The organism is Pseudomonas sp. 910_23 (assembly GCF_052850795.1).
Window position 1 is genome coordinate 1 of record NZ_VXCZ01000021.1, and the last position, 57,671, is coordinate 57,671.

Here is a 57,671-nt window from a genome sequence, read left to right on the forward strand (position 1 = left end):
GAGGCCAGTCCAAGCACCTCAAACTCCAAGGCTCAGTACACCCAAACCTCCACCCGCCGATTCTTGATCCTACCTTCGTCCGCGGTATTCGCCGCCACCGGCATTTGCGCGCCAAACCCGCGAATATCCTTGAGCACCACGCCGCTCTTTGCCAGCTCGCGGCGCACCGCCATCGCCCGTAACTTCGACAGCAACGCCGCACGTTGCGGATCGTTCTTGGTATCGCCAAAGCCCACCAGCGTGACCTGCTTGTTCAGCTTGCCGTGGCTTTTGATATAGGCCACCACCCGCTGCAAATCCTGGCGTGCCTTGTTGTCGAGGCTGGCGCTACCCTCTTCGAAGCGAAAATTTACCGTCAGGCGCTGAGCGTCGCGGGCGATGGCCTGGTAGTCGTCAGGCATTGACGGGCGAGGTGTCACGCCGATCGCCTGCACCTGCTGGGCGATAAACCCATTGGCCGCCACAATCGCCTGGCCTTTACTGGATTGGGTAAAGTCCACCAACGCCTTGGCCCACGGATTGCGGGAGGAGGGCGGCAGATAAAAGAACAGCCGTCGCGACAGCGGGTAATCTTCGGTGGCGATGAGGCTGGTCAGCGGCAACATCGGTTGCGAGGCGCCATCGGCAATCGCCACTGCTTTAGCCTGACGCACATAGGGCAGGCCGATAAAGCCGATACCCTGGGGATCCTGGCTGACTGCGTCGGACAGTTGTTCGCTGGATTCGAAACGCTTGGCTGACGGCGCGAGCGGCTGCTGACGTCGGCTCAACACCAGTTCCCTGAAGGTGTCGTAGGTGCCGGACTGATCATCACGGGCATATAAATGAATGGCACCGCCACTCCCGCCCAATGCCTCCCAGGTGCTGACTTCGCCGTTGAAGATCTGGGCCAACTGCTCGGTGTCAAGAGTATTGAGTGGGTTGCGTGGGTTAACAATGATCGCCAGGCCATCAATGGCGATGACCTGTTCGGCATCGGGGCTTTTCAGGTCGCCCAGAGGTTCAAGGTCCACCAGTTCGCCGTCCTTGATCGGGCGGGACGCGGCGGCGAGGTCCGCGCGGGTATTTTTCAGCGCGGCAAAGCCGGTGCTGGAACCGTGGGCCGCGACTTCGATGGTCACCGTCTTGCCTTGGCGCGTCGTGCCGACCACGCTCTGTTCATTTGCCCCGGCGCCCGGTTCGCTGCGCACATCCCGTAAGCCTTGATGCTCCATCAAACCCATGACCAACGCCGGGCCGAGTGCCGCGCCAATGGTGTTGGAGCCCTGGATGCGCAGGGCGGGACCTTGGCCGGGGACGGGAAGAGGGGCTGCCACGGCGGGGAGGGCGATCGCAATACACAGGAACAGAACGCGCAGCATCATGCCGGCACCTTCTCAAGCCAAAGGAAGTGCCGCGAGATTAAGTCAGTTGGGTTGCAGCAATGTGACTGATGCATCGCAAGGCTAAATGTGGGAGGGGCCAAGCCCCCCTCCCACATTTAGATCTTCACCAGGCTTGCTATCAGCTCAGTTCCAACCAGATCGGTGCATGGTCCGACGGCTTCTCCAAGCCACGCAAATCGTAATCCACCCCGGCATCCTTGACCCGTGGCACCAGCCCGGTGGACGCCATGATCACGTCAATGCGCAGCCCGCGCTTGGGCTCATCCTCAAACCCACGGCTGCGATAGTCGAACCAGCTGAAACGGTCGGTCACGTCCGGGTTGAGGTGGCGGAAGCTGTCCACCAGGCCCCAGTTCTTCAGGCGCTCCATCCACTCGCGCTCCTCCGGCAGGAAGCTGCACTTGCCGGTTTTCAGCCAGCGCTTGGCGTTATCGGCGCCGATACCGATGTCGCAGTCTTGCGGGGAAATGTTCACGTCGCCCATCACCACCAGCGCCTGGTCGTTGCTGAACTGGCTTTCCAGCAGGTGCTGCAAGTCTTCATAGAAGCGCTGCTTGGCCGGGAACTTGGTGGGGTGGTCGCGGCTTTCGCCCTGGGGGAAGTAGCCGTTCATGATGGTCACCGGGTGGCCATTTTCATCGGCGAAGGTGCCCCAGATAAAACGACGCTGGGCGTCTTCTTCATCGCTGGCAAAACCTTTGTGCAGGGTCAAGGCCGGCTGGCGCGAGAGCAGGGCCACGCCGTAGTGGCCTTTCTGCCCGTGGTAGTACACGTGATAACCCAAAGCCTGCACTTCGGCCAGCGGGAACTGATCATCGTGAACCTTGGTTTCCTGCAGGCCGATCACGTCAGGTTGATGCTTTTCAATCAGCGCCGCCAGCTGATGAGGGCGAGCACGCAGCCCGTTGATATTGAAGGAGACGATTTTCATGGTCGGCAGTCCAGTCTGGCAAAAGGGCGATGCTAGCCGACAAGTCGGACGGGGGCCAGCGTGGCGGTAGGGTGAATGCGCTGCTAATGTCTGGGAACGACTGGAGCTGCACAGGTTCGTACCCATAAGAACGCCATGTTTGAGTGGCGCCCAGGGAGATTGACTGTTATGCCAGACACTTCGACGGCCACTGCCGAAATCCGCCTGCTCAATAGCGGTTATTCCCGTGAAGCGCGATCCCTGCTTTACCAGGCGTATCGCCATGAACCGACCTTCGCCTATATCTTCGAAGCCGAACGGCCGGGTTATGAACAACGGGTGCGCGCCACCGTGCGCGAATTGGTCAAACAGCACTTTTTTCAGAAGCTTCCCGCCATCGGCCTGTTCGTCAACGACCGGCTGATCGGTATCGCCCTGATTGCGCCGCCGCAACGACGCCTGGGCATCACCGAGAGCTGGGCCTGGCAGATCCGCATGTGGCTGAGTACCGGCGTGCGCGGTACCCGGCGTTACCTGGAATACCATCAGGCAGTCCTGGCGTGCCTGCCCAGCGAGGCCGTGCATGTGCTGCCGTTGCTGGGCATTCACCCGCAGTTCCAGGGCCAGCATCATGGTGAGCAACTGCTTGAAGCCGTGCACAACTGGTGCGCCGACGATCCGCACTCCTCAGGCGTGGTGCTTGACACCGGCAACTCCCGTTACCTGGATTTCTACAAGCGCCAAGGCTATGAGGAGATCGGTGAAGTCGCCGTAGGGCCGGTGCTGGAGCATGTGTTTTTCCATCCCAATCCCCAGGCGTTACATCCTGCAACGTCTTAGGACAGAATTATTCAGACAAATCCGAGTTCAAAGTCCCTCCCTAGCTCGTGTAGCATCCGCGCCTATGAAGTATCCAGGAAGATTTACCAGCGGCTTGATTCTGCTGTTCACAAGCTGCGGCGCATTGGCGCAAAGTGAACTGGACGTGCGGATCAAACCCTCAAACGACGCGCTGAAAGCCAACATCGAAGGCTATATCGGCGGGGTTGGCGATCGTGACGAAGAAGCCTTGCTGCGGTTCAGCCGTGGCGCCGAGGAGCAGGCGCGCAAAGCCGCGCAGGCACTGGGCTTCTATCAGCCACAGATCGCCAGCGAGGTGAAGGGCGGCAAGAATCCGCGCCTGACCCTCACCATCGACCCCGGCGAACCGGTGCATTTGCGCGACGTGACCATTCGGGTCGATGGCCAGGCCGCGAGCCTCAAGGCCTTTCGCGTACCCGCCAGCGACGACCTCAAGCCCGGTGCCGTGCTCAATCACGGTCATTACGAAGACGCCAAGCGCCTGATCCAGAACCAGGCGTCACGCTACGGCTTTTTCAGCGGGCGCTTCACTAGCCAGAAGCTCGCGGTTGATCCTCAAGCGGGCGTGGCCGACATCGAACTCATTTACGACAGCGGCCCGCGCTACAGCATGGGCAAGGTCAGCTTCAGCGGCGACACGCCGTTTGATGAAGAACTGTTGCAACGCATGGTGCCCTTTGACAGTGGCACGCCGTACGACTCCGAGCTGGTCGCCGAACTCAACCAGAACCTGCAAGCCAGCGGCTTCTTCGAAGGCGTGCGCGTGGACGCCAGCCCCACGGCCGCCACCAACGACGTAATCCCGGTCGCCGTACAATTGGAAACCCGCAAGCCCCGCACCATGGGCCTCGGCCTGGGTTACTCCACCGACGTCGGCCCACGGGGCAAAGCCAACTGGACGCGGCATTGGGTCAACCCCCAGGGCCACAGCTACGGTTGGGAAGCCGAATTGTCGGCACCGCGGCAGAACGTCGGCCTGTGGTATGACATCCCGCTGGACCCGCCGCTTACCGACAAATTGCGCTTTGCCGGTGGCTATCAGAATGAAGAGATCGCCAACACCGACACCTTGAGCAAGCTGCTCACCATTGGCCCCGAATGGCACAGCAAGTTGCCCAGCGGCTGGACGCGGGTGATTTCCCTCAAGTACCAGCGTGAGGAATACCGCCTGGGCAATGACTCGGGGCTGAGTAACCTGTTGATGCCGGGGGTGAGTTATTCCTACCTGCGCAGCGACAACCGTATCGACCCGCACCATGGCTATCGCCTGATGTTCGACACCAAGGTCGCCAAAGAGGGCCTGGGGTCTGACACCAACCTGCTTTACGGCACGGCCACGATCAAGGGCCTGACCACCTTGTGGGACAACCACCGTTTTCTGGGGCGCGCACAATTTGGCGGCAGTGCTACCAACGGCTACAAATCCGTGCCGCCGTCGTTGCGCTTCTTTGCCGGTGGCGACCAGAGCGTGCGCGGCTACGAGTACCAGACCCTGTCGCCCGAGAACGATCGTGGCGACCGTATCGGTGGTCGCTACATGGTGGCCTTGAGTGCCGAGTATCAATACTCCATCACCGATAAATGGCGGATCGCGACCTTCATCGACCAGGGTAACTCGTTCAACAACCTGGACCTGCCGAGCCTGAAAACCGGCGTCGGCGTCGGCGTGCGCTGGGTGTCGCCGGTGGGGCCGATCCGCCTCGACCTGGCCCATGCCCTCGAAGATCCGGGCGGCGTTCGCTTGCACTTTTCCATGGGGCCTGAGCTGTGATGCGTGGTTTGAAGATAGCGGGGCTGGTGCTGGTCGCCATCCTCGTGTTGCTGTTGTTGGCGCTGTGGTCAGTGCTTGGCACCCAGGCGGGCAGTCGCTGGGCCTTGGGCCAGGTGCCAGGTTTGAGCGTGGAGAATTTCCAGGGCCGCCTGGGCGGGCGGTGGAGTGCCGATCATCTGCTGTGGCAGCAGGACGGCAGCCGCGTCGAGCTGAATGCGCCGACGTTTGACTGGTCGCCCGGCTGTCTGTTGCGCATGACCCTGTGTATCAACCGACTGGACGTGGAACAGGTCAGCCTGGAATTTGCCCCCAGTGCCGAAGAGAGCAGCAGCGGGCCGATTCAGCTCCCCGACCTGAAACTGCCGGTTGCCATCCAACTGGGCGACGTTCGCATCGGTAGCCTGCTGTTCAACGGCAGCGAAGAACTCAAGGGCCTGCAACTGGCGGCGCACTGGACCACCGCTGGTATGCAGATTGACTCGGTACATTTGCAGCGCGATGACCTGGTGCTCGACCTTGCCGGCCTGCTGCAACCTACCGGCGATTGGCCGCTGAATGCCACCGGCAACCTGAGCCTGCCCTACGCCCCAGGCGGTGCACTCTGGAGCGTCGCGCTCAAGCTCGACGGCGACCTGCTCAAGACCCTCAAGCTCGACGCCGACAGCAGCGGCTACCTGCCGGCCAAGCTCAAAGGCGAGCTGCAACCCCTGGCCGAAAACCTGCCGGCGCAGTTGCACATCACCTCCGAGGCGTTCAAACCCAGCGCCGACCTGCCTGACACCTTGCAACTCAACCAGTTGGACTTGAGCGCCAAGGGCAACCTGAAAGATGGCTACCAGTTGCAGGGCAAGGCCGTGCTGCCAGCGGAAAAAGGCCCGGTGGATTTACTCCTGCAAGGCAAGGTCGACGCCAAGGGCGCGCAGATCGCCGGGCTGGACCTGAATGCCGGTGACCAGCAAAGCCTCAAGCTCAGTGCCAACCTGGACTGGCAACAAGGCTTCAGTGCTGACGCCAAAATCGACTGGCTGGACTTCCCCTGGCATCGCCTCTATCCCGTCATCGACGAGCCGCAAGTGGCATTGCGTACCTTCAATGGTGAAATCTCCTATAAGGACGGCAATTACCTGGGCAACCTCAAGGCCGACCTTGATGGCCCGGCGGGTAAGTTCAATGTGGTCACCCCCTTCAGTGGCGACCTCAAGCAAGTCTTCCTGCCTGAGTTGAAACTGACGGCCGGTCAGGGCAAGGCCGAAGGCCACCTGAACCTGCAATTTGCCGACGGTATTGCCTGGGACACCGCGCTGGACCTGTCGGCACTGAACCCGGCGTACTGGGTGGCCGAGTTACCTGGCACCCTGGCCGGACCGCTGCGCAGCAAAGGCGAGTTCAAAAATGAGCAACTCAAGCTCAACGTCGACCTCGATCTCAAGGGCCGCCTGCGCGGGCAAACCGCTGTGCTGGCGGCCAAGGCCGAAGGTGCAGGCGAACAATGGACCCTCGCCAACCTAGACATCCGCTTGGGTGACAACCGCATCAACGGCAGTGGCAGCCTGCAACAACGCCTGGCCGGGCAGATCGACATCAAGCTGACGCGCCTGGCCCAGCTTTGGCCGCAACTGCGCGGGCAAATCAATGGGCGTGTCGATGTGGCCGGCACTTTGAAGGCGCCGCAAGGCAAGCTCGACCTCAAGGGCCAGCAATTGGCATTTGCCGACAATCGCCTGCAAGCCCTCAACCTCGACGCCAGCCTCGATAGCGCCCAACGCGCCAAGCTCGACCTGAAGGCCAGCGGCATCTACGCCGGCGAAACCCAGGTCGGCAACCTGACCGCCAGCGCCCAGGGCGATATCAAGAACCAAAAGGTCCAACTGGACCTGGCCGGCCCCCTGGTCAAGCTGGCCCTGGCATTGGATGGCAACCTCGATAAAAACAACTGGCGCGGGCGCCTGGCCAGCGGTGACGTACAAGCCGGCGGCCAGGACTGGCGGCTGCAAGCCCCGGCGAAAATCGAGCGCCTGGCCGATGGCAAGCTGACCTTCGGTGCGCACTGCTGGGTCTCCGGGCCCGCCAGCCTGTGTGGCGAAGACCAGCGCCTGATGCCCGAACCGAAGCTGCGTTACCACCTCAAGCAATTCCCCATCGACAGCCTTGCGGCATTTTTGCCCAAAGACTTCGCCTGGCAGGGCAAGCTCAATGCTGACGTACAGCTCGATTTGCCGGAAAGCGGACCCAAGGGCGTAGTGGCGGTAGATGCCAGCGGCGGCACCTTGCGCGTGCGTGACAAGGGCCAGTGGCTGGATTTCCCCTACGACACCCTGAAGCTGGAAACCACCCTCAACCCCAAGCGTATCGACACCCAGCTGAATTTCCGTGGCGGCAAGCTTGGCGAGTTGTTGTTGCAGGCGCAGATAAATCCGCTGCCGAACAATAAGCCGATCTCCGGCAATTTCAGCCTCACCGGCCTGGACCTCGCCGTGGCGCGGCCCTTTGTGCCGATGGTGGAAAAGCTCACCGGCAAGCTCAACGGCAGCGGGCGTATTTCCGGCGGTTTGCTTGCGCCGCTGGTCAACGGCAACCTGAACCTGGTGGACGGTGAAGTCTCCGGGCCCGAGTTGCCCATCAGCCTTGAGGGCTTGAACCTGCAGGCGCAGATCGCCGGCGAAAGCGTGCAGCTCAACGGTGGCTGGCGTAGCGGCAAGGCCGGGCAGGGTAGCCTCACGGGCCAGATCGACTGGGGCCGCGCCCTGGTGGTCGACCTCAGCCTCAAGGGCTCGCAACTGCCGGTCACCGTAGAACCCTATGCCAAGCTGGAAGTGGCACCCGACCTGAAGATCAGCCTCAAGGACGACAAACTGGCGATTGCCGGCAAAGTGCATATCCCCCGTGGCGATATCACCGTGCGCGAGCTGCCGCCTTCGACGGTCAAGGTCTCTGACGACACGGTAATCATCGGCAGCCAGACCGAAGAGGGCAAAGCGCCAATGGCCATGGCCATGGATATCGACGTGGAGGTGGGTGAAGACCAGCTCAACTTCGCCGGCTTCGGCCTGACCGCCAAGGTCCAGGGCCATGTGCATATTGGCGACAACATGGACACCCGTGGCGAGCTGTGGCTCAACGACGGCCGTTACCGTGCCTACGGCCAGCGCCTCAACGTGCGCCGCGCGCGGCTGTTGTTCGCCGGGCCGCTGGACCAGCCGTTCCTGGATATCGAAGCGGTGCGCGTAGTGGTCGAATCGTCCCGCACCGTGACTGCCGGTATTCGCCTGAGCGGCAGCGCCGAACAGCCGGCCACGCAGATTTTCTCCGAGCCGGCCATGGCTCAAGAAGATGCGCTGTCGTACCTGGTGTTGGGTCGTTCGCGCACCAACACTGGCGAAGACAACAACATGCTCGCCGAAGCCGCCCTGGGCCTGGGCTTGATGGGCAGCGCCGGTGTGACCTCGGATATCGCCAATAAGCTGGGTATCCAGGATTTCGACCTCGACACCCAGGGCACCGGTAACAGCACCGCGGTGGTGGCCAGCGGCAAGATCAACGAGAAGCTCAGCCTGCGTTATGGGGTCGGGGTGTTTGAACCGGCTAACACCATTGCGTTGCGCTACCTGCTGAGCAAGAAGGTGTACCTGGAAGTGGCCACGGGCGTAGCCAGTTCTCTGGATATCTTTTACAAACGCGATTTCTGATCGGTACGCGGTAAAAAATGTGGGAGGGGCGGTGCGACGATTCGACTTGCTCCTCCCACATTGGTTTTCATTTCACTCCAGCCTTCGGTCAACTACCAAGCAACCTAATTATTCCATTTGACATTCGCTGCCTAAGCAGTAACATCTCGTCACACATTCACTGCCTAGGCAGTAATAAGGTGACTTTCGATGCCTCACTTCACCCCCGATAACTTCCACAACTGCCACCTCGGCCTGTTGCTGGGCCGCGCCGCGATTCTCAAGGACCGCATCATCGACACCCATATGGAACCCCACGGCATCACTGCCGCGCAGTTCAAGGTGTTGATCATCATGGCCCAGTTCGGCGTCGACACCCCGGCCGAGCTTTGCCGCAACCTGTCCCTGGACAGCGGTTCGATGACGCGGATGCTCGACCGGCTGGAGCAAAAAGACCTGCTCAGCCGCAAGCGCTCCGAGCTGGACCGACGCCAGGTGCAGTTGGTGCTGACTGCCGAGGGCCAGCGCCTGGCGGACATGCTCCCGCACATCGGCGCCCAGGCCCTCAACCAACTGGCCGGCGCGCTTGAACCGGGCGAGTTGGAAACCCTGGAGCGGATCCTGAAGAAGATACTGATCGCTGCGGGTGACCCCATCACGATCCAGCGGGTAGGTAGATCATGAACACACGCGCACTCAGCCTGGTGCTGGCGGCGATGACGTTGGCCGGTTGCGCCAATTACAGCGGCCTCGACACCCAGGGTCAGCGCCTCGACGCCAACACCCTGCAAACCGGCAAATCCCTCAGCGGCGTGACGCTGTCGAGCGCCGCCTGGCCGGCCGCCGACTGGTGGAAAAGCCTCGGCGACCCACAGCTTGACGGCCTGATCCAGGAGGCCCTGCAAAGCAGCCCCGACATGCAAGTCGCCGACGCCCGTGCCCACCAGGCCGAAGCTGCGGCCTATGCCGCCAACGCCGCCCGTATGCCGACCGTGGATGCCAGCGCCGGTGTAAGCCGCTCTCGCTTGGCCAAGGACCAGGACCCGCGTGGTCAGGGCGATGCCTATTCGACGGTGCGCAACATCGGCGCCAGCTTCAACTACAACTTCGACCTCTGGGGCGGCCAGCGCGCAGCCTGGGAAGCCGCGTTGGGCCAGGCCCGCGCCGCCGAAGTCGACCAGCAGGCCGCGCGCCTGACCCTGGCGGCCAACGTGGCCAAAGCCTACAGCGACCTGGGCCAGGCGCATATCGTGCGTGACCTGGCTGTCGATGACCTCAAGCGCACCCGCCAGATGCTCGACCTGAGCAAGCGCCGCCTGAGTTCCGGCATCGACAGTGAATACCAATACCAGCAGACCGAGAGCCTGGAAGCCAGCTCCCAGTCGCAACTGATCGACGCGGAAAAACAACTGCAAAGCGCCAAGATCGCCCTCGCCGTATTGCTCGGCAAAGGCCCGGACCGTGGCGACGAGTTGGCGCGCCCAGCGGTGCTCAAACCCAGCGCCGTCGCGGTGCCCGCGGTGTTGCCTGCCGAGCTGCTCGGTCGTCGCCCGGACCTGGTCGCCGCACGCTGGCGAGTGGAGGCGGCGAGCAAGAACATCGACGCGAGCAAAACCCGCTTCTACCCCAACCTCAACCTGAGCGCGAGCGCAGGCGCCGAGTCGTTGCTGGGCGATGCGATGTTCGGTTCGGCCAGCCGTTTCTTCAATATTGCGCCGACGATTTCGCTGCCGATTTTTGATGGCGGCCGCCTGCGCGCCGACCTTGACGCCCGCGACGCCGACTACGACCTGGCCGTGGCCCAGTACAACAAAACCCTGGTGCAAGCCCTGGGTGATATCGGCAACAGCCTTTCGCAGCTGCGCGACACCGGCCGCCAGATCCAGGCCCAGCAACATGCCGCTGACATCGCCCAGCAGTCCTACGACACCGGGGTGCAACGCTACAGCTCGGGCATCGGTAACTACCTGGATGTGCTCAGCATCGAGCAGCAACTGCTGCAGGCCCAGCGTCAGCTGGCGACCCTGAAGGCGGCGCAGATCGATCTGTCGATTCAACTGATGCAGGCCCTGGGCGGCGGATACAACGCCAGCAACGTGGCCGCGACCACCCCCGCCACACGCACGGAATAATTTGAGGTATTTGTCATGGCCACTGCCGACAGTAACAACGCAACTGAACAACCCAAAGACAACAACCCACGCAAACGCAAAGTCATGCTCATCGGCCTGGCGCTGATCGTCATCCTCGGTGTGGTAGGCGTGTGGGCCTGGTATGAGTTCTACGGGCGCTTCAACGAGAGCACCGATGATGCCTACGTGAACGGCAACGTGGTGGAAATCACCCCACTGGTCACCGGCACCGTGGTCAGCATCGGCGCCGACGATGGCGACCTGGTGCATGAAGGCCAGGTGCTGATCAATTTCGACCCCAACGATGCTGCCGTCGGCCTGCAAAGTGCCCAGGCCAACCTGGCCCGCACTGTGCGCCAGGTGCGCGGCTTGTACAGCAATGTCGACGGCATGAAAGCCCAGGTCAATGCGCAGAAGGCCGATGTGCAAACGGCCCAGGACAACTACAACCGGCGTAAGACCCTGGCCCAGGGCGGCGCGATCTCCCAGGAAGAACTGTCCCACGCTCGCGACAGCCTGACCGCGGCCAAGAACGCCTTGACCAACCTTGAGCAACAACTCAAAACCACCAATGCCCTGGTGGATGACACGGTGATTTCGTCCCACCCCGACGTGCAAGCCGCCGCTGCACAACTGCGTCAGGCCTACCTGACCAATGCGCGCAGCACCCTGATTGCGCCGGTCACCGGCTATGTAGCCAAGCGCACCGTACAACTGGGCCAGCGTGTTCAACCGGGCACCGCGCTGATGGCCGTGATTCCGCTGGACCAGCTGTGGATTGACGCCAACTTCAAGGAAACCCAACTGCGGGATATGCGCATCGGCCAGCCGGTGGATATCGAGTCGGACATCTACGGCAGCGACGTGAAGTACAGCGGCACCGTCGACAGCCTCGGCGCCGGCACCGGCAGCGCGTTCGCCTTGCTGCCCGCACAGAACGCCACCGGCAACTGGATCAAGATCGTGCAGCGGGTACCGGTGCGCATCCATATCAACGCTGAAGAGTTGGCCAAGCACCCGCTGCGGGTGGGCTTGAGCACCGTGGTCAACGTAGACCTGCACGACCAGAGCGGCCCGGTGCTGGCGCAACAGGCGCCGCAAAAGGCCTCGTTCACCACCAGCGTGTATGACCGTCAATTGGCCGAAGCGGATGCCATGATCAATCAGTTGATTCATGACAACAGCGTCGCCGCTCCCAAGGCTGCGCAACGCTGATGAGCAATAACGCCTCGTTCACGCCACCCAGCCTGTTGATGGCCACTATTGGCCTGTCGCTGGCGACCTTTATGCAGGTGCTCGACACCACCATCGCCAACGTGGCGTTGCCGACCATTTCCGGCAACCTGGGCGTGAGTTCGGAGCAGGGCACCTGGGTGATCACCTCGTTTGCGGTGAGCAACGCCATCGCGTTGCCGCTCACCGGCTGGTTGAGCCGGCGCTTTGGCGAGGTGAAGCTGTTTCTGTGGGCGACCATCCTGTTTGTGCTGGCTTCGTTCCTGTGCGGGATTTCCACCTCGATGCCCGAGTTGATCGGCTTTCGGGTGCTGCAAGGTTTGGTCGCCGGGCCGTTGTACCCGATGACGCAGACGCTGTTGATCGCGGTCTACCCACCCGCCAGGCGCGGGATGGCCCTGGCGTTACTGGCAATGGTCACGGTGGTGGCACCGATTGCAGGCCCTATCCTTGGCGGCTGGATCACTGACAGCTACAGCTGGCCGTGGATCTTTTTCATCAACGTGCCCATCGGTATCTTCGCGGTGATGGTGGTGCGCTCGCAATTGAAGAAGCGTCCGGTGGTTACCAGCTACCAGCCGATGGATTACGTTGGTTTGTTGAGCCTGATCGTCGGGGTCGGCGCCTTGCAGATCATCCTCGACAAGGGCAATGACCTGGACTGGTTCGAATCCAATTTCATCATCATTGGTGCGGCCATTTCGGTGATCGCCCTGGCGGTGTTCGTCATCTGGGAAATGACCGACAAGCACCCGGTGGTCAACCTGCGGCTGTTCGCACACCGTAATTTCCGTATCGGCACCATCGTGTTGATCCTGGGGTATGCGGGCTTTTTCGGCATCAACCTGATCCTGCCGCAGTGGCTGCAGACCCAGATGGGCTACACCGCCACCTGGGCCGGGCTGGCGGTGGCACCGATCGGTATCCTGCCGGTGCTGATGTCGCCGTTCGTAGGCAAGTACGCGCACAAGTTCGACCTGCGCTTGCTGGCAGGCCTGGCGTTCCTGGCGATTGGCCTGAGCTGCTTTATGCGCGCCGGTTTCACCAACGAAGTGGACTTTACCCATATCGCCATGGTGCAGCTGTTCATGGGTATCGGCGTGGCGCTGTTCTTCATGCCGACCTTGAGCATCCTGATGTCCGACCTGCCACCGCACCAGATCGCCGACGGCGCCGGGCTCGCGACCTTCCTGCGCACCTTGGGCGGCAGCTTCGCGGCCTCGCTGACCACCTGGATCTGGATCCGTCGTGCAGACCAGCACCATGCCTACATGAGCGAGAACATGACCACCTACGACTCGGCCACCCGTGATGCCTTGCAGGCGCTGGGCGGGGCAGGGCAGAAGGCGTACACGCAGCTGGACCAGATTCTCACCAGCCAGGCGTACATGATGTCCACCGTGGATTACTTCACGTTGCTGGGGTGGATGTTCATGGGGTTGATGTTGCTGGTGTGGCTGGCCAAGCCGCCATTTACCGCAAAGGCAGGGCCAGCAGCCTCGGGCCACTGATAGCCAAGGCTGAAATGCAATCAAACTGTGGGAGGGGGCTTGCCCCCGATGGCGGTGGGTCAGTCAACACATCTGATACTGACCCACCGCCATCGGGAGCAAGCCCCCTCCCACAGTTTAATCTCTGTTCACATTGACCAGTGGTGTTTGAGAGTCAGGCGCCAGGCAGTGCCAACTGCGGGTTGACGAAATCAAACGCCGTCAGTTGAAACCCTTGCTCATCCACCTGCAATGCCCACCCTTGCTTGTCCCAGTCCCCCAGCACAATGCGCTTGGCCGCCTGGTCGCCGATCTGCAACTTATGGATCGCAGGGCGGTGCGTATGGCCGTGGACCAGGGTGTGCACGCCGAACTGCTGCATCACCCGCGGCACTTCTTCGGGCGTGACATCGACAATGTCGTTGGCCTTCATGCGCACTTGGGCAGAGCTTTCGCTACGCAGCTTGCGCGCCAGTCTGTGGCGCGTGCCCAAAGGCAGGTGACGCAGGATAAACAACACAATCGGGTTACGCAGGATGCGCCGCAGCTTCATATAGCCAAGGTCGCGGGTGCAGAGGCTGTCGCCGTGCATCAGCAGCACAGGCTCGCCATACAATTGCACAACACTCGGGTCCTTGAGCAAGGTGGCGCCTGCCGCTTTGCAGAACGCCTTGCCGATCAGGAAATCGCGGTTGCCATGCATGATGAAAATCGGGGTGCCGCTGTCGCTCAGTTCACGCAACGCCGCACAGATGGAACGCTGGAAGGGGGTCATGCCATCATCGCCAATCCAGGCTTCGAAGAAGTCCCCCAGAATGTACAACGCCTGGGCGCCACGGGCGCGGCCGTGGAGCAGATCCAGAAACGCCCGGGTGATGTCCGGGCGCGTATCGATCAGATGCAAATCTGAAATCAGTAATATCACCCAACGATCTCGGCTTTCTCGACGATCACGTCTTCGGCTGGAACGTCCTGGTGACCGGCCTTGGAGGTGGTGGACACGCCTTTGATCTTGTCGACAACGTCGGTGCCTTCGGTGACTTTACCGAACACCGCGTAGCCCCAACCCTGCACGTTCTTGCCGCTGTGGTTGAGGAAGGCGTTGTCGGCGACGTTGATGAAGAACTGCGCGGAGGCCGAGTGCGGCTCCATGGTACGGGCCATGGCGACGGTGTACTTGTCGTTGGAAAGGCCGTTGTCCGCTTCGTTCTGGATGCTTGGGCGCTTGTCTTTCTTTTCTTTCATGCCAGGCTCGAAACCGCCGCCCTGGATCATGAAGTTGCCGATGACACGGTGGAAAACGGTGTTTTCGTAGTGGCCGGCTTTCACGTATTCGATGAAGTTGGCGACGGTGATCGGCGCCTTGTCGGCGTTCAGCTCGATGACGATGTCACCGTGGTTGGTGGTCAGTTTGACTTGAGTCATGTTCACTACTCTTTTCAGGGAATTCGTGGGTTTGGGCGCCTGGGCGCCACGACCGGTTTGGCCAGGCTTGGGCCAAGACGCGCAGTTTAGCGTGCCTTGCAGGAATTTCGAGGTGGTTTTTTACCGCGCCTGTCATTAAAGCAGCAATTAAAGCAGCAGTTTTCGACCGCGCTCTGTCAGGTGGTTGACAGCTTCGGCTATGATAAGCCCTTTGTTTTATCTGGCCTGACCCGGCCACGAACCTGTCTGTTCAAGGATCCTATGAGCAAGCCCACTGTCGACCCTACCTCGAATGCCAAGGCCGGACCTGCCGTCCCGGTCAATTTCCTGCGCCCGATCATCCAGGCGGACCTGGATTCGGGCAAGCATACGCAGATCGTCACCCGCTTCCCGCCAGAGCCCAACGGCTACCTGCACATCGGTCACGCCAAGTCGATCTGTGTGAATTTCGGCCTGGCCCAGGAGTTCGGTGGCGTCACGCACCTGCGTTTCGACGACACCAACCCGGCCAAGGAAGACCAGGAATACATCGACGCCATTGAAAGCGACATCAAGTGGCTGGGCTTCGAATGGTCCGGTGAAGTGCGCTATGCCTCCAAGTATTTCGACCAGTTGTTCGACTGGGCTGTCGAGCTGATCAAGGCCGGCAAGGCCTATGTGGACGACCTGACCCCGGAGCAGGCCAAGGAGTACCGTGGCACGCTGACCGAGCCGGGCAAGAACAGCCCGTTCCGCGACCGTTCGGTGGAAGAGAACCTGGACTGGTTCAACCGTATGCGCGCCGGCGAGTTCCCGGACGGCGCCCGCGTGCTGCGTGCCAAGATCGACATGGCCTCGCCGAACATGAACCTGCGCGACCCGATCATGTATCGCATCCGCCATGCCCACCACCACCAGACCGGTGACAAGTGGTGCATCTACCCCAACTACGACTTCACCCACGGTCAGTCGGACGCCATCGAAGGCATCACCCACTCCATCTGCACCCTGGAGTTCGAAAGCCATCGTCCGCTGTACGAATGGTTCCTGGACAGCCTGCCGGTACCGGCGCACCCGCGTCAGTACGAATTCAGCCGCCTGAACCTGAACTACACCATCACCAGCAAGCGCAAGCTCAAGCAACTGGTGGATGAAAAGCACGTACATGGCTGGGATGACCCGCGCATGTCCACGCTGTCGGGCTTCCGTCGCCGTGGCTACACCCCGGCGTCGATCCGCAACTTCTGCGACATGGTCGGCACCAACCGTTCCGACGGTGTGGTCGACTTCGGCATGCTCGAATTCAGCATCCGCCAGGACCTCGACGCCAACGCCCCCCGCGCCATGTGCGTGCTGCGGCCGTTGAAGGTGGTGATTACCAACTACCCGGAAGGCCAGGTCGAGAACCTCGAACTGCCGCGTCACCCACAGAAAGAAGAGCTGGGCGTGCGCAAATTGCCGTTCGCCCGCGAAATCTACATCGACCGCGACGACTTCATGGAAGAGCCGCCCAAGGGCTACAAGCGCCTGGAGCCGAACGGCGAAGTGCGCCTGCGCGGCAGCTACGTGATCCGTGCGGACGAAGCGATCAAGGACGCCGATGGCAACATCGTCGAACTGCGCTGCTCGTACGATCCGGACACCCTGGGCAAGAACCCTGAAGGCCGCAAGGTCAAGGGTGTGGTCCACTGGGTGCCGGCCGCTGCCAGCATCGAATGCGAAGTGCGCCTGTACGATCGTCTGTTCCGCTCGCCGAACCCCGAGAAGGCCGAAGACAGCGCGAGTTTCCTCGACAACATCAACCCTGACTCCCTGCAAGTGCTCACTGGTTGTCGTGCCGAGCCATCGCTTGGCGACGCACAGCCGGAAGACCGTTTCCAGTTCGAGCGCGAAGGTTACTTCTGCGCAGATATCAAGGACTCCAAACCTGGTGCTCCGGTATTCAACCGTACCGTGACCTTGCGAGATTCGTGGGGCCAGTGATTCTGTTTAAGGAACTGTCGTGCTAACGATCTACAACACACTCAGCAAGACCAAAGAAGTCTTCAAGCCGCTGGATGGCAACAAGGTGCGCATGTACGTGTGCGGCATGACCGTGTACGACTACTGCCACATCGGCCACGGCCGCAGCATGGTTGCCTTCGACCTGGTGACCCGCTGGCTGCGTTTCAGCGGCTATGACTTGACCTATGTGCGCAACATCACCGACATCGACGACAAGATCATCAACCGCGCCAACGAAAACGGCGAGTCGTTCGACGCGCTGACCGAGCGCATGATCGCTGCCATGCACGAGGACGAGGCGCGCCTCAACATCCTCAAGCCGGACATGGAACCGCGTGCCACGGACCACATCCCTGGCATGCACACGATGATCCAGACCCTGATCGACAAGGGTTACGCCTACGCCCCAGGCAATGGTGACGTGTACTACCGCGTCGCCAAGTTCATGGGCTACGGCAAGCTCTCGCGCAAGAAGATCGAAGACCTGCGCATCGGCGCGCGCATCGAAGTCGACGAAGCCAAGCAGGACCCGCTCGACTTCGTACTGTGGAAAGGTACCAAGCCCGGCGAGCCAAGCTGGGAATCGCCGTGGGGCCCTGGGCGTCCGGGCTGGCACATCGAATGCTCGGTAATGTCCACCTGCTGCCTGGGCGAGACCTTCGATATTCATGGCGGCGGCAGCGACCTGGAGTTCCCGCACCACGAAAACGAAATCGCCCAGAGCGAAGCCGCCACTGGCAAGACCTACGCCAACGCCTGGATGCACTGCGGCATGATCCGCATCAATGGCGAGAAGATGTCCAAGTCCTTGAACAACTTCTTCACCATCCGCGACGTGCTGGAAAAGTACCACCCGGAAGTGGTGCGTTACCTGCTGGTGTCCAGCCACTACCGCAGCGCCATCAACTACTCGGAAGACAACCTCAAGGACGCCAAGGGCGCCCTGGAGCGTTTCTACCACGCGTTGAAAGGCTTGCCAGCGGTGGCACCTGCTGGTGGCGAAACGTTCGTGGCACGCTTTACCGAAGTCATGAACGACGACTTCGGCACGCCGGAAGCCTGCGCGGTGCTGTTCGAGATGGTGCGTGAGATCAACCGCTTGCGTGAGACTGATCTCGACGCGGCAGCGGGCCTGGCGGCGCGCCTCAAAGAACTGGCCAGCGTACTGGGTGTGTTGCAGATGGAAGCCGATGACTTCCTGCAGGCCGGCGCTGAAGGGCGTGTGGATGCGGCGCAGGTGGATGCGTTGATTCAGGCGCGTCTGGCTGCTCGGGCTAACAAGGACTGGGCGGAATCCGACCGTATCCGTGACCAACTGACCGCGATGGGTGTGGTGTTGGAAGACGGGAAGGGTGGGACGACGTGGCGGTTGGCTGATTGACCGTTGAAAGCTGCATGCTGAATAAAAAACGCCCCGACTGGTTCGGGGCGTTTTTTGCATATTGCTAAGTTTTTCGAATTAAACCTCTATTCGTGTCCAAGACCTGCATAGTCAGAGCGGAGGTCTCACCGAACACGGCTCTGAAATTTTTCCTGCTTGGTATTGGCAGTCTTCTATCAACGTCCCGTCTCGCCCCCACTGCCGTGATTGTCCGTTTCTCTCGCCGTGTGCGTATTCGGTAGAATAAAGTTGAGTTCCATCCTCAGACCAACCTTGCATCTTTCCATGAAGTTTTCCATCTTTATAGATTGAGTGCTTTCTTTTTTGTCCGTTGTCATACCATTCTATGTCGTCGCCTTGGCGGTTATGATTTTCGTCTTGTTCCCATTGACTGACTTTTATGCCGTCAATGTTCCATTCGTGGCTTATTCTAATGCGCTGATTTTTATAGAGTGTTTGTGATTCGGTCTCGCCGTTTGCGAAATATTTGACGTCCCAGCCATCCAACTGCCCACGGTCATAATCTTGTATATTTTTTAGTGTGCCGTCTTCATAGTAATAATTTGATATTCCTGAGCGACTGCCGTCTAAGTATTTTTCCATGGATTCAGGATTTCCGTTAGCGTACAGTTTGACTCTTGGGCCATTTAGCACTCCATTTACATAATGCTCACGGATCTTGATTTTTCCTGTCAGGTCGTAAGTTATGTACTCGCCGTCAGTGATAATTCCGTTATTGTAATTTATGGATTTTTCAATTTTTCCGTTTTTGTGGCGAACAATGCTTTTTCCTTCACGTTGCCCCTGCGCACTCATTTCAATAGAACTCGAAACCATGCCGTTGCTATGAAACGTGCGGAATTTATGGATGAATTTGCTCGCAGCATAGTCTTCATTGTCGACGAATCCATCGGCCGCAATCTTCTTAGTTTTTTTATCGTAGATATATACTTTCCAGGCTTTTAGTTTTTGGTCATAAGTTTGGGGTTGCTCTATGAAAAAAAGACTGCGCGCAGCTGGAACGGGTCGGTAATTCTTGTCTAGGTACATTTTTCCATCAATTAGCACATCTGTGAGTGATCTGCATATTTCACCCGTGCAGGTAGCGAATTTGGTTGCCATCGGTATTTTTCGATCACAATCGTGATGTGTGATAAATAGTGCGGCTCCATCATCAGCGTATTTTTTGATTTTCTTAACTTCTGCTAGGAAATTTTCGACAGGAACGCCGATGGAGTCCGGTGTGATATGCAGTTTAGAAGTGCCACAACTGTGTTCTGTCGAAAGCGTCAGACGAACTGCCGCCATGAGCTTTACGCCGAAAGAGTCCGTGGTTTCTGTATCCATGTCGAGATAGGTTGCATTCATTTTTATATTTAGGATTGTCGATAAGTGAGTCTGTTCGGCTTGAGCGTATATTGCATTCGAGATGAGTGCTAGTGTCACTAAGAATTTCTTATATTCGAATTGCATCCCGATTGTCCATTAATTGACTTGTATAGAGAGGGTAAAGTTTTGGGTGGCGGCTGTGCGTGACTTCGATTTACGTTTGAGTGGAAGGTGTGCCCGCTAGAAACGCTCAATGGAGTATCGGGCACCAAAGAGAAGACTATGGGTCAATCGTTGACTACAAAGAAGAGAGGGTTTCTGGCGCGGACGTAGGATGTTTCTTTGGAAAATATGTCACGGTGCTTTACGTTGTTCGTGCTTGCGGGTGTTCAATAGCTGACGGTAAAAGGGGGGGCTACTTGTACCAACATAGCGGCATCCCTCATCACTTCTACCTTTGAACACCGTTCAATTTAGGGCTGCTTCTTTAGGTGGACACTGTGCGTCTAGAGTTTAACCGAGCTGCGAAACCCGGTCGCTGAATTTGCAGCGACCGCCAAAGATTAGGCGGCCATTTTCTGAGCGGCAACCCTAAAGAACTGTAGGGCGTTTCCTTGCAATGGGCTCCGAAGTGCTGCTGAGTTTATATGCACTACCAGTCGTGTAGTTATGAACAGTCGCATGGTATTCACCGTTCTTGAAATGCAGGGCAACTCCGTCATCCAGCGCGTAGGCGGGGCGTATGTTTTTAAGTCGAACCAGTTCAACGAACGTAGATTCTCTTCCCGCCTCTGAGCTGAAGTGCGGGCACAGCGCGCCAGGGAGAAAACCCAGCCCGTCGATCAGCGCATATACGCCCCCTGAGTCGGAATGCCCGTGGTCGAACCAGCAGATGGCGCCGGCACTGACGCCGCAAAGCACTTTGCCGTGTTCCTGGGCTTGCTTCAAAAGGGCGGTCACGTCAAATTCACGCCAGATGGCCAGCAAGGCTCGGGTGTTGCCGCCGGCCACGTAGATGATGTCAGCCTGTTCAAACAGCGCGGCAACATGACCCGGGGCTGGAAAAGGCGGAATGAAAAACGTCAATGGCACAACGGTGCAGCCGGCGCTTTGGTATTTGAGCGTGAAGTCGGCAATCTTCGTACGGTCATCGCCATTGGCGGTGGAGATATAGAGCACCGTGGGCTGGGTTTTGCCCGAGGAAGCGACGATATATTCGTCGATGCGGGTCATGCGCGTCGTGTCCTCGCTGGACTCGCCGCCGATGACAATGATGTTTTTATCCATGGTGAACTCCTGTCTCAGCACAGCGGGCATACCCAGGTCTTAGGACATTTCCCAAAATGCCCGTAGGGTTTGACGCTCATTCCATCCTAGCTTTAGATGGTTGCCACGACCAAACCCAAGACGAAACTGGCGGTGATTCAAATGGATTGTATTTTCTGCAGCATTGTCCGCAAAACTTCCCCGGCCCATATCCTGTGGGAGGATGATCAGCATATGGCGTTCCTGTCGATCTTCCCTAACACACCGGGTTTCAGCGTGGTGATTCCAAAGCAGCATTACGGCAGCTATGCGTTTGCGCAGTCGGATGAAGTGTTGGCAGGGCTCGCGGTCGCAGCAAAGAAAACCGCACAACAGATCGATCGCGCATTTCCCGATGTGGCGCGTACGGGGATGATTCTAGAAGGGTATGGGGTGGACCACCTGCATGCGAAGTTGTTTCCCATGCATGGGACCGGGCAGGACAGTACATTCAAGCCAATGAGTTCGAAGGTGGAGAAGTTTTTCGAGGCGTATGAGGGCTACATCTCGTCCCACGATTTTGTGCGGGCGGATGATGCCGAATTGGCGGAATTGGCGGCAAGAATCCGATCCTTCGCCTAGAACCCATCCAACTGTGGGAGCTGGCTTGCCTGCGATAGCGGTGGGCCAGCCAACCTCTTCAGTGACTGATCCGACCTCATCGCAGGCAAGCCAGCTCCCACATTTTTATGTGCCTGCCTGAGAGGTCAGCGGCGGCTGCTGACTTCAGCCGGCACATCGTCACCGGCCATGCGTTTGCGGAATAGGGCGGTTCGCGCCAACAGCAGTGTGGTGACCGGCACGGTGATCGCGAGCAAAACCGGAATCAACCACCCGTGCAACACCGGCCCGGACTTGAGCACCGAAAAATAGATAATCGACGCCAGTGCCACGCACCATGCGCCCAATGTCGAGGCGAGTGCCGGCGGGTGCATGCGTTGGAAAAATTCCTTCATCCGCAGCAAGCCTATCGCGCCAATCAAGGCGAACACGCTGCTGAGCACCAGCAGCACCCCCACTATCACTTCAACCCATAACGGCATCATTCAATCACCTCCCCACGCAGCAGGAATTTCGCCAGGGCAAACGAGCCCACGAAGCCGAACAGCGCGATCAGCAGCGCCGCTTCAAAGTAGGTATCACTGGCATAGCGAATACCCAGCACCAGCATCATCAGCATGGCCAGGATGTACAGGTAGTCCAGCGCCAGGACTCGGTCCTGGGCGGACGGGCCTTTGAACAGGCGGATCAGGGTCAGCACCATGGCCAGGGAGAACAGGAACAGGCTGGCCAGGATCGCATTGGAGAGCAGGGCGCTCATTCGAAGATCTCCATCAGGGGCCGCTCGTAGGTGGCTTTGAAGTGCTGGATAAACAGGGCTTCATCGTCAAGGTCGAATACGTGCAGCAGCAAGATGCTACGGTCCAGCGCCAGTTCCGACCAAATGGTGCCGGGGATCACCGTGGTAATCATCGACAGCGCGGCAAGGCCGTTGGGGCTGTGCAGGTCCAGGGGGATCTTGATGAAGCGCGAGCGCGGCGGGCGTGTGCCGCAGGTCAGTACACCCCACGCCACTTGCAGGTTGGAGACGATTACGTCGCGGCCCACCAACAGGAACAGGCGCAGGATCACGCCAGGGCGACGCAGGCTGATCGGCTGCGGGCGCAGCGGCGCCATCAGCAAAGGCGCGAGAAAGCCCAGCAGTGCGCCCAGCAGCAGGTTGCCGGGGCTGATCGACAGGTTCAGCAGCAGCCACAACACCCACAGGGCCAGCGACAACCAGGGTGCAGGAAACAGGCGCTTCATGGTTGCACCTCCAGCGCGGCGGCCTTGGCTTCAGGGCTTGGCACGGGCCGCGTGGCCATTACCGCCATCACATAGCTTTCCGGGTTGTTCAGGCTCTTGGCGGTGGCCAGGGTGTAGCGCATCAAGGGTTCGGCCTTGAACGTCAAGGCGATGCTCAAGCCCAGCAGCACGAAGATCGGCACGCACTCGTAGCGTCGCAACAGCGGTGATGGGCGCTCTTCCGGGGTCCAGAAGCGCTGGATGCCAAGGCGGGCGAAGGCGATCAGCGACGCCAGGCCAGACAAAATCAGTAACGCCACCAGGCCCCAGGCTGCAGGACGAATCGATTCGTCCACGGCGTTGCCCAGGCCCAGTGGGTTGATCAGCGCACTCAAAAGGCTGAGCTTGCCGATGAATCCCGACAATGGCGGCATGCCGATAATCAGCAGCGCGCAGGCGATAAAGCTCAAGCCGAGGAAGGCCATGGTCCAGGGGATGACCTGGCCGACCACGGCTTTCTGCTCATCGTCCAGGTTCACACCCGGACGCGGATGCAGCGACTCCATGGCCTTGGGCAGCGCATCAATCTCTTCATCAAGCGGCAGGTCGTTGGCCGAGCGCGAACGCTCGATCAATTCAGCCAGCAGGAACAGCGCACTCAATGCCAGGGTGGAGCTGACCAGATAGAACAATGCCCCAGCGGTCAGGCTTGGCTGGGCAAACCCTACCGCCGACAGCAGGATCCCGGCCGAGACCAGAATGCTCAAGCTCGCCATGCGCTCCAGGCGTTGCGCCGCCACCATCGCCAGCGCCGCGCACACGATGGTCGCCATGCCGCCATACACCAGCCAGTCGCCGCCAAACAGCGCCGAAGCGCCGGCCTGGCCGGAAAACAGCAGGGTCCACAGGCGTAGCACGGTGTACACGCCAACCTTGGTCATGATCGCAAACATCGCCGCCACCGGCGCACTGGCCGAGGAGTAGGCGGGCGCCAGCCAGAAGTTCAGCGGCCACATGCCGGCCTTGGCCAGAAACGCGGTCGCCAGGATCGCTGCGCCAGCGTGCAGCAGGCCGCGATCAGCCTCCGGCACCAGCGGGATTTTCAGCGCCAGGTCAGCGAAATTCAGCGTGCCGGTGACGCCGTAGATCATCGCCGCGCCAATCAGGAACAGCGACGACGCCAGCAGGTTGATCGCAATGTAATGCAGGCCGGACGACACCCGAGCACGACCCGAACCATGCAGCATCAGGCCGTAGGACGCCGCCAGCAGCACCTCGAAGAACACGAACAGGTTGAACAAATCCGCGGTGAGGAATGCGCCGTACAGACCCATCAGCTGGATCTGGAACAGCGCATGGAAGCTAGTGCCCGCACGGTCCCAGCGGGCCATCGCGAACAGCAGCGCGCTCACGCCGATGATCCCGGTCAGCACCAGCATCATTGCCGACAGTTGGTCCACCACCAACACGATGCCGAACGGCACCTGCCAGTTGCCCGGCAGGTACACACCAATCGAGCCGGGGCCGCCTTGTTGCGTCCAGTACAGCAGCAGGATTGCAATGCCCAGGCCGATCACACTGGAGCACAGATTGATCCGGGCCTTCAGCGGACGGCGTTTCTCGCCCAGCATCAGCATCAACCCGGCGGTGAGCAGCGGCAGCAGGATCGGCGCGACGATCAGTTGATTCATCCACGTCATTCCTTGGGCTCCCGGCCGTCCACATGGTCAGTGCCGGTCAGGCCCCGGGATGCCAGCAGCACCACCAGGAACAGCGCGGTCATGGCGAAACTGATCACGATGGCCGTCAGCACCAGGGCCTGGGGCAGCGGGTCGGTGTAGTGGAGCAGGTCCTGGGGCACGCCATCCTTGATGATCGGCTCCTTGCCGATAAACAGGCTGCCCATGCTGAAAATGAACAGATTGACCCCGTACGACAACAGGCACAGGCCCATCACCACCTGGAATGTCCGTGGCCGCAGCACCAGCCAGACGCCGGAGGCCGCCAGGACCCCAATGGCAATTGCGATGACTTCTTCCATCAGGCGGCTCCTTCGGTTGCAGCAACGACTTTGGGCTGGTTGCTCGGTTTATGTGCTCGCACAGATTGGTGGCCGAGGGCGGTCAGCATCAGCAGCGTCGAGCCCACGACCATGGCGTACACGCCAATGTCGAAGAACAACGCACTGGCGATATGGATATCGCCGAGCAGTGGCACGTGGAAATGCCAGGTATGGGTGGTCAGGAACGGGTATCCGGCGAACAGCGCGCCAAGGCCGGTCAAGGTCGCCGACAGCAGGCCGAAGCCCATCCAGCGCATGGGCCGCAGGCTCATCTGCGCTTCGACCCATTGGGTGCCCGCCACCATGTATTGCAGGATAAACGCTACCGACATCACCAGCCCGGCGACAAACCCGCCGCCTGGTTGGTTGTGACCGCGCAGGAACAGGTAGAACGACACCACCAGCGCAATCGGCAACAGCAGGCGCACCAGCACCGCCGGCACCATCATAAAGCCCAGCGCGGTGTCACTGGCCTGGCGCGGGTTGACCAGGTCGGTGGACACGTCCGGTGCCAATTGGCGCTGTTGCGCCGGCAACTCCATGCTTTCCTTGGACGGGCGGAAGCGTCGCAGCAAGGCATATACGGTCAAGGCCACGGCACCCAGCACGGTGATTTCGCCCAGCGTATCGAAGCCCCGGAAGTCCACGAGCATCACGTTCACCACATTGCTGCCGCCGCCTTCGGGCAGGGCGCGGCTCAAGTAGAACGAGGAGATATCGTTGGGTGTCTGGCGGGTCAGCATCGCGTAGGACAACAGCGCCATGCCGCCGCCCACTACAGTGGACAGCAACAAGTCGCGCACCCGGCGAATGCGCGCCTTGCGCAAGGTATTGGGCAATGGCCAAACCTCCTCGATACGCCGTGGCAGCCAGCGCAGGCCGAGCAGGATCAGCACGGTGGTCACCACTTCCACCACCAATTGGGTCAGGGCCAGGTCCGGCGCCGAGAACCACACGAAGGTCACGCACGTCATCAGGCCGCACACGCTGACCATGGTCAGGGCCGCCAGCCGGTGATACTTGGCTTGCCAGGCGGCGCCCAGCGCGCAGGCAATCGCCAGCAACCACAGGGTGACGAAGACGATGGAGCCCGCAATCTTCGGCCGGTCGCCCCAGGTGAGGCCACTGTTGATCATGGGGATCATGGCCCCGATCACCGCGACGATCACCAGCAGGAACAATTGGGTTTGCAGGCGCTTGGTGCTGATGCGTTTTTCGATCCTGCGCACACCGCGCATCATCACCACCAGGCAGCGCTCGAAGCCACGCTTGCCGTTGAAATAGCCGATCAGCGGCGGGTATTCGAAGCGGCCACGCTTGAGTTGCTTGCGCAGCATCAGGTACAGCACCACGCCGCCGGTCATTGCCACCAGGCTCATGATCATCGGCGCGTTCCAGCCGTGCCAGATCGCCAGGCTGTACTCGGGCAGCACACCACCGACCACGGGCAACGCCGCAGCGGCAAGGATCGAGCCCACCACCTGGGCCGGGAAAATCCCCACCAGCAGACAGGTGAACACCAGCAATTCCACCGGCGCACGCATCCAGCGCGGTGGCTCGTGAGGCGTGTGCGGCAAGTCGGTAGCCGGCGGGCCGAAGAACACATCCACGGTAAAGCGCAGGGCGTAGGCCACGCTGAAGGTGCCGGCGATGGTCGCAATCACCGGCAGGGCGATTTCCACCCATTGCGTCGACGAGATGAATACGGTTTCGGCAAAGAACATCTCTTTGGACAGGAAGCCATTGAGCAACGGCACACCGGCCATGGAGGCACTGGCTACCATGGCCAGGGTCGCGGTAAACGGGATCAGACGCACCAGGCCACTGAGCTTGCGGATATCCCGCGTGCCGCTTTCGTGATCGATGATGCCCGCCGCCATGAACAGCGACGCCTTGAAGGTGGCGTGGTTAAGGATATGGAACACCGCGGCGACCGCGGCCAGCGGGCTGTTGAGGCCCAGCAGCAGGGTGATCAGCCCGAGGTGGCTGATGGTGGAGTAGGCCAGCAGGCCCTTGAGATCGTTTTGGAACATGGCGCAGTAAGCGCCGAGGAGGAGGGTGAGGGCGCCGGCACCGCCGACGATCCAGAACCATTCTTCGCTGCCGGACAGCGACGGCCACAGGCGGGCCAGCAGGAACACGCCGGCCTTCACCATCGTCGCCGAATGCAGATACGCCGAAACCGGGGTCGGTGCCGCCATGGCATGGGGCAGCCAGAAGTGGAACGGGAACTGCGCGCTTTTGCTCAAGGCGCCGATCAGCACCAGGGCCAGCATGACCGGGTACAGCGAGTGCGCGCGAATCTGGTCGCCCGCCGCCAGCACCTGGTCCAGGTCATAGCTGCCGACGATATGCCCCAGCAGCATCACCCCGGCCAGTAGGCACAAGCCGCCGGCGCCAGTGACCATCAGCGCCATGTACGCACCACGCCGCGCATCGGCGCGGTGGTGCCAATAGCCGATCAGCAGGAACGAGAACAGGCTGGTCAGTTCCCAGAAGAACACGATCTGAATCAGGTTGCCGGAAATCACCAGGCCAAGCATGGCGCCCATGAACGCCAGGAAAAACGCGAAGAAACGCGGCACCGGATCGTCCGGCGACATGTAATAGCGCGCATACAACGACACCAGCGTGCCGATGCCGAGCACCAGCATCGAGAACAGCCAGGCAAAGCCGTCCATGCGCAACACGAAGTTCAGCCCAAGACTGGGCAACCACAGGAATTCTTCGCGTATTACGCCACCATGGGCGATCTGGGGGTAGAGCAGTGCGACTTGAATAGTGCCGACCAATGCCACCAGGCCGGCCAGCAGGGATTCGGTATTACGTGCGTTGTGCGGCAGCAAGGCCGCCAGACAGCTGCCAATGAATGGCAGAAGCAGTAGAACTATCAGGGACATAGGCTTCTAATCTGCGGGAGTTTGGGATGCATCATACGTGCCGCTTTCACGATCACCAAACGGCAAGATGTGGCAGGATCCTACAAGGTAGGCCGAAACCTCTCATTTAGCACTGGTTCAAAACCCTTGAATTGAAACGCCGACCCCTGTGGGAGCCGGGCTTGCCCGCGAGGACGATAGAGCGGGCACCACAGGGTTTGCAGGTTATCCCTGACGCTCCTGTTCCAAGGCATCTGCGAGTTCAATTGCCTTCTGCCCCTTCGTCTTCATCTCACTCACAATCACCGCCACCACAATCAACACAGCCCCGACCATAGCAATCGGCGGGAAGCGCTCCCCGGCAATTCGCCCGACCACGCCTGCCCACACCGGCTCGCCGGCATAGATCAAGGTAGCCCGGGTTGGCGACACACTCTGCTGCGCCCAATTCATCGCGACCTGGATCACCGCACTGGTCAAGCCCAGGCCCACCGCACTGAACAGCAACAGCCAAGAAAAGCCCGGCAACGCCTCGCCCATGGGCACCACCATCATGAACGACAGCACCGAAGCGGTGGCCAGTTGCACCACGGTCACCCGGCGAATATCCACCTGGCCGGCAAATGCACTGATCAAGATGATCTCGGCCGCTATTGCCACGGCACCGATCAGCGTAGCGATTTCACCTGGGCTGAAGTTCAGTGAAGCCCCCGCCGGGCCAGTCAACAGCATCAACCCGGCAAACGCCAGCATGATGCCGATGCTGGGCATCAACCCGGGGCGACGGCCCAGCACCAGCCACTGCAACAGCGGTACGAACGGTACATACAACGCGGTGATAAACGCCGACTGGCTGCTCAGGATGGTCTGCAAGCCAATCGTCTGCAAACCGTAGCCAAACATGATCGCCACCCCGATAAACACCCCGGCCTTCAATTCGAACAGGGTCAGGTCGCGCAGGGTGCGCAAGGAAAAGAACCCCACCACAATTGTCGCCGCCGCGAAGCGCAGCCCCACAAAAAACATCGGCCCGCTGACGGTCATGGCATGTTGCACCAGCAAAAAGGTACCGCCCCAGATCATGGTGATCACCACCAGGATGCATTCGGCTTTGCTGAAGCGGTTGAATCGCGAAGGGGAGGTCGGGGCTGTCATGGCGGCTCGGTCTTGCAAGGGAAAGGCACGGACCGCACAATGCGCCGCACGCTGGGCAGTATACTGCGCACACCCACCTATTGAGCAATATAGTGCACAAAGAAAATCCGCAACGGGCCTCGGTCCTGCAGCACGTCAGCCAGAACGTCCGTCGCCTGCGCCATGCCGCCGACCTGAGCCAGACCGCGCTCTCGGAAAAGTCCGGGGTCAGCCGGCGCATGCTGGTGGCGATTGAAGCGGGGGAGAAGAACGTCAGCTTGTCCACTTTGGATCGTGTGGCTGAAGCGTTGGACGTGGCGTTCAGTGATCTGATTCAGGCGCCGGATGTGCGGGACCACAGCCGTATCAACGAGCTGGCCTGGGCGGGCGAGGTTGTCGGCAGTAAGGCGGTGCTGCTGGCCAAGGCCACGGCACGGCGTGAAGTCGAATTGTGGGAGTGGCGGCTTGAACCCGGTGATCGTTATTGCCCGGACCCTGATTTGGAAGGGTGGAGCGAACAACTGTTCGTGTTCGAGGGCAGCCTGACGCTGGTGATAGGTGATCAGGAAAATGTCATCGAGGCTGGAGAGTTCTTTATGTTCGCCAGCCACCAGCCCCATGCTTATCGCAATGATGGGAACGCGGCGGTACGGTTTGTTCGAAATGTGGTGATTTGAGCAACAATAAGGGCGAACTGGCATGAGTGAATCCACCCGCGTTGCCGATGTACTGATCATCGGCGGCGGCCTGAGCGGTACGATGCTGGCCGTGCAACTGCTGCGCCTGCCGGGCACGCGGCGCATCCTGGTGATTGAGCCGCGTGCTGAGCTGGGGCGGGGCGAGGCCTACAGCGCAGTCGAACTGGGCCATACCTTGAACGGCAACGCGGCGCGCATGAGCGTCGACCCGGACAATGCCGACGATTTGACCCAATGGCTCACCGAATACATCGGCAGTGGAGGGTGGCCGGAGTCGGATCAGCAGCATGTGCCCATCAGCGAACTGTTCCCGCCACGCGGGATTTTCGGGCTGTACGCGCAACAGCGCTTGGCCGAGGCCAAGGCGTTGTCTACGTCGACCGTCGAGCATATCCGCGCCGAAGGGGTGGACCTGCAAGTCGACGCAGCCTCCACGCTGTTGACCCTCGATAATGGGGAGCAGCTGCGTGGCACTTTTGCGGTATTGGCCACCGGCATGTTCCCGGCAGCGCGCACGCCCCTAACCGAGTCCAGCGGTTTGAACGCCGCAGCCATGGACCCATGGGACGTGCAAGCGATGACCCAACTCGACCCGCAATCAACGGTACTGATCATCGGCTCCGGGTTGACCATGGTCGATGCCGTGGTGTCGCTGGAACAGGCCGGGCATCGCGGTCCCATCGAGATCTTTTCGCGCCACGGCCTGTTGCCCCATGTGCGCAGACAGCCGCCAAGTTGGGATGACTTCCTGGCCGCCGATTACAACCTGCGCAGCCCTCGGCAATTGCTGCGTGAGGTGCGACGCCAATGTCAGTTCGCGCTGGCGCAAGGCATCGACTGGCAGGCGCCGTTGGACACCGTGCGCGGGCACATCGCACGCTTGTGGAGTCAGGCCAGTGAGCCTCAGAAGCGCCAGTTCGTGCGACATGTGCGGCCATGGTGGGAAAGCCATCACCACCGCTCGCCACCGTTGAGTGCGCAGTTGGTGACGCGCTTGCAGGCAGAAGAGCGGCTGCGGATTCGCGCAGCGTCGTTCAAGGGTTTGGTGCCGTCGGATGAGGGCGTTGCCATTGCGGTGCGCTATCGTGGCGGGCAGGAGGTCACACAGGTTTCGGGAGCGGCGCTGATCAACTCCAGCGGCATCGAGTACGACTGGCGTCGTGTCGCCCGGCCATTGCCGCAACAACTGCTCAAGCGTGGGTTGATCCGGCCTGGGCCTTTGGCGTTGGGGATTGCGGCGGATGCAGCCGGCGCGGTGCTGGATGCCCAGGGCCATGCCAGCCAGCGACTGTTTGCCATGGGGCCGCCGTTGCGGGGCATGTGGTGGGAGAGTACGGCGGTGACGGATGTGGCGCTCCAGGCCAAGGCACTGGCAACCAAGCTCACACAGATCTAAATGGGGGAGGTGAGCAAGCCCTGATCCGCGAAGTGAACGTCAATGCTCAAAGCAACGAAAATCAAATGTGGGAGGGGGCTTGCTCCCGATGAGGGCGTGTCAGTAAATACATTTGTGGCTGATGCACCGCTATCGGGAGCAAGCCCCCTCCCACATGTTGATCTGCGCTTATCTTGAGGTTTTCACGAAGCCTGGCTTGAGTCCGAATACCTCAACGCCCTGGGGCGTCGATTGCCCAGTGGTCACTTTCACCCGCTGCACCGGTTTATCCATCGCCGCCCGATACTCCACCGTCATGTCCGCCTGGATAGCCTGGCTGGGAATCACGATCGCCTGGTCATTGTTATAAGTGACAATCGTCAACCGCGCACTCATGCCCAGGCGCACCCGTTGCAACTGCTGCGGTGTCAGCTTGGGGATCGACAGGGTCACCGGAAATTGCGCGCTGCCCTGGTTGTCGCTGGCGATGGCCAAGCCACTGACCACGCTGACCGAGCCGGTCAGCCGTTCGCCGTCGAAGCCATCGCCCATTACTTCCACCGCCTGGCCCTGGTGCAACTGGTTGATGTCCAGCTCGGAGACCTTGGCGACGATTTTCAGCCGCTCGATATTGGCCAGGCCAAACAGCACTTGGCCCTGGCTGACCTTGCTGCCGGCCTGCACCGGCGCGTTGTTGTTGCCACCCCCTTGGGCGTTGTTGCTGCTGCCGGGCGCGGGCACTACGATGCCGGAGAACGGTGCCTTGACCTCCTTGCCTTCAAGGAGTTTTTGCAAGGCTTCGTATTTCACCGTGGCATTGGTCAGCTCCATTTCGGCAATCTGTCGGTATTCGCCTCTGCCTTGGTCCTGGGCCTGTTGCAGTTCGCCGCGCGCCGCTGCCAGGTCGAGTTGCTGCTGTTGGGTTTGCTGCTTGAGATCGTCCAGTTCGTTGCGCGGAATGATGCCGCGTTTGAACAGGTTTTCGCTTTCGGTAAGTTTGCGCTGGGTATTGCCGGCGGTCATTTCGGCGGTGCGTAAACTACGACGAGCGCGGCTGACGGCGGGGCTGCTGTCCCAGTCCTGCATTTCCTGTACGGCACGCCGGGCCTTGAGCTGGGCGGAGAGGGCGTCGCGCAACTGCACTTCAAGAGTCGCCGGGTCCATGCGCAACAGCATCTGGCCGGCCTCGACGCGCTGGCCTTGTTCGACCAGGTTGGCCAACACGTTGCCGTCGAACGGCGCCGTCAGGGTGACGGTAGTGTCGGGCTCGATCTTGCCCACCAGGCCGATCTGGTGCACCAGCGGGTCGGGTTTTACCTCCAGCCATTGCTCGGCGGTGCTGGCCTGCTCGGCACCGCTGCGCTGGCTGAGCAGACCGATGGCCGCGCCGGCTAACAACACGATTAGGGCAACGGCGAGCAAGCGTTTTTGATTAGTAGTCATTGAGGGCGATTTCCCAACTTTCCAGCGTCATGCCCAGGGTCAGGTCGAGTTGAGTCTGGGCGTTCAAATAAGCGATCAGCGCGTTGAGCTGGGCATTTTCGGCGTTGCGCAGGTCGGTTTCGAAGCTCAATACCTGGAAGTTGGTGGAGCGCCCGGCACTGAGTTTTTCCCGTTCGATTTCGATCTTGCGCCGTGACAACTCCACGGCACGCTTGGAAATTTCATATTGGCGCCAGCGGGTGCCGAGGTCACGCACCACGTTGTTGACGTTGCGCTCCAGCTCCTGGCGCGCATCGGTAATGCGGATTTCCTGGTCCTCGACGTTCACTCGCGCACGTACCTCGGCCTGGCGCGTGCTGATGTCGCCGATGGGGATCTGCACCTGCACGCCGGCGTAGCTGTCCCAGGTACGGTTATTGTCATGGCCGTTGGCGTTGTCGGTGGCGGCGCGCACCTGGTTGGCGCCGGCGACCAGGTCCACTTGCCAGCGCCCGGAGTCCTTGGCGATCACCAGGTTGAGGTCGGCCTGTTGGCTGCCGAGCAGGGCGGCGAGGTATTCCGGTTGCTGGTTTTGCGCCAGGTTGAAGGCTTGGCGTTGGTCAATTTCCATGGGGTTGGCCTCCAGGGCTTCGGTGGCGCGCACCGGTGTCGACAGGTCCAGCGCCAGCAGGCGCAGCAAGGCCAGGCGGCTGGTGTCCAGTTGATTGCGAGCTTCTTCCACGCCCAACTGCTGGGTGGCGATGTCGGCTTCGGTTTGCACGATCTCGAACTCGGCCATGCGCCCGGCGCTGATCAGTGCCTTGTTCACGTCCAGCAAGGTGTTGGAGCGCTTGAGCGCGTCCTGCACGATCACCAGTTGTTCCTGGGCACGCAGCAGTTCGCGGTAGGTGGCGATGATCTGGCTGATGGTTTGCGCCACGGTGGCCTTGAGGTTCAGGCGGTTGGCCTGCTCGGCCAGGCGCGACAGGCGCAGCGGCGCGGTGGTGGCGTCCCAGCCGGCGCCGCGCATCAGCGGTTGGATGATGGCCAGGTCGAGCCCGTCGCTGCGGTAACGGCCGGCGCGGTTGGCGTTGTTCAACTGCTGGGTCCAGGCCATGCTCAAGCGCGTGCCGTATTCGCCGAGCAGGCTGCTGGTCGGCGCCAGGTTGGCGTTGCGCACGTTGTCCCGGGAGCCACGGGAGGTACGGTAGTTACCGTTGAGGGTCAGCTTGGGGTTGAACACGTCCTCGGCGACACGCAGGTCAAACTTCTGCGCCACCCGTTGCAGGTAGGCGCTACGTATCGCCGGGTTGTTGCGCAGGCCCAGGTACACCGCGTCACCCAGGGTCATGGTGGTGGCCTGGGCATTCAGCGACACGCCGCGCTCGTAGCCGCTGCGGGTACTGCTGGGCGCCGAAGGGTTGATAACCATCTCGGCAGTCATGCCCGGCAGACTGATCAGCAGAAGGAGCAGCCCGCACTTATTCATCGCGCAGGGCCTCCACCGGCTGTAACCGCGAGGCCGAGACCGCCGGGTAGATACCAAAGAACAAACCTACCAGTAACGTACTGCCCACCCCCAGGGGCAGGGCGGCCACCGCCAGGGCAAATGCCCAGCCCGACAGCCACGCATACAGCCAGGCGGCGGTCATGCCCAGCACCGCACCGCACAGCGCACCCACGGCGGTGAGCGTGACGGCTTCGAGCAGGAACAGGTTACGGATATCGCGCTGGCGTGCGCCCAGGGCCATGCGGATGCCGATCTCGCGACGGCGCTCGGACACATTCATCAGCATCACGTTCATCACCCCGACACCGCCGCCCACCAGGGAAATCGCGCCAAGGGCCAGCAGCAGGTAGGCGAAGGTGCGACTTTGGCGCGTCATGCCGTCGATCATCTGCTGGGGCACCGTGATATTGACGTCGTGGTCGCTGAGTTGGGGTTGTAGCGCAGCGGTGGCGTCCCTCGCGATACGCTCCATGTCCTGCCCTGGCGCTGCACGGATGATCACATTGCTGATTTGCGGGCTGGCGTAGATGCGGCGCATGCCTTCGGCCGGAATAAACAAGGACTCGTTGGCCTGCACCGGCATCAGCATGGCCCGGGGCTGGTCGTGCAGGATGCCCACGATCAGAAACAGGTAGTCGTTGATGCGCACACGGTCGCCCAGTTGCAGTGGGTCGCCCGGTGCGCTGAGGGCCTGGGCAAGTGGGTCACCAATCACAGCGAAAGTTTCGCTGGCGTCGAAGGCCGACAGGAAGCGCCCCTCGCGCACGGCCAGGCGCATGGCGGCCTGTATACCCGGCGTGCTGCCGACCAGGTTGGCATTGGTGGTGCGCCCATGAAACACGATGGGCCCGCTGAACAGGCTGAGCGCGCCGATATGGGCAATGCCCGGTACGGCCAGGCGTACGGCGTCGAGGTCGAGTTGGGTACGCATCGGCACATTGCTGCTGCCCTTGGGCGGGAACTGGGCGATGAGGGTATCGGTGCCCATGTCCTTGAAGATCATCGCGGCATCCACTGCCGCGTTGTGGCCGATATTGATCAGCGCCACTACCGAGGAGCTGCCGATCACAATGCCCAGCAGCGCCAGGATCGAACGTTTGCCCAGGGTGCGCAGGCTGATCAAGGCTTCATGCAGCAGTTGGCTGAGGCTCTGCTCGACCCGCAGGCTCATGGGCGCCCGGCCTCGTGCACCACACCGTTGCGCACCAGGATCTTGCGCTCCAGGCGCTCGGCAATGTGGGCGTCGTGGGTGACGATGATCAGCGTCACCTGCTGCTCACGGTTGAGGCTCAGCAGCAGGTCCATGATTTCCTGTGCGGTGGTGCTGTCGAGGTTGCCGGTGGGTTCGTCGGCGAGGATCACCGAGGGTTTGCCGACCAGTGCGCGGGCAATGGCGACGCGCTGACGCTGGCCGCCGGAGAGGTCGGCCGGGCGATGGTGGGCGCGCTCGGCCAGGCCGACTTGATCGAGCATACGCTGGGCCTGTTCCACCGATTCATGCCGCGATACGCCGCGATAACTCAAGGGCAGCGCGACGTTGTCCAGGGCGCTCAGGCGGGGCAGCAGGTTGAAGCTCTGGAACACAAAACCGATCTGCTGGTTGCGGATCGCGGCCAGTTCGTCGGGCGTGGCATTGAAAATATCGTGACCGGCAAAGTGGTACTGGCCGCAGTTGGGCAGGTCCAGCAGGCCGAGAATGTTGAGCAGGGTGCTTTTGCCGGAACCGGAGGCACCGAGGATGCCGCAGCTGTCACCGCGAGCGATGGACAGGCACACGTCATTGAGAACGCTCAGTTCCTGCCCGGCGAGCTGATAACGCTTGCCGATGCCTTGCAGGGAGATCAAGCCGGGTTGCGTGGGGGTGTCTGTCATCATGACTACGCCTGCAGTCACGACGGTACTGCCATGCCCCCGGAAAATCCTTGTAACAAGTTCGGGAGCTGCCTGTACGCGTCACGGACTGGTTTTATTTCTTGTTTTTAAAATATTGTTTGAATAGTACCTGCGTTCAATCTGCTTCGCCAGCCATGGATGTAGAGCGGTTTTACCCTTTGAAACGTTTTGCCGAATGCAGGTTTCGGACCGGTAGAAATGCTTTCAATAGGTCTCGATAGCCCGGTTATACAGGCTTTTAGTGATATGGCGGAGTGTCACTACTTGCTTTCGCCGGGCCGCCCCGGTATAAAAAAATCAAATTATTTTTTAAAACAATATTTCCGCCGTGGAACCCTTATGGTCGCGAAGAAACTCAGCGCTCCAAACGTTACCAAGACTCGATTGCTGGATGCGACAGAGGCCCTCTTCATCAAGTACGGCTACGACGCCGTGTTGCTACGCCAGATAACCGAACGCGCCCAGGTCAACCTGGCGGCGGTGAACTACCACTTCGGGGACAAGGACTCCCTGATGAAAACCCTGCTGATGCAACGCCTGGAGCCGCTCAACGAGCAGCGCCTGGAATTACTTGCCCGCTGCGAAGCCGAATCCGATGGCCCGCTGGATTGTGACACGCTGCTGGGCGTGCTGTTTGCCCCAGCCATGGGCCTGGAACGCAGCGACCCGGCCAGTGGGGAAGGGCGCTCGTTCATTCGCTTCCTTGGCCGGGTTTACAGCGACACCTCGCCGTTTATCCAGGAATACCTCAAGGTGCATTACCAGCCGGTGTTCCAGCGCTTCTTCGAAGCCTTCGCCCTGGCACTGCCAGACCTGCCGCGCAATGAGCTGGGCGTACGCCTGCAATTTGCCCTCAAGGCGATTTCCGGGGTCATGGCCGGCACCGAACTGCGCCTGCTGATGAACTCCATGAGCCTGGGCCGACCGGCGACGGATGCGGAGGTGATGGCGAAGTTGATTACCTTGGTGTCGGCGGCGATTCGAGTGCCACAGCAGAGTGCCGAGGCTGAGACGGCGTTGGCGAAGGTGCTGGATACCCAGCGAGCATTACGTGAAGAGGGAGTGCTCAGCAAAGCAGCGCGCTAGTTGAACAACTCTACAAAAGCGGCGGTTTCAAGTTGAAACCGCCTTGGCTGACCTGTTTGTTTATATTGTTGTTTAAGAAATGGAAATTACGGAGATGCGCGACTTGTTTGTTTCGCAAAGATAGAGTGTGTCGCCTTTCCAGCTGAAGTGCGCGCCGATATTTCCGGTGATATTGTAGGTGTTTATAGTTGCCCCTGTTTGCGTATCTATTAGCGCTTTGGCAGTAGAGCTGCCGGATGGGCCGTAACCAATAAGAAGTCGATTGTTGCCTGGGCTGGCAGCATAAGTATGTAGGTAGGTGTAGGGAAGCCTGTGTGTTTTTCGCTGGCCGGACACCAAATCAAATATGAACGCTGTCCCGCTAGATGCGTTCTCCCACGAGCAACTATACATATGGTCACGGTATGGGCTCATTATAAAACCTGCATAATTGCCCTTGGTAAAAGTACCAACTATGCTTGCGCCGCTTGTCTCAACATCCACTCTGTACAAGTAGCCATTGCCGTAGTCAACGGTGTAAATATTCTGCCCGTTAGCACTGCAAAATGCTTCAGTCGTGTATTGTCCTCGCGTGTACTCTCTGATGATCATTTCTGATGCGACGTCAATTCTATATATGCGTAGAACGTGACCGCTGCCAGTCCAGTTTTGGCTCGACGTATAAAGATATTTTCCGTCGGGGCTGAAGTTGCCACCGCTGATCTCATTGGAGGTAGATATGGCTATGCTGCTAATGATTTCATCGTTTTTTGTGTCAATGACTACGAGACTATCTCTCAATGTTACGCATACTTTTTTTCCATCTGTCGAGCAAGAAACAGATTTCTGTCCTCCTCCAATGATTATCTCTTTTACTTCACCTGAGGCTAAGTCGACTTTCACCAAGCGATTGATACTTGTAACGCATACATAGGCATGCAGTCCGCTTGGTGTGACGGCTATTTTGCTTGGCTCCCCCCTCAAGTTGATCACTGATCCTGCCGGTAACAGTGCTCTGACGACAATCTCGCTGCTGGCAGAATAACCGCCACTGATCGCCTTCAAAGCGTAAGTACCAACATCTCCTATGCTGCGTATGCCTTCAACTTTTAAGGCCCCGCTCTCATCCGAGAGAAAAGCCTTGCTCCCGCTCGTTCCATCTTCGAAAGTGAACCCAGCCGGCAGCGTCAGGGTGATGGCCACGGGTGCTTTGGTGTTGGTGCCCAGCAAGAGTTGCACATCCCCAAGACGACCTGCTGGTCCCACAGCGTACGGCCCGTTTACAAAGCGCAACCCCAGCGCACTGACCCGGTAACTCACTTCTACGAATGGTTGGGCCGAGATAATTTCCCCGCGCTTGTCCAGCGAGACATAGGCTTGGATCGTCAATCGACTGTTATTGGGCAGGCTGGTCAAATATTCTGATGGGATCGGTTCCAGAATGCGGCCTGCCGCAAGTTCTGAAGCACTTACCACACGCCCTTGGCGCAATGGCCAGTCTGGCGGTCCTTTGAGGTCGATAAAGACCGCCTGTTCCTTATCCATAAAGTGCCAGGCGCTAATTTTCACATGGTTTTTTTCACCTGCACTGATTTCGCCACCTGACGCTTCTGGAATGCTAACCAGGTCCCAATCCAGTACGGCTAACGCCTTAATCTCAAGCGTCAATTCATCGGACTTGGTGGTCTTGCCGGTCTCGATAAGGTTGTAATAAATCGTGCATTTATCGGCCAGATACGCTGCCACAAAAGCATGTGGCACGGTGAAGCTGACGTAGTTTTCTCCAGGTTCGGGCGTGGCGGGTTTGGCCGCAATATTCGGCATGCCGACACCCGGCTTGCCGACGATGAACACTTTGATATCCGACCCAGGTGGGAACTTGTCCGATACCACGCGAATAGTCACCACCGGTCGATTAGGCGGCAGCACGTGCAATGGGTCCAGGCTGGCCTGGTCCGGGCCTGTCGCTGTCGGTGTCGCCTCGAGCACGGTGGGGGCTTTCAGTTCGAGCTTGGAGCCCACCTTTATGTTCACCGCGTGAGAAAACCGCGTCAGTACGTTTTCGCGCCAGCGCTTGTAGTAGATGCGCATGGTCTTGTCGATATTGGCAAGGATGTAGCTACGCTCCAGCCTGAAGCGCAGGTCTCGCCCGACCCATTGAACCCGTATCGGAAACGCCTGCGCAGGTGCTGTTCCGCCAGGCGCGCTGCCCTCACAGTAAAGCGTCACGATATCGTTGAGCAGGAAGTCAGAGTGACTCTTGACCATGATATTGGCGTGTTCGGTGGATTGTTCGGGGTCGAATTGATACAGCGGCGCCGGCGCTTCCATGACCTCAGGCTCCGGCAATGAGGCCACTGCGTTGCCGACGTTGACTGTCACGTCCATTGAAGTGCGCACGCCATCCCCATTGTCCACCTGATAAAGAAGCCTGAGTGTGCCGCCTTCAAGACCGGCAATCACGCCGTTCGGGCCGTTGGCAATGGGAAATAACACATCGCCCCCTCCCGCAGATTCGTAGATTTCGTCGTAGTAGCGAGTGCCGTTGGCTTTCGTGCCCTCGAGGATCAGAATCACCAGATCAAAGGGGTCCTGGCCCAGTTCGGGGTACGCCCTGACAATAATGTTAACAAGCGGTGATTGTGGGTCGAGGACGCCGCCGGGCGCTTCCAGCACTACGGGTGGCGGCAGGCGCATATCGATGGGCGTACCGATGACATTAAAGATGTTGCCGTCGGAATAACGGTTGGGCACGTCGCTGCGAATGCGCTCATAGGACAGCTGGAACTGCCCGCTGATAAGGGGGCGCAGGTCGGCATTCGGGAAGGGCAGGGTGATAAAGCTCAGTGAGGTAAGCGGTGGAGAGTCGTAGGTGGTGGTGATAACGCCACCGCTCGAACGGCCCTTGACGGTTACACGCACAACATCCTCAAGGGCAAAGTCCGGGCCTGGCGTGTTAATAAAGATGGTTGCATCGCGCCCATTGAGTTGATCGTGGTCAAGGATGTTGTTCGGGGCTTCGAGCACAAGCGCTTTGGGTAAGAGCGGCTCAGCCCCGTCGTTAAGCCTGACATTCAACAGCAGCGCCGGTGACCAGCCGAGGGACGCGTTGCCGACCTCGTCGATGATTTCATATTCACACACATGGGAACCACTGCGTACTTGCTTCCAGAAGCCATCATAAAGCGTGAAGGTAATGTCTTCACGCCCGGGGGCTTGGCTTTCGGTGAGCGGAAGGATGGGCGCCGTGATCCCATTAATGCGCAAGCGAATACGGTCACGTATGGCCCGGTAGGTGCTGGTTTCCTGGGTCGCATCGACCGGGTAGAACTTGAAGGTGACCGGTACCCCGTTTTGTGCGTCGGCCTGCGTCACTCCAAAATTGATGATGTGCTCAGGGAACACCGGAATCGGCAGGTTTTCGTTTTGCAGCGTACTGCCGATCGGGTTGCGACCAGCGGGGGCCACGGTATCGACCTTCAGATTGAAGTGTTTGGTTTCTTTGGGCGTGCCACCGAGGCGAGTCACTCTCATGAACACCGGATTGGCCGGACCATCAGGAAGACGGGTTCGAGGGATGTACAACGGAATCATACGACTCTTGTCGACATCATCCTGGGTGACGTTATAGGTCGCGACAGGGATTAGCGGGTCACCGCAGAACAGCTCAACGAAGTCACCATCAGCCATATTCAGGTAGGCCAACAGGTTGCACAGCAGCCCCAGGTCCCGATGAACCTCCAGAGCCGCTTTGTTTATGCCACCATCGAAGCGGACGACGTTTTGCGTCAAACCGGGGATGTAGAGGGGCAGGTCCGGGATGGGTACGTCGGTGAAGCTTTCGGAGGTTATGTCGCCCTGGATTGACTGTGGCGGTAGGAAGTAGCTGCGGTTCAGGCGCCGGGGACCGGACAGGTCAATGGCCTCTTCCGCCGGCTCTGACGATTGCTCGCTGATTATCCCGGGTAACTGAACAGGGTTTTCGACGACGGGGAGGTCAGTGTCTTGGCTCATGGGGAAAGTTCCTTCAATGAGTAATCGACTGCAATCGGAGTTCCCCATGGATGGAGCAAGGGGATCAGTCGCTGAAGGGATTAAGCGTCGTGGGAGAAGGGCTGGATAGCTGTGAGAATTGACAGTGCCGACGAATGGTCTGAATAAGAGCTACTGGCGACCATGGCGCGGGCAAAAAAAAGCCCGCTGGGGCGGCGGGCTTGATATGCAACGTTTGTAACGGATGAGGCTTCACCCTACGTCTTGGGATGTGAACAAATCGTGAAAAATATGTAAGAGAAAGTGTGAATGTGTGACGCCCATAAAATTGTTGAAGAGTTCACCTATTCAGATCTTCCAGCGGCCAGCGCTTTTGGCCAAGCGTTGACGCATCGCATCGACATTCGCTGCCAATTGCACCGTCAATAATCGATACCCATCCAGCGCACTGTAAACCGGCGCATCCAGCGCAGGCTCACTGCCTGTGGCGTAACTGCTACGCTCCAACCGCTCCGTCACCCCCGACTTCAACGCCCGCGCCATCCCCACCAACTGCACGCGAATCTGGCGGTGCTCGGCCTTGAGCATCACCTGCATCCGCGCCGTGGCCTGCTTGTCGCGCGGGTCTGGCCGGGTATTGCCGAGAATCTCCAGGGTACTGATGCACATGCGCAGGTGACGCTGGATCGCGTCCAGTTCGGTCATGGAGATCCGCACTTCCTTGGACACCGATGGCATCAATGAGCGCAGTTGCAACATTGCTGCATTCAGGCGGTTGAGCAACTTGAGGTGTTCATCATCGGTCACCGATTGGCCACCGATGATGCGGCTGTAGATCTGCGCGCAATCACGCAATGCACTGGCCAGGTTGTAGCGCCATGAGTACACCGCATACAGTGGCAGGGCGAAGGAGAAGGCCAGGGCCAGTACGATGCCGATCAGGATATCGACGGTGCGCCACAAGCCATCAGAGATCGGATTGTCCCCGTGGCCGGCAACGATAAACACCGTGATCGCCGACAGCAGCGCGATGTAACCGCCCTTGCCGATGGCATGGTAGGAAAAGAACCCGCACACCACCGACATCAACAGATAGGTCAACAGCGGCAGGCCGAAGTAAGCCTGTTGCACCACCAGCAGTAAACCGACGCTGGCGCCGATCAAGGTGCCGTAAGCGCGCTCCACGGCTTTTTTGCCGATATTGCCATGGTGCTGCAAGCCGCCGATCACGATCAGCATGGTCACCGATGCCCATTCGCCGTGGGGCAGGTTCAGGCCGCTGGTGAGCAGGATGGTCGCCAGCAAACCGACGGATACGCGCGCGGCGTGGATCAGCTTGGCGTGGCGAAAGCGCCGGTACGGGTCGAGCAGGGGGCGCAGCAGGCGCCGGGCAAAAATGGGCAGGTTCATCGGTATTGAAGTGGCCTCAAATGTATGAATGTGCTCGACTCAATGTGGGAGCTGGCTTGCCTGCGATAGCATCACCGCGACCTGACTGAAAGACCGAGGCGCCGGCATCGCAGGCAAGCCAGTTCCCACACTGACCTGTCTGCACATTGGAACGGGGTTGGCTTCAGAAAATGTAGTCGGTCGTCAGGAAGCTCGAGTCACGGTTGCGCAGGATATCGCTGACCAACGCCTTGTTACTCTCCTGGAACTTGGTCGCCACCAGGGTGCGGATCGAAAACACGCGCAAGGCGTCATGCACCGACAGCGTGCCTTCGGCCGAGTTCTTGCGGCCGTTGAACGGAAAGGTGTCCGGCCCGCGCTGGCACTGGGCGTTGATATTGATACGGCCGACCTGGTTGGCGAAGGTGTCTACCAGGCGCCCGACCTCGACGGGGTTGGTACCGAAAATGCTCAACTGCTGGCCGAAGTCCGAGTCCAGCACGTAGTCGATCACGGTCTCCAGGTCACGGTAGGGCACGATCGGTACCACCGGGCCGAATTGCTCTTCATGGTAGACGCGCATCTGCGGGTTCACCGGGTACATCACCGCCGGATAGAAGAACGAACCACGGCTGCTGCCGCCCTCGCTATTGACCACCTGGGCGCCGTGTCGGGCGGCATCGGCCACCAGTTCGTTGAGGTAATCCACCTTGCCCACTTCCGGCAGTGGCGTCAGCGCCACGCCGTCTTCCCAGGGCATACCGGGCTTGAGCGTCGCGAGTTTGGTGTTGAATTTCTCGATAAAGCTATCGACGACATCTTCATGCACGAACAGGATCTTCAATGCAGTGCAACGCTGGCCGTTGAACGACAACGAACCGGTGACCGCTTCACTCACCGCGTTATCCAGATCCACCTCGGGCAGCACGATCCCGGGGTTCTTCGCATCCAGCCCCAGCGCAGCACGCAAGCGGTGTGGCTTGGGGTGCAGTTTTTTCAAGTCGCTAGCGGCCTTGTTGGTGCCGATAAACGCGAAGATATCGATCTTGCCACTGGCCATCAGCGCGCTGACGGTTTCGCGGCCGCTGCCGTAGATCACGTTGATCACCCCGGCCGGGAAGCTGTCGCGGAACGCCTCCAGCAAGGGGCGGATCAACAGCACACCAAGCTTGGCCGGCTTGAACACCACGGTATTGCCCATGATCAACGCCGGGATCAGCGTGGTGAAGGTCTCGTTCAACGGGTAGTTGTAAGGCCCCATGCACAGCGCCACGCCCAGCGGTACGCGGCGGATTTGCCCGAGTGTGTCCTGTTCCAGCTCGAAGCGGCTGCTGCGGCGGTCGAGTTCCTTGAGGGCGTTGATGGTGTCGGTGATGTAGTCGCAGGTGCGGTCGAATTCTTTCTGCGAATCCTTGAGGTTTTTGCCGATTTCCCACATCAGCAGCTTCACCACCGCATCGCGCTGTTCGCGCATACGCCGTAAAAATGCCTCGACGTGCTGGATACGTTCGACAACGCGCATTGTCGGCCACTCACCCTGGCCACGGTCATAGGCACGCACGGCGGCATCCAGGGCGGTGAGGGCGGTGTCGGCATCCAGCAATGGCGTGCTGCCGATATGCACGCGCTCATCGCCCAGTTGCACCGGGCTTTGCACGCGAGCGAGCGGGCCGTTCCACACCCGCAGCTGGCCATCGACCAGGTAATCACGCTGCTCAATGGGCGCCGCCAGGCGAAATTGCTCGGGAATCTGGGTGACGGAAGTGGGAAACACCTGGGCGAGCAGGTTGCTGGTGGTCATGTCGCTACCCCTAGAATAGTTGCAAAACATGACTAGAGAGTCACCCAACTAGCGGCTCTAAGGCAAGGCTTACGCGCATTGTTGTTCGCAGCGCGGTGCGCGCCGGGTAAACTGCGCGGCTTTTCAGAAGGAGTTCACATGAGTCAGTACCAGCCGGGCATTCTTGCCGCACCGGTGCCTTTGCAGGCCCGCCATCTGTTTTTCGCCCTCGATTCCCTGCAAGCCGTGCCCGCGGCGCTGGACGCGCTGGTGCAGTTGACGGATGCGGCGGCCGTGGTCGGGTTCGGTGAACCGCTGGTAAAGGCGCTGGGCGCCGAAATTGAAGGGCTGCGTGCATTCCCCGCCGTCAGCGCCCCTGGCGCTGACAACCCCTCGACTCAACAGGCGCTGTGGGTATGGCTGCATGGGGTGGATCGTGGCGAGTTGCTGCTGCGCAGCCGGGCCATCGAGAAAGCCCTGGCCCCGGCGTTTCGCCTGGTGCAATCGACTGAAGGCTTCCGCTACAAGACCGGTTTTGACCTGACCGACTACGAAGACGGCACCGAAAACCCTCACGACGATGCCGCCGTGGAGGCCGCCTTGACCGACAGCGGTGCCAGCTTTGCCGCTATCCAGCAATGGCAGCACGACCTCGACGGGTTCGCCGCGTTGCCTGCGCAGGAGCGTGATCACATCATCGGCCGCCGCCATGGCGACAACGAAGAACTCGACGACGCTCCGGAATCGGCCCACACCAAGCGCACAGCCCAGGAAAGCTTCACCCCGGAAGCCTTCGTGGTGCGACGCTCGATGCCTTGGGCCGAGAATGGCCAGGCAGGATTGATGTTCCTCGCGTTTGGCCATTCCTTCGATGCGTTTGAGGCGCAGCTTCGGCGTATGAGCGGGTTGGAGGATGGGATTGTCGATGGTTTGTATCGCATCAGTAAGCCATTGACTGGTGGCTATTACTGGTGTCCCCCGGTCAGGGAAGGGCGTCTGGACCTGAGTTTGGTTTTTTAACGACCTTTGCCTGCTCCCTGACGTACGCCTCAAGCGCTTTTGAGCGTTTCCAGCCACGCGGGGTCAAGCCGGGTTTGTTCGGTATCGATCCCCAGTGCGTGCATTTTGGTCTTGTGTGCGTCGATCTCGCCGACCAGTTGCGCCTGGGCGCTGGAGTTGGCATCCAGCTCATGCATTTGCGTCAGCCCCAGGTGATAGAAACGCAACAGTTTGATGGCGGCCGGGTCGTTGGCTTGTACCCGCTCGGTGACCTTGTGCATTACGTTGGTCACGCTCATCAGGCTGCGCTTGAGTTGCCAGCCATACACCGCCGGCGCCAGCCAGGGCTGGGACCAGAACGGGCCACGCACCAGTGCGACGGTGATCAACACCCCGGCAAATACACCGCCGACATTGAAGCGAAAGTTGTCCCCCCCAGGCTCACCGAACAGCATCACCGCGAGGCTCGACAGCAGCATGGCCAGGGCCAGGAACAGCACGGCCACGATCAGCGTGCTGCGGCGGGTCTGTTGACGGTAGGTGACAGGGTCGCAGGGTTTGAGCTCGAACATCCGGGTCAGGTCTCCAGAAAGGGCGGTCATCTTCTCATGCTTGCAGCAATGAAGTTGAACGATGGCTGCGCACGGTTTCTCTAAACCTTCGAAGCCCCTCATGAGGTAAGCCATCATGTCTGAACACAAGCAGCCACCGCCAGGTACACCGGATCTGAACCGCACGCCGGGTGAGGAGGAGCGCGACAACGATGCGTTGCGCCCCAACGATCCCAAAGAGCGTGGCCCCGACAACGATGTCGAGCACGTCGAACAAGACCTGGAAAACCTCCACGACAAAGCGCGCCCGCTTTAGCAGGAGCATGTGATGAACAAACGTACCGATGGTCCCCACTCCAACGAGCACGCCAGTGGCAAGGATGAGCTGGGTTTCGACCCGGACTCGCCAGATGTGGCCGACCCTCAGGTCGACCCGGTAGGTCCGGCTATTGCGCCGCTGGATGAGAAAAAGTCATCTGAGAAAAAGCCGCCCTACGATCCGTTGGGCGACTTGAAGAAGTGAATCGAGCCCCGCCGTCGTGCGGGGCTTTGTTTATTTGGGTGGGGTCCAACTGACGTCGGTGATGCCGTATTTTTCCGCCCAGGGCCGGGTGGTTTTTTTCACTTGCTCGTGACCGACGCGGCCGATGCGGCTGACATGGGCAATGTCGGCATCAACGGCCGCCCAGTGCCAGGCTTCGGCGTTATTCATCACCTCGGCGCGCACCACGAAAGACTTGGGTTTACCGTGTAGCTGATAGTGGATGGTGTAGATTTTTGCGGTACTCATGTTGCCTCCCTGTCTTGTTATAGATGGATAGGCCAGCGTTCTAAAAGGTTCATTCAAAATGACAACGTACGCAGTGGCGCGGCATAGTGACGCTCTTGCCCTGCGCCCGAGGATCGCGCCATGCTCACACCCACGGATAGCCGCCTGTACCTGCAACGCCTGGGCTATGCCTCGCCACCGGCACCCACCTTGCAGACCCTGCGGGACTTGCAGCTGCGCCATGTCTGCACCTTTGCCTTTGAAAGCCTGTCGACCCTGATGCACGCGCCGGTGCCGATTGACCTGCAAAGCGTCACACAGAAGGTGTTGCACCAAGGACGCGGCGGCTATTGCTATGAGTTGAACCAGCTGTTCCTGGCCTTGTTGCAGGAACTGGGCTATGAGGCTCGCGGCATCACCGGGCGTGTGGTGATTGGCGGACCACCGGACGCCCACACCGGTCGTACTCATCGTCTGAGCCTGGTGACCCTCGACGGCGTGCGCTATATCACCGATGTCGGCTTCGGTGGCATGGTCCCCAGCAGCCCGTTGCAACTGGACAACGAAGCGCCCCAGGCCACGTCCCATGAGCCTTTTCGGCTGACTTGCAATCAGGGCAGCTACACATTGTGGGCCCAGGTCGGTGAAGAGTGGCGCGGCTTGTACGTGTTCGATCTACAAGTGCAGGCAGATATCGACTACGAAATCGGCAACTGGTACGTCTCCACGCACCCGGGGTCGCCGTTCGTTGGGCAGTTGAAGGCCGCGCTGCTTGCCCCCGGTAAACGTCATACCTTGGCCAACGCCCACTATGCGCTTCATTACCTGGATCGGCCCAGTGAAAAGCGCACGCTTCAAAGCGCCGACGAGTTGCTGGCGCTATTGCACGACACGTTCGGGATTCAGCTGCCGGATCAGCCTCAACTTCGCGAAGCCGTTGAAAGCCTTATCCGCACGAATCCTGAAGAATATTGAGATAGAGCCTTCGCTGAACCGTTTTTTCTCCATTTTGGTGCAAATCCGTTCGAACTTTTTGCAAACGCCAAGGTTCGAACCGATTCCTGAATACTTTGCCCACCTTAAAATGGAGATGTAAAACGATGTCCAAACTATTCGGAAAATTTCTCAAGAACACCTCGTTGCTGGCCCTGGTAGCTGCGCCTGGCGTGGTGTTCGCTGCACCTTCAACCGACCCGATCTCCACGTTCGGGATCCTGGGCAGCTACAACGACTTCAAGCTGGAAGGCGGTAGCGAAAGCGACAAGGACCACATGCCTGAAGCGGGCCTGTTCTATAACTTCGGCAACAAACTCACCGCCGAGTCCGGCTTCATCTACCAGGCCGGTATCGAGGCCAAGTACGGCGAAAAAAGCGACAACAAGCTCAAGGAAGGCCAGGCCGACCTCGACCTCGGCTGGCGTGCCGCGCTGGATGCGCGCAACTTCGTCGACGTGATCGTAGGCGGTGGCTACACCTGGACTCGCTATGAGCCGGACACCAATGGCTACGATATGAAGCTGACCAACAAGTCGCCGTTCGCCAAGGCTGCGCTGGGCTACAACCACCAGTTCGATGACATGACGCTGCGCGTTGAAGCCGGCGCCCGTCACACCATCGATGGCCGTGCCAAACTCAAGGTAGACGGCGTTGGCAGCGACAGCGTGGACCTCAAGGACCGCACCAACCCTTATGCCGAAGTCAGCCTGCTGATGAACCAGAAGGGCGATCTGCCAGTGATGGCGGGCCTGTACTACACCCGCACCGAGTACAAGCTCGACGGCGATTCCTATGTGGCCGATAACACCAAGCTCAAGCGTGACGAATACGGCTTCAAGGTCGGTATTGCATTCTGACGCTGTTGTACTGCAAAAAACGCCTCGATAATCGGGGCGTTTTTTTTTGCTTTCGCAGGTCAGCCCAATGCGGCAAGTTGCGCCACGGTTTCAGGAAAACGCGCTACCAGACGGATCAGGGTGACGGCCTGGGCGTTGGGCTTGGCCCGGCCTTGTTCCCAGTTCTCCAGGGTGCGGGTGTTGGTACGCAGGTACATGGCGAATACCGACCGGGAAAGGTTGAGTTGCTGGCGCACGGCGATCACCTCATCAGCGGTGAGCGGCGCCAGCTTGTTGAGGTGGACCTTGTGGTTGCGCAGGGTGATTTTACCCTGGCGCTCATCGGCCAGGGCGTCGAAGCCTTCGACCAGTTCGGAAAAGATGTCACGTTTCATGATGTGTTCTCGCTTTGATTTCCCTGTCCAGCATGTGTTTAAGAGCTTTCTTGTGGTGGGGTGTCAGGTCGCTCTGTTCGTGCTTGCCGTACAAGGTGAATAACCAGAATTGCGTGCCGCCTGACCACCAGTAGTAAATGACTCGCAGGCCACCACGCTTGCCTTTGTTTCGCCGTTCATCAACGAAGCGAACCTTTCTCAACCCGCCCGTTCCTTCGATCACATCTCCTGCTTCGGGGTTTTTCATTAACTCCTGTTGAAAACCCTGGAAAAGCTCCTCACTCAGATAGTCCTTGCGATGCCGCTCGAATGCCGGCAGTTCGATAAATAGAGCATCCATGTTCTGTACGTAGCCTGCGTAGAGTTTGGTGGCCCACTCGCGTTAGGTCAAGTGACCGCGCTGTGGGAACTTTCTTAAAACGCAAACACCATACGGCCGGCTTCATCGGGTAGATGCCGGATGAAGAGGCAGATCGAGGAGGAAAATTCAGCGAGCAGGGGAGGGGAAAAGCAGATCCTGGGAAACGCAAAACGGCGCCCAAAGGCGCCGTTCTGTTGACTGCATCAACCTAAGCGATCAAACCCCCAGCACCGCATGCTGCACCAGGGTGAGCAACGGTTGCGGGTACACGCCCAGGAAGAACGCGAGCAGGGCGATGGCCAGCAGCATCACGCCACCGGCTTTCTGTTCCCAATGCAGCTCGGCATCCACACGGCGCAGGTTTGGCTCGATCAGGTACAGGGTGACCATCACGCGCAGGTAGTAGAACACGCCGATGGCGCTGCCCAGTACCAACGACGCTACCAACCACCACTCGTGGGCTTCAACACCGGTTGCGACAATGTAGAACTTGCCGATAAAGCCCGCAGTCAGCGGAATACCGGCCAGGGACAGCATCATTACGGTCAGCACGGCAGTCAGGTACGGACGGCGCCAGAACAGGCCGCGGTATTCGTACAGGGCGTCGGCGTCACGGCCTTTGTAAGGCGAAGACATCAGCGTGATCACACCGAACGCGCCAAGGCTGGTGATCACGTAGGTGACCAGGTACACGCCAATGGCTTCCACGGCCAGGCCTTTGCTCGCCACCAGGGCGATCAGCAGGTAGCCGAAGTGGGCGATGGACGAGTAACCCAGCAGACGCTTGAGGTTGTTCTGGGTCAGGGCCAGCAGGTTACCGAACAGGATCGACGCAATGGCGATCACGGTCAGCACGTTGCTCAGCACGCCGGTGTTGGCGGCAGGGGAGATCTGGAACAGACGCACCATCACCGCAAATACCGCGACCTTCGACGCAGTCGCCAGGAACGCAGCCACTGGCGCCGGGGCGCCTTCGTACACGTCCGGGGTCCACAGGTGGAAGGGTACCAGCGACAGCTTGAACGCCAGGCCGATCAGCATCATCGCCAGGCCAAGCTGGGCGATTGGCGCCGGGCTGTTGGTGGCGGCCAGGGCGTGGCCGATACCGGTGAAGCTCAGGCTGCCGGCTTCTGCGTAGAGCAGGGCCATACCGAACAACAGGAACGCGGAACCGGCGGCCGACAGCACCATGTACTTGATGCCGGCTTCCAGGGAGCGCTTGTTGAAGAAGGCGTAGGCCACCAGGCCGTAGGTCGGGATCGACAGCAGTTCCAGGCCGATGAACAAGCCGGCCAGGTGCTGCGCGCTGACCAGCACGATACCGCCGGCCGCAGCCAGCAGGATCAGCAGGTACAGCTCTTCCTTGTTACCCGGGTAGCCGGTGCCGCCTTCGCCGAGGTAGGCGTGGGCGAGGGTGACGCAGGCCAGGGTCGCCACCAGGATCAGGGCGATGTACAGCAACGCGAAGTCATCGACCATCATCAATGGCGTGACCGCCAGTGGCGCGACCTTGAGGGCCGGGATGATCGACAGCAGGGCCAGGTTCAACCCGGCGCAGGACAGCAGGAACGTTTGCGAGTGATTGCGGCGCCAGGCGATTGCCAGCATCACCACCACGATGGTGAGGCTGGTAATCAGCAGCGGCGCAAGCGCGATAAAGTGTTGGATCGTGAATTCCATAGCGCTCTTACCGGGCCGAAGCGAGTTGAGAGAAGGCGGTGCCGAACCACTGCTGCACGCCATGCATCGTTGCGGCAGAAGTGTCCAGGAACGGTTGCGGGTACACGCCGATGAAGATCAGCAACACCGCAAGGCCGAGCACCATGATCAGTTCGCGCGCATCCATCCCTTGCAGGACGGTGTCGGACTTGGCCGGGCCGAAGTAGGCGCGGTGGATCATGATCAGCGAGTACACCGAACCGAACACCAGGCCGGAGGTAGCAATGGCGCTGATCCACGGCGTCTGTACAAAGGCACCCATCAGGATCAGGAATTCGCCGATGAAGTTACCGGTACCCGGCAAGCCCAGGGATGCAGCGGCGAAGAACAGGCTGATCGCCGGCAGATAAGCAATGCGCGACCACACGCCACCCATTTCACGCATGTCACGGGTGTGCAGGCGCTCGTACAACTGACCACTGAGGATAAACAGGGCAGCGGCCGAAACACCGTGGGCCAACATCTGGATCACCGCGCCTTGCAGCGCCAGCTGGCTGCCAGAGTAGATGCCGATCAGTACGAAACCCATGTGGGAAACGGACGAGAAGGCAATCAGGCGCTTGATGTCGGTTTGCGCGAAGGCCAGGAACGCACCGTAGAAGATCCCGATCAGACCCAGGGTCATGGCGATCGGCGCGAACTCGGCCGAGGCATTCGGGAACAGCGGCAGGGCGAAACGCAGCAGGCCGTAGGCCGCCGTCTTCAACAGGATACCGGCCAGGTCCACGGAACCGGCAGTCGGCGCCTGGGCGTGAGCGTCAGGCAACCAGGAGTGAAACGGCACCACTGGCAGCTTCACCGCGAAGGCGATGAAGAAGCCGAGCATCAGGATGTACTCGGTGGTCAGCGACATCTTGGTTTTCAACAGGTCGGCGTAGTTGAACGTAATCACGCCGGTGCTGTTGAAGTTGACCAGGACCAGGCCCAGGATCGCCACCAACATGATCAGGCCGGAAGCCTGGGTGAAGATGAAGAACTTGGTCGCCGCGTAGATCCGGGTTTTCTTGCCGTCCGAAGAACTGTGACCCCAGAGCGCGATGAGGAAGTACATCGGCACCAGCATCATTTCCCAGAAGAAGAAGAACATGAACAGGTCCAGCGCCAGGAACACGCCGACCACGCCGCCCAGGATCCACATCAGGTTCAGGTGGAAGAAGCCCACGTGACGCTGGATCTCTTTCCAGGAGCAGAGTACCGAGAGGATACCCAGCAGGCCGGTCAGCAGGATCATCAACAGCGACAGGCCGTCGAGAGCCAGGTGCACGTTGATGCCGAAGCGCTGGATCCACACGTGCTTGAATTCAAGCGCGAAGGTCGGATCGACACCCGGTGCCGGAGCAAATGAATAATCGCCATGGGCCCACAGCCAGAGGCCGAGTGCGAGTTCCAGGGACATGGTCAGCAACGCAATCCAGCGGGGGAGGGTGGCGCCGAAGCGTTCACCCATCCAGCAGAGCAGGCCGCCGATAAAGGGGATCAGGATTAGCCAGGGCAGAATCATGACGGGCTCGTTTCCTTTCGCAAGTTTGCAAAGTACGCAGTGCACTTAAACATAGTCAGACCGCTACCACGACGATGGCGCCGATCACCAGCACGGCACCGGCCGCCATGGACGCTGCATACCAACGCAGTTGGCCAGTCTCGCTGCGGCTCAGGGCTGTGTGACCGGCCTTGGCGGCGCGCGGGATCAAACCGATGGTCTGGTCGAGCGGGTCTTTGCGCAGTACATGGCTGATGGCGAGGTATGGCTTGACGAACAGTTTGTCGTAGATCCAATCGAAGCCCCAGGCAGCGAACCACCAGGCCGACAGGAAGCGCCCGATTCCACTGTTGGCCACGGCGGTCACGAAGCGACGCTTGCCGAGGAACAGCAGGGCGGCCAGCAAGATACCGGCGATGGCGATGGCGCCCGAGGCGATTTCCAGGCTGTGCTTGTCTGCGCCGCCGGCATGGCCGACGCTTTCTGGCAAGACGCCGGCCAGTGGTGGAGTGATCATGGCGCCGATGAAGGTCGACAGGATGATCAGCACCGACAGTGGCAGCCAGTGGGAGATGCCATGGCCTGCGTGTGCTTCGGTCTTGGCTTCACCGTGGAAGGTGATGAAGATCAGGCGGAAGGTGTACAGCGAGGTCATGAACGCACCCACCAGGCCTGCGTAGAGCAGGTTCTGGTTACCGCTGGCAAACGCTTCCCAGAGGATTTCGTCCTTGGAGTAGAAACCGGCGGTCACCAACGGCAGGGCTGCGAGTGCGGCACCACCGACGATGAAGCTGGCGTAGGCCAGTGGCAGTTTCTTCCACAGGCCGCCCATCTTGAAGATGTTCTGCTCGTGGTGGCAGGCGACGATCACCGCACCGGAGGCGAGGAACAGCAGGGCCTTGAAGAACGCGTGGGTCATCAGGTGGAAGATCGCCGCGTCCCAGGCGCCAACGCCCAAGGCCAGGAACATGTAGCCGATCTGGCTCATGGTCGAGTAGGCGAGGATACGCTTGATGTCGGTTTGCACCAGCGCGGCGAAGCCGGCCAGTACCAGGGTCACGCCACCGACGATGCCTACAAGGTGCAGGATGTCCGGTGCCAGGGTGAACAGGCCGTGAGTACGGGCGATCAGGTAGACACCGGCGGTCACCATGGTTGCGGCGTGGATCAGTGCCGACACCGGGGTAGGGCCGGCCATCGCATCCGCCAGCCAGGTTTGCAGCGGCAGTTGCGCGGATTTACCCACGGCGCCGCCCAGCAGCATCAGGGTCGCCAGGGTGATCCAGAAGTCGCCGACCTGGAATTTCTGCGGTGCCAGCACCAGCAGTTCCTGGATGTTCAGCGTGCCCACCTGTTGGAACAGGATGAACAGGCCAATGGCCATGAACACGTCGCCGATACGGGTGACGATAAATGCCTTGAGTGCCGCATTGCCGTTGTTGCGGTTGCTGTAGTAGAAACCGATCAACAGGTACGAGCACAGGCCCACGCCTTCCCAGCCGAAGTACAGGAACAACAGGTTATCGCCGAGCACCAGGAACAACATGCTGGCGATAAACAGGTTGGTGTACGAGAAGAAGCGCGAGTAGCCCGCTTCACCGCGCATGTACCAAGACGCGAACAGGTGGATCAAAAAGCCTACACCGACCACCACGCCGAGCATGGTGATCGACAGGCCGTCGACGTAGAGGGCGAAGTTGGGCTTGAAGCCTTCCACCGACATCCACTGCCACAGCACCAGGGTGTAGTGACCGCCTTCTGGCGGCGCCACGTTGAATTGCCAGATGACGTAGGCGGCCACGATGGCCGACAGGCCGATGGAACCCACGCCGATCAAGGCCGAGAGGTTTTCCGACCAGCGCCCGCGAGAGAACGACAGCAGCAGGAAACCGATCAGGGGGAATACGAAAGTCAGAAAGATCATGTTCATCCGCGCATCTCACTGGCAGCGTCGATATCAAGCGTGTGGAAGCGACGATACAGCTGCAGCAGGATCGCCAGGCCAATACTGGCTTCGGCGGCTGCAAGGCTGATCACCAGGATGAACATGACTTGTCCATCCGGCTGGCCCCAACGCGCGCCCGCCACGATGAACGCCAGTGCCGCGGCGTTCATCATGATTTCCAGGCTCATCAACACGAACAGAATGTTACGGCGCACCATCAGGCCGACCAGGCCAAGGCAGAACAGGATGCCGGCGACCGCCAGACCATGCTCCAAAGGGATAGCAGGCATCGTCATTGCTCCTTGGCTTCGTTGCGGCCCAAGTGGAAGGCGGTGATGGCTGCGGCGAGCAGCAGCATCGAAGCCAGTTCGACCACCAGCAGGTACGGGCCGAACAGGCTGATGCCCACGGCTTTGGCGTCTACGGTGGTGTGGCCGATGGCCTGGCCGCTCTGGTGAGCGAATAGTACATACAGCAGTTCACCCAGCAGCAATGCTGCGAGGACAACCGGGCCGAGCCAGATGCCGGGCTTGAGCCAGACGCGCTCCTGGGCGACCGAAGCCGGCCCCAGGTTGAGCATCATCACCACAAACACGAACAGCACCATGATGGCGCCGGCGTAGGCGATCACTTCCAGTACACCGGCGAACGGTGCGCCGAGGCTGAAAAAGGTCATGGCCACGGCGATCAGCGAAATGATCAGGTAGAGCAGGGCGTGCACGGGGTTGGTGTTGGTGATCACGCGAAGCGTGGACACCACTGCAATACCCGATGCGAAATAGAAAGCGAATTCCATCTTTCTTCCTTAAGGCAGCAAGCTCTTCACGTTGATCGGCTCGGCTTCGTTTTGTGCGGCGCCCTTCGGCTTACCGGCAACGGCCATACCTGCAACACGATAGAAGTTGTAATCAGGGTTTTTACCGGGACCAGAGATCAGCAGATCTTCTTTCTCGTACACCAGGTCCTGACGTTTGAACTCGGCCATCTCGAAATCCGGTGTGAGCTGGATCGCGGTGGTCGGGCAAGCTTCCTCGCAGAGGCCGCAGAAAATGCAGCGCGAGAAGTTGATACGGAAGAAGTCCGGGTACCAGCGACCGTCTTCGGTTTCAGCTTTCTGCAGGGAGATGCAACCCACCGGGCACGCCACGGCGCACAGGTTGCAGGCTACGCAACGCTCTTCGCCATCGGGGTCGCGGGTCAGTACGATGCGGCCGCGATAGCGCGGCGGCAGGTACACCGCTTCTTCGGGGTATTGCAGGGTGTCGCGTTTGCGAAAGCCGTGACCGAACACCATCACCAGGCTTCGCAACTGGGTACCGGTACCCTTAACGATGTCGCCAATATATTTGAACATGGGTCAAATCCTCACTGAACCGCGGCAGCTGGCGTGTTCAACAACACGACGGCAGCCGTCACCAGCAAATTGATCAGGGTCAGCGGCAGGCAGAATCTCCAGCTGAAATCCATCACCTGGTCATAGCGTGGGCGCGGAATCGAGGCGCGCAGCAGGATGAACAGCATGATGAAGAACGCGGTCTTCAAGAAGAACCAGAAGAAGGCCAACTGCGGCAGGATGCCGAACGGACCGTGCCAGCCGCCGAAGAACAGCGTGACCAGCAGGGCCGAGATCAAGATGATGCCGATGTACTCACCGACGAAGAACATGCCCCACTTCATGCCGGCATATTCAATGTGGTAACCGTCGGCCAGTTCCTGCTCCGCTTCCGGCTGGTCGAACGGGTGACGGTGAGTCACGGCCACGCCAGCGATGAAGAAGGTGCAGAAGCCAAAGAACTGCGGAATGATGAACCACAGGTTCTGTGCCTGGTACTCGACGATATCGCGCATGTTGAACGAGCCGACCTGCACCACGATGCCCATCAGGGCCAGGCCCATGAACACTTCGTAGGACACGGTCTGGGCCGAGGCCCGCAAGCTGCCCAGCAGGGCGAACTTGTTGTTACTGGCCCAACCGGCGAACAGCACCGCATACACCGACAGACCGGCCATGGCGAAGAAGAACAGCAAGCCGATGTTCAGGTCCGCCACGCCCCAGGTCGGGGTGATCGGGATGATCGCGAAGGCAATCAGCAAGGCGCTCATGGCTACCACCGGTGCCAGGGTGAAGATCACCTTGTCGGCGAACGGCGGGGTCCAGTCTTCCTTGAAGAACATTTTCAGCATGTCGGCCGCGATCTGGAACATGCCGAATGGGCCAACGCGGTTCGGACCGTAACGGTCCTGCCACCAGCCCAGCAGGCGACGTTCGACGAAGCTGAGCAGCGCGCCCGCGACGACCACGGCCAACAGGATCACGATGGCCTTGACCACCGAGATGATCACGTCAATTACTTCCGGCGTGAACCAAGTCATTGCGCTGCCTCCTGCAGACCGTCAACGGTTTTGCCGAAAATGGCAGGCGGAATACCGGCGATGCCTTTAGGCAGTGCAACCAGGCCGGCACCCAGCTCGTCATTGATACGCAGCGGCAGACGCAGGGTCTGACCAGCCACGTTGAGGCTGAGCAGCGCACCGTCGTTGACGCCCAGGCGGTCGGCTTCGGACTTGGCCACGGACACGTAAGCGGCAGGAATGCGCTCTTGAACCGGCGCGGCCTTGGAAGAGGTTTCTTCGCTGCCGAACAGGTGGAAGAACGGCACGACCTGCCAGGTGCCCGGAGCCGGGTTGAACGGACGCGGTACCGCAGTGAACCAGTTCAGCGCGTCACCGGTGCTTTCGATCAGGCGGGTGCCCGGGTCGCCAGCACGGATGTGACCACCGACTTCATCCTGGAACTTGTTCCAGGCCTGCGGCGAGTTCCAGCCCGGCGACCAGGCAAACGGCACCTGCTGACGCGGCTCGGCCGAGCCCGAATAACCTTCCATGGAGAAGGCGAACGCAGTGTCGATGTCTTGCGGGGTACGCGGTTCGTGCACGCTGATGTCGGCGCGCATGGCGGTACGACCGGAGTAGCGCAGCGGTTCACGGGCCAGTTTCAGGCCCTTGATACGGAACGCGGCAGACGGCGCGGCATCGACGATGCGGGCCAACTGCGGCGCGCTCGCAGCGGTGGCTGCGGTGACGTGGTCGAGCTGGGTCCAGTCAATCGGCTGGTTCAGCAGGGTGGCGCGCAGGGCATGCAGCCAGCGCCAGCCTTCGTGCACCAGGATGCTGGCATCCATGTACTTCGGATCGAACACCTGGAAGAAGCGCTGGGCGCGGCCTTCCTGGCTGACCAGGGTACCGTCGCCTTCGGCGAAGGTGGCGGCTGGCAGCACCAGGTCGGCACGCTCGCTGGTGGCGGTCTTCTGGTGGTCGGCCACGATCAGGACTTTGGCAGCGTCCAGCGCAGCGTCAACCTTAGCGGCAGCGGTGCGGGTGTACAGGTCGTTTTCCAATACCACAATGGCGTCGGCGTTGCCGTCGGTCACTGCTTGCAGGGCGGCGTCCAGGGACTCGCCACCGAGCATGGCCAGGCCCAGGCTGTTGGCTTCCGGCACCACCAGGCTGATGGAGCCGTTCTTGTCGCGCAGCTTCAGGGCCTTGGCGATGTTGGCAGCGGCTTCGATCAGCGCCTTGGAACCCAGGGAGGTACCGGCAATGATCAACGGGCGCTTGGCCGCCAGCAGTGCGTCGGCGATGCGCTGGGCCAGTTCGACGGCTTCGGTGTCCAGGCCGTCGACGGCAGGCGCGCTGGCGTCGAGGGCGTGGGCCACGGCGAAACCGAGGCGGGCCAGGTCGTCCGGTGCGGCGTGCACGCATTCT

General features: G+C 60.1%; 50 protein-coding genes (1 of these 50 running past the window's edge). 18 read left to right on the top strand and 32 right to left on the bottom strand.

The window, feature by feature from the left end; all coding sequences use genetic code 11:
- Positions 1–32: 32 nt before the first annotated feature.
- Positions 33–1,364: a substrate-binding domain-containing protein gene (locus FW800_RS22375; protein ID WP_446438489.1), complete on the bottom strand. Its 1,332-nt coding sequence runs from the start codon at positions 1,362–1,364 to the stop codon at positions 33–35.
- A 139-nt stretch (positions 1,365–1,503) separates the two neighbouring features.
- Positions 1,504–2,316: an exodeoxyribonuclease III gene (gene xthA, locus FW800_RS22380; protein WP_078821688.1), complete on the bottom strand. Its 813-nt coding sequence runs from the start codon at positions 2,314–2,316 to the stop codon at positions 1,504–1,506.
- A gap of 168 nt (positions 2,317–2,484) precedes the next feature.
- Here xthA and FW800_RS22385 point away from each other — a divergent pair, with 168 nt between their 5' ends.
- The 7 genes from FW800_RS22385 to FW800_RS22415 all read left to right on the top strand — a co-directional run bounded on the left by FW800_RS22385 (position 2,485) and on the right by FW800_RS22415 (position 13,468).
- Positions 2,485–3,135, top strand: coding sequence for a GNAT family N-acetyltransferase (locus tag FW800_RS22385; RefSeq protein WP_005789194.1), 651 nt, complete (start codon positions 2,485–2,487; stop codon positions 3,133–3,135).
- Between the two features lie 64 nt (positions 3,136–3,199).
- On the top strand, positions 3,200–4,927 hold the full coding sequence (locus FW800_RS22390) for an autotransporter assembly complex protein TamA (protein ID WP_122733437.1): 1,728 nt from the start codon (positions 3,200–3,202) through the stop codon (positions 4,925–4,927).
- Positions 4,927–8,613: a translocation/assembly module TamB domain-containing protein gene (locus tag FW800_RS22395; RefSeq protein ID WP_446438490.1), complete on the top strand. Its 3,687-nt coding sequence runs from the start codon at positions 4,927–4,929 to the stop codon at positions 8,611–8,613. The genes FW800_RS22390 and FW800_RS22395 overlap by 1 nt, the downstream gene beginning before the upstream one ends.
- Positions 8,614–8,802: 189 nt before the next feature.
- A complete protein-coding gene (locus tag FW800_RS22400; RefSeq protein WP_005789189.1) occupies positions 8,803–9,276 on the top strand; it encodes a MarR family winged helix-turn-helix transcriptional regulator in 474 nt (157 codons plus the stop codon).
- Positions 9,273–10,724: an efflux transporter outer membrane subunit gene (locus FW800_RS22405; RefSeq protein WP_223018489.1), complete on the top strand. Its 1,452-nt coding sequence runs from the start codon at positions 9,273–9,275 to the stop codon at positions 10,722–10,724. Before FW800_RS22400 ends, FW800_RS22405 begins: the two co-directional genes overlap by 4 nt.
- Before the next feature lie 15 nt (positions 10,725–10,739).
- On the top strand, positions 10,740–11,939 hold the full coding sequence (locus FW800_RS22410; RefSeq protein WP_032880580.1) for an efflux RND transporter periplasmic adaptor subunit: 1,200 nt from the start codon (positions 10,740–10,742) through the stop codon (positions 11,937–11,939).
- Entirely contained in the window at positions 11,939–13,468 is a 1,530-nt protein-coding gene (locus FW800_RS22415; RefSeq protein WP_148853523.1) for a DHA2 family efflux MFS transporter permease subunit, read from the top strand. Before FW800_RS22410 ends, FW800_RS22415 begins: the two co-directional genes overlap by 1 nt.
- Positions 13,469–13,622: 154 nt before the next feature.
- Here FW800_RS22415 and lpxH read toward each other — a convergent pair whose 3' ends face one another.
- Together lpxH and FW800_RS22425 are read right to left on the bottom strand one after the other, a co-directional pair.
- Positions 13,623–14,372, bottom strand: coding sequence for a UDP-2,3-diacylglucosamine diphosphatase (gene lpxH / locus FW800_RS22420; RefSeq protein WP_446438491.1), 750 nt, complete (start codon positions 14,370–14,372; stop codon positions 13,623–13,625).
- Positions 14,369–14,872 (bottom strand): peptidylprolyl isomerase, encoded by a 504-nt coding sequence (locus tag FW800_RS22425; protein ID WP_248132586.1) that lies wholly within the window; start codon positions 14,870–14,872, stop codon positions 14,369–14,371. Before FW800_RS22425 ends, lpxH begins: the two co-directional genes overlap by 4 nt.
- Before the next feature lie 261 nt (positions 14,873–15,133).
- On the opposite strand from FW800_RS22425, the gene FW800_RS22430 reads away from it, so the two are divergent.
- Together FW800_RS22430 and cysS are read left to right on the top strand one after the other, a co-directional pair.
- Positions 15,134–16,834 carry a glutamine--tRNA ligase/YqeY domain fusion protein gene (locus FW800_RS22430; RefSeq protein WP_005789177.1) on the top strand — a complete coding sequence of 567 codons (1,701 nt, stop codon included), beginning with the start codon at positions 15,134–15,136 and terminating at the stop codon, positions 16,832–16,834.
- 19 nt (positions 16,835–16,853) lie between these two features.
- Positions 16,854–18,236 carry a cysteine--tRNA ligase gene (gene cysS / locus FW800_RS22435; protein WP_148853521.1) on the top strand — a complete coding sequence of 461 codons (1,383 nt, stop codon included), beginning with the start codon at positions 16,854–16,856 and terminating at the stop codon, positions 18,234–18,236.
- Between the two features lie 111 nt (positions 18,237–18,347).
- On the opposite strand, the gene FW800_RS22440 is transcribed toward cysS, so the two are convergent.
- Both FW800_RS22440 and FW800_RS22445 read right to left on the bottom strand, forming a co-directional pair.
- Complete coding sequence (locus tag FW800_RS22440) at positions 18,348–19,709, bottom strand: toxin-antitoxin system YwqK family antitoxin (RefSeq protein ID WP_057024289.1); 1,362 nt, start codon at positions 19,707–19,709, stop codon at positions 18,348–18,350.
- Positions 19,710–20,156: 447 nt separating this feature from the next.
- Complete coding sequence (locus FW800_RS22445; protein ID WP_446438492.1) at positions 20,157–20,852, bottom strand: Type 1 glutamine amidotransferase-like domain-containing protein; 696 nt, start codon at positions 20,850–20,852, stop codon at positions 20,157–20,159.
- Between the two features lie 141 nt (positions 20,853–20,993).
- Between FW800_RS22445 and FW800_RS22450 the strand changes: the two genes are divergently transcribed.
- On the top strand, positions 20,994–21,452 hold the full coding sequence (locus tag FW800_RS22450) for an HIT family protein (protein WP_078821728.1): 459 nt from the start codon (positions 20,994–20,996) through the stop codon (positions 21,450–21,452).
- A gap of 125 nt (positions 21,453–21,577) precedes the next feature.
- On the opposite strand, the gene FW800_RS22455 is transcribed toward FW800_RS22450, so the two are convergent.
- The 7 genes from FW800_RS22455 to FW800_RS22485 all read right to left on the bottom strand — a co-directional run bounded on the left by FW800_RS22455 (position 21,578) and on the right by FW800_RS22485 (position 28,751).
- Complete coding sequence (locus FW800_RS22455) at positions 21,578–21,916, bottom strand: Na+/H+ antiporter subunit G (RefSeq protein ID WP_122733446.1); 339 nt, start codon at positions 21,914–21,916, stop codon at positions 21,578–21,580.
- A complete protein-coding gene (locus tag FW800_RS22460; protein WP_032880591.1) occupies positions 21,913–22,191 on the bottom strand; it encodes a K+/H+ antiporter subunit F in 279 nt (92 codons plus the stop codon). Before FW800_RS22460 ends, FW800_RS22455 begins: the two co-directional genes overlap by 4 nt.
- Positions 22,188–22,676: a Na+/H+ antiporter subunit E gene (locus FW800_RS22465; protein WP_194438605.1), complete on the bottom strand. Its 489-nt coding sequence runs from the start codon at positions 22,674–22,676 to the stop codon at positions 22,188–22,190. Before FW800_RS22465 ends, FW800_RS22460 begins: the two co-directional genes overlap by 4 nt.
- Positions 22,673–24,355: a monovalent cation/H+ antiporter subunit D gene (locus FW800_RS22470; protein WP_446438493.1), complete on the bottom strand. Its 1,683-nt coding sequence runs from the start codon at positions 24,353–24,355 to the stop codon at positions 22,673–22,675. The genes FW800_RS22465 and FW800_RS22470 overlap by 4 nt, the downstream gene beginning before the upstream one ends.
- Entirely contained in the window at positions 24,352–24,696 is a 345-nt protein-coding gene (locus FW800_RS22475) for a Na+/H+ antiporter subunit C (RefSeq protein ID WP_003202835.1), read from the bottom strand. Before FW800_RS22475 ends, FW800_RS22470 begins: the two co-directional genes overlap by 4 nt.
- Complete coding sequence (locus tag FW800_RS22480) at positions 24,696–27,617, bottom strand: monovalent cation/H+ antiporter subunit A (protein WP_446438494.1); 2,922 nt, start codon at positions 27,615–27,617, stop codon at positions 24,696–24,698. The genes FW800_RS22475 and FW800_RS22480 overlap by 1 nt, the downstream gene beginning before the upstream one ends.
- 204 nt (positions 27,618–27,821) lie before the next feature.
- The gene (locus tag FW800_RS22485; RefSeq protein ID WP_032880599.1) at positions 27,822–28,751 is read right to left on the bottom strand and encodes a DMT family transporter; all 930 of its coding nucleotides are present in this window, start codon (positions 28,749–28,751) and stop codon (positions 27,822–27,824) included.
- Positions 28,752–28,843: 92 nt separating this feature from the next.
- Between FW800_RS22485 and FW800_RS22490 the strand changes: the two genes are divergently transcribed.
- Together FW800_RS22490 and FW800_RS22495 are read left to right on the top strand one after the other, a co-directional pair.
- Positions 28,844–29,407, top strand: a complete 564-nt coding sequence (locus tag FW800_RS22490) for a helix-turn-helix domain-containing protein (RefSeq protein WP_446438495.1) — start codon at positions 28,844–28,846, stop codon at positions 29,405–29,407.
- A 22-nt stretch (positions 29,408–29,429) separates the two neighbouring features.
- A complete protein-coding gene (locus tag FW800_RS22495; RefSeq protein WP_446438496.1) occupies positions 29,430–30,824 on the top strand; it encodes an FAD/NAD(P)-binding protein in 1,395 nt (464 codons plus the stop codon).
- 168 nt (positions 30,825–30,992) lie between these two features.
- Here FW800_RS22495 and FW800_RS22500 read toward each other — a convergent pair whose 3' ends face one another.
- From FW800_RS22500 to FW800_RS22515, 4 genes are read right to left on the bottom strand one after another with little or no spacing between them, the layout of a single operon-like run.
- The gene (locus FW800_RS22500; protein WP_446438497.1) at positions 30,993–32,246 is read right to left on the bottom strand and encodes an efflux RND transporter periplasmic adaptor subunit; all 1,254 of its coding nucleotides are present in this window, start codon (positions 32,244–32,246) and stop codon (positions 30,993–30,995) included.
- A complete protein-coding gene (locus tag FW800_RS22505; protein ID WP_446438498.1) occupies positions 32,236–33,714 on the bottom strand; it encodes a TolC family protein in 1,479 nt (492 codons plus the stop codon). Before FW800_RS22505 ends, FW800_RS22500 begins: the two co-directional genes overlap by 11 nt.
- Positions 33,707–34,906, bottom strand: coding sequence for an ABC transporter permease (locus FW800_RS22510; protein ID WP_446438499.1), 1,200 nt, complete (start codon positions 34,904–34,906; stop codon positions 33,707–33,709). Before FW800_RS22510 ends, FW800_RS22505 begins: the two co-directional genes overlap by 8 nt.
- Entirely contained in the window at positions 34,903–35,610 is a 708-nt protein-coding gene (locus tag FW800_RS22515) for an ABC transporter ATP-binding protein (RefSeq protein WP_446438500.1), read from the bottom strand. Before FW800_RS22515 ends, FW800_RS22510 begins: the two co-directional genes overlap by 4 nt.
- Before the next feature lie 357 nt (positions 35,611–35,967).
- On the opposite strand from FW800_RS22515, the gene FW800_RS22520 reads away from it, so the two are divergent.
- On the top strand, positions 35,968–36,714 hold the full coding sequence (locus FW800_RS22520) for a TetR/AcrR family transcriptional regulator (protein WP_122733460.1): 747 nt from the start codon (positions 35,968–35,970) through the stop codon (positions 36,712–36,714).
- A 72-nt stretch (positions 36,715–36,786) separates the two neighbouring features.
- Here the strand turns inward: FW800_RS22520 and FW800_RS22525 are convergent, their stop codons facing one another.
- From FW800_RS22525 to FW800_RS22535, 3 genes are all read right to left on the bottom strand, one after another.
- Positions 36,787–40,707, bottom strand: a complete 3,921-nt coding sequence (locus FW800_RS22525; RefSeq protein WP_446438501.1) for a YncE family protein — start codon at positions 40,705–40,707, stop codon at positions 36,787–36,789.
- A 327-nt stretch (positions 40,708–41,034) separates the two neighbouring features.
- On the bottom strand, positions 41,035–42,096 hold the full coding sequence (locus FW800_RS22530) for an FUSC family protein (RefSeq protein WP_446438502.1): 1,062 nt from the start codon (positions 42,094–42,096) through the stop codon (positions 41,035–41,037).
- A 163-nt stretch (positions 42,097–42,259) separates the two neighbouring features.
- On the bottom strand, positions 42,260–43,876 hold the full coding sequence (locus tag FW800_RS22535) for an NADP-dependent glyceraldehyde-3-phosphate dehydrogenase (protein WP_446438503.1): 1,617 nt from the start codon (positions 43,874–43,876) through the stop codon (positions 42,260–42,262).
- Positions 43,877–44,014: 138 nt separating this feature from the next.
- Between FW800_RS22535 and FW800_RS22540 the strand changes: the two genes are divergently transcribed.
- Entirely contained in the window at positions 44,015–44,875 is an 861-nt protein-coding gene (locus FW800_RS22540; protein ID WP_446438504.1) for a Dyp-type peroxidase, read from the top strand.
- 29 nt (positions 44,876–44,904) lie between these two features.
- Here the strand turns inward: FW800_RS22540 and FW800_RS22545 are convergent, their stop codons facing one another.
- On the bottom strand, positions 44,905–45,426 hold the full coding sequence (locus FW800_RS22545) for a DUF3087 family protein (protein ID WP_103734493.1): 522 nt from the start codon (positions 45,424–45,426) through the stop codon (positions 44,905–44,907).
- Positions 45,427–45,541: 115 nt separating this feature from the next.
- On the opposite strand from FW800_RS22545, the gene FW800_RS22550 reads away from it, so the two are divergent.
- The gene (locus FW800_RS22550) at positions 45,542–45,721 is read left to right on the top strand and encodes a hypothetical protein (protein ID WP_446438505.1); all 180 of its coding nucleotides are present in this window, start codon (positions 45,542–45,544) and stop codon (positions 45,719–45,721) included.
- A gap of 12 nt (positions 45,722–45,733) precedes the next feature.
- Complete coding sequence (locus tag FW800_RS22555; RefSeq protein ID WP_005789138.1) at positions 45,734–45,928, top strand: DUF6021 family protein; 195 nt, start codon at positions 45,734–45,736, stop codon at positions 45,926–45,928.
- A gap of 30 nt (positions 45,929–45,958) precedes the next feature.
- Here the strand turns inward: FW800_RS22555 and FW800_RS22560 are convergent, their stop codons facing one another.
- On the bottom strand, positions 45,959–46,195 hold the full coding sequence (locus tag FW800_RS22560; RefSeq protein ID WP_005789137.1) for a DUF6555 family protein: 237 nt from the start codon (positions 46,193–46,195) through the stop codon (positions 45,959–45,961).
- A gap of 120 nt (positions 46,196–46,315) precedes the next feature.
- Here FW800_RS22560 and FW800_RS22565 point away from each other — a divergent pair, with 120 nt between their 5' ends.
- Entirely contained in the window at positions 46,316–47,149 is an 834-nt protein-coding gene (locus FW800_RS22565) for an arylamine N-acetyltransferase family protein (protein ID WP_446438506.1), read from the top strand.
- Between the two features lie 125 nt (positions 47,150–47,274).
- Positions 47,275–48,027 carry an outer membrane beta-barrel protein gene (locus tag FW800_RS22570; RefSeq protein ID WP_194438592.1) on the top strand — a complete coding sequence of 251 codons (753 nt, stop codon included), beginning with the start codon at positions 47,275–47,277 and terminating at the stop codon, positions 48,025–48,027.
- A 59-nt stretch (positions 48,028–48,086) separates the two neighbouring features.
- Here the strand turns inward: FW800_RS22570 and FW800_RS22575 are convergent, their stop codons facing one another.
- The 10 genes from FW800_RS22575 to nuoG all read right to left on the bottom strand — a co-directional run.
- Positions 48,087–48,401: a helix-turn-helix domain-containing protein gene (locus FW800_RS22575; protein ID WP_014718915.1), complete on the bottom strand. Its 315-nt coding sequence runs from the start codon at positions 48,399–48,401 to the stop codon at positions 48,087–48,089.
- Complete coding sequence (locus FW800_RS22580; RefSeq protein ID WP_043046578.1) at positions 48,391–48,741, bottom strand: toxin; 351 nt, start codon at positions 48,739–48,741, stop codon at positions 48,391–48,393. The genes FW800_RS22575 and FW800_RS22580 overlap by 11 nt, the downstream gene beginning before the upstream one ends.
- 237 nt (positions 48,742–48,978) lie before the next feature.
- Positions 48,979–50,442 carry an NADH-quinone oxidoreductase subunit NuoN gene (nuoN, locus tag FW800_RS22585; RefSeq protein ID WP_003192122.1) on the bottom strand — a complete coding sequence of 488 codons (1,464 nt, stop codon included), beginning with the start codon at positions 50,440–50,442 and terminating at the stop codon, positions 48,979–48,981.
- Positions 50,443–50,449: 7 nt separating this feature from the next.
- Positions 50,450–51,982, bottom strand: coding sequence for an NADH-quinone oxidoreductase subunit M (nuoM, locus tag FW800_RS22590; RefSeq protein WP_103734497.1), 1,533 nt, complete (start codon positions 51,980–51,982; stop codon positions 50,450–50,452).
- Between the two features lie 55 nt (positions 51,983–52,037).
- Positions 52,038–53,891, bottom strand: coding sequence for an NADH-quinone oxidoreductase subunit L (gene nuoL / locus FW800_RS22595; RefSeq protein ID WP_056846559.1), 1,854 nt, complete (start codon positions 53,889–53,891; stop codon positions 52,038–52,040).
- Positions 53,888–54,196 (bottom strand): NADH-quinone oxidoreductase subunit NuoK, encoded by a 309-nt coding sequence (nuoK, locus tag FW800_RS22600; protein WP_003174727.1) that lies wholly within the window; start codon positions 54,194–54,196, stop codon positions 53,888–53,890. The genes nuoL and nuoK overlap by 4 nt, the downstream gene beginning before the upstream one ends.
- Before the next feature lie 2 nt (positions 54,197–54,198).
- Complete coding sequence (gene nuoJ / locus FW800_RS22605) at positions 54,199–54,702, bottom strand: NADH-quinone oxidoreductase subunit J (protein WP_003174726.1); 504 nt, start codon at positions 54,700–54,702, stop codon at positions 54,199–54,201.
- Positions 54,703–54,711: 9 nt separating this feature from the next.
- Entirely contained in the window at positions 54,712–55,260 is a 549-nt protein-coding gene (nuoI, locus tag FW800_RS22610) for an NADH-quinone oxidoreductase subunit NuoI (RefSeq protein WP_003174725.1), read from the bottom strand.
- An 11-nt stretch (positions 55,261–55,271) separates the two neighbouring features.
- Positions 55,272–56,279, bottom strand: coding sequence for an NADH-quinone oxidoreductase subunit NuoH (nuoH, locus tag FW800_RS22615; RefSeq protein ID WP_003192116.1), 1,008 nt, complete (start codon positions 56,277–56,279; stop codon positions 55,272–55,274).
- Positions 56,276–57,671: the 3' portion of an NADH-quinone oxidoreductase subunit NuoG gene (nuoG, locus tag FW800_RS22620; protein WP_032880616.1), read on the bottom strand. Its footprint extends 1,319 nt past the window's final position; 1,396 of the gene's 2,715 nt are visible here — the last part of the coding sequence; its start codon lies beyond the right edge, outside the window — the gene reads right to left on this strand; the stop codon is at positions 56,276–56,278. The genes nuoH and nuoG overlap by 4 nt, the downstream gene beginning before the upstream one ends.

Bases quoted from the DNA above. Each gene is read 5' to 3' on its own strand.
- FW800_RS22395 (WP_446438490.1), top strand. From the start codon at position 4,927: ATGCGTGGTTTGAAGATAGCGGGGCTGGTGCTGGTCGCCATCCTCGTG.
- FW800_RS22450 (WP_078821728.1), top strand. From the start codon at position 20,994: ATGGATTGTATTTTCTGCAGCATTGTCCGCAAAACTTCCCCGGCCCAT.
- FW800_RS22575 (WP_014718915.1), bottom strand. From the start codon at position 48,401: ATGAAACGTGACATCTTTTCCGAACTGGTCGAAGGCTTCGACGCCCTG.
- FW800_RS22470 (WP_446438493.1), bottom strand. From the start codon at position 24,355: ATGACGTGGATGAATCAACTGATCGTCGCGCCGATCCTGCTGCCGCTG.
- nuoM (WP_103734497.1), bottom strand. From the start codon at position 51,982: ATGATTCTGCCCTGGCTAATCCTGATCCCCTTTATCGGCGGCCTGCTC.
- nuoN (WP_003192122.1), bottom strand. From the start codon at position 50,442: ATGGAATTCACGATCCAACACTTTATCGCGCTTGCGCCGCTGCTGATT.
- FW800_RS22400 (WP_005789189.1), top strand. From the start codon at position 8,803: ATGCCTCACTTCACCCCCGATAACTTCCACAACTGCCACCTCGGCCTG.
- FW800_RS22580 (WP_043046578.1), bottom strand. From the start codon at position 48,741: ATGGATGCTCTATTTATCGAACTGCCGGCATTCGAGCGGCATCGCAAG.
- FW800_RS22475 (WP_003202835.1), bottom strand. From the start codon at position 24,696: ATGGAAGAAGTCATCGCAATTGCCATTGGGGTCCTGGCGGCCTCCGGC.
- FW800_RS22500 (WP_446438497.1), bottom strand. From the start codon at position 32,246: ATGACTACTAATCAAAAACGCTTGCTCGCCGTTGCCCTAATCGTGTTG.
- FW800_RS22430 (WP_005789177.1), top strand. From the start codon at position 15,134: ATGAGCAAGCCCACTGTCGACCCTACCTCGAATGCCAAGGCCGGACCT.
- nuoJ (WP_003174726.1), bottom strand. From the start codon at position 54,702: ATGGAATTCGCTTTCTATTTCGCATCGGGTATTGCAGTGGTGTCCACG.
- FW800_RS22415 (WP_148853523.1), top strand. From the start codon at position 11,939: ATGAGCAATAACGCCTCGTTCACGCCACCCAGCCTGTTGATGGCCACT.
- xthA (WP_078821688.1), bottom strand. From the start codon at position 2,316: ATGAAAATCGTCTCCTTCAATATCAACGGGCTGCGTGCTCGCCCTCAT.
- FW800_RS22505 (WP_446438498.1), bottom strand. From the start codon at position 33,714: ATGAATAAGTGCGGGCTGCTCCTTCTGCTGATCAGTCTGCCGGGCATG.
- FW800_RS22465 (WP_194438605.1), bottom strand. From the start codon at position 22,676: ATGAAGCGCCTGTTTCCTGCACCCTGGTTGTCGCTGGCCCTGTGGGTG.
- FW800_RS22525 (WP_446438501.1), bottom strand. From the start codon at position 40,707: ATGAGCCAAGACACTGACCTCCCCGTCGTCGAAAACCCTGTTCAGTTA.
- FW800_RS22510 (WP_446438499.1), bottom strand. From the start codon at position 34,906: ATGAGCCTGCGGGTCGAGCAGAGCCTCAGCCAACTGCTGCATGAAGCC.
- FW800_RS22560 (WP_005789137.1), bottom strand. From the start codon at position 46,195: ATGAGTACCGCAAAAATCTACACCATCCACTATCAGCTACACGGTAAA.
- FW800_RS22550 (WP_446438505.1), top strand. From the start codon at position 45,542: ATGTCTGAACACAAGCAGCCACCGCCAGGTACACCGGATCTGAACCGC.
- FW800_RS22445 (WP_446438492.1), bottom strand. From the start codon at position 20,852: ATGGATAAAAACATCATTGTCATCGGCGGCGAGTCCAGCGAGGACACG.
- FW800_RS22495 (WP_446438496.1), top strand. From the start codon at position 29,430: ATGAGTGAATCCACCCGCGTTGCCGATGTACTGATCATCGGCGGCGGC.
- nuoI (WP_003174725.1), bottom strand. From the start codon at position 55,260: ATGTTCAAATATATTGGCGACATCGTTAAGGGTACCGGTACCCAGTTG.
- FW800_RS22390 (WP_122733437.1), top strand. From the start codon at position 3,200: ATGAAGTATCCAGGAAGATTTACCAGCGGCTTGATTCTGCTGTTCACA.
- FW800_RS22440 (WP_057024289.1), bottom strand. From the start codon at position 19,709: ATGCAATTCGAATATAAGAAATTCTTAGTGACACTAGCACTCATCTCG.
- FW800_RS22570 (WP_194438592.1), top strand. From the start codon at position 47,275: ATGTCCAAACTATTCGGAAAATTTCTCAAGAACACCTCGTTGCTGGCC.
- FW800_RS22460 (WP_032880591.1), bottom strand. From the start codon at position 22,191: ATGAGCGCCCTGCTCTCCAATGCGATCCTGGCCAGCCTGTTCCTGTTC.
- FW800_RS22515 (WP_446438500.1), bottom strand. From the start codon at position 35,610: ATGATGACAGACACCCCCACGCAACCCGGCTTGATCTCCCTGCAAGGC.
- FW800_RS22480 (WP_446438494.1), bottom strand. From the start codon at position 27,617: ATGTCCCTGATAGTTCTACTGCTTCTGCCATTCATTGGCAGCTGTCTG.
- FW800_RS22555 (WP_005789138.1), top strand. From the start codon at position 45,734: ATGAACAAACGTACCGATGGTCCCCACTCCAACGAGCACGCCAGTGGC.
- FW800_RS22375 (WP_446438489.1), bottom strand. From the start codon at position 1,364: ATGATGCTGCGCGTTCTGTTCCTGTGTATTGCGATCGCCCTCCCCGCC.
- nuoH (WP_003192116.1), bottom strand. From the start codon at position 56,279: ATGACTTGGTTCACGCCGGAAGTAATTGACGTGATCATCTCGGTGGTC.
- FW800_RS22540 (WP_446438504.1), top strand. From the start codon at position 44,015: ATGAGTCAGTACCAGCCGGGCATTCTTGCCGCACCGGTGCCTTTGCAG.
- FW800_RS22485 (WP_032880599.1), bottom strand. From the start codon at position 28,751: ATGACAGCCCCGACCTCCCCTTCGCGATTCAACCGCTTCAGCAAAGCC.
- nuoL (WP_056846559.1), bottom strand. From the start codon at position 53,891: ATGAACATGATCTTTCTGACTTTCGTATTCCCCCTGATCGGTTTCCTG.
- FW800_RS22530 (WP_446438502.1), bottom strand. From the start codon at position 42,096: ATGAACCTGCCCATTTTTGCCCGGCGCCTGCTGCGCCCCCTGCTCGAC.
- FW800_RS22405 (WP_223018489.1), top strand. From the start codon at position 9,273: ATGAACACACGCGCACTCAGCCTGGTGCTGGCGGCGATGACGTTGGCC.
- FW800_RS22520 (WP_122733460.1), top strand. From the start codon at position 35,968: ATGGTCGCGAAGAAACTCAGCGCTCCAAACGTTACCAAGACTCGATTG.
- FW800_RS22410 (WP_032880580.1), top strand. From the start codon at position 10,740: ATGGCCACTGCCGACAGTAACAACGCAACTGAACAACCCAAAGACAAC.
- FW800_RS22385 (WP_005789194.1), top strand. From the start codon at position 2,485: ATGCCAGACACTTCGACGGCCACTGCCGAAATCCGCCTGCTCAATAGC.
- FW800_RS22535 (WP_446438503.1), bottom strand. From the start codon at position 43,876: ATGACCACCAGCAACCTGCTCGCCCAGGTGTTTCCCACTTCCGTCACC.
- FW800_RS22565 (WP_446438506.1), top strand. From the start codon at position 46,316: ATGCTCACACCCACGGATAGCCGCCTGTACCTGCAACGCCTGGGCTAT.
- FW800_RS22545 (WP_103734493.1), bottom strand. From the start codon at position 45,426: ATGTTCGAGCTCAAACCCTGCGACCCTGTCACCTACCGTCAACAGACC.
- FW800_RS22455 (WP_122733446.1), bottom strand. From the start codon at position 21,916: ATGATGCCGTTATGGGTTGAAGTGATAGTGGGGGTGCTGCTGGTGCTC.
- FW800_RS22425 (WP_248132586.1), bottom strand. From the start codon at position 14,872: ATGACTCAAGTCAAACTGACCACCAACCACGGTGACATCGTCATCGAG.
- nuoK (WP_003174727.1), bottom strand. From the start codon at position 54,196: ATGCCTGCTATCCCTTTGGAGCATGGTCTGGCGGTCGCCGGCATCCTG.